This is a genomic window from Burkholderia sp. MSMB1072, assembly GCF_001524725.1.
Classification (GTDB): Bacteria; Pseudomonadota; Gammaproteobacteria; order Burkholderiales; family Burkholderiaceae; genus Burkholderia.
Genome location: NZ_LOYC01000035.1, coordinates 57166 through 113592, shown reverse-complemented (window position 1 = coordinate 113592; position 56427 = coordinate 57166). Strand labels below are relative to the sequence as shown.

Sequence of the window (56427 nt, the reverse complement as noted above, 5' to 3'; positions counted from 1 at the left end):
AGCCGGCTCGCACGTCGCCCGCACCCTTTTCGAAAAAATGCGGCGGGCGGTGTCACAGGCGGCAACGCTGAAACGTCTAGTCGCATACGGACACCACGATTCCAGCGCCTCCATGCCCGACACCTCCATTCGCCGCCCCGATGCCGACGATCCGTTCGCGCGCAGTTTCTCGACCTGCTATGCCGGCGTGGTCACCTTTCTGGCCGTCGTCACCGAAGGAAGCTTCGCGCGCGCCGCCGATCGCCTCGGCGTCGGCCGCTCGTCCGTCAGCCGCCACGTGCAACGGCTCGAGGACCGGCTCGACGCACGCCTGTTCCAGCGCACGACCCGCAGCGTGTCGCTGACGCGCGAAGGCGAGCTCTTCTACGAAAACTGCCGGCCCGGCATCGAGCATCTGGCGCAGGCGCTCGAGGACATGCGCGAGCTGCGCAGCGGGCCGCCGAGCGGGCACCTGCGCATCGGCTCGACGCCGGGTTTCGGCCGCAAAGTCGTCGCGCCGCTGCTGCGCGATTTCCATGCGCGGTATCCGGACATCACGCTCGACCTGCTGTTGAACGACCGGCCGGCCGATTTCTCGGCCGACCGCATCGACGTCGCGTTTCGCGACGGCCGCATGGAGGACAGCGCGATCGTCGCGCGCCGGCTGATTCCGATGCAGATGATCGTCTGTGCGTCGCCGGCTTACGCGCACCGGCACGGCTTGCCGCGCCACGTCGACGATCTCGCTCGGCATCGCTGCATCAACCTGTGCACTGCGTCGGGCCGCGTGACGGAATGGGAATTCAGGATCGACGGACTGACGCAACAGCGCCAGATCGCCGCGCATCACACGTTCAACGACATCGATCTCGTCGTGCGCGCGGCGCTCGACGGGCTCGGCATCGCGCAACTGCCTGCGTACCAGGTGTGCGACCTGCTCGCCGACGGCCGGCTGGTGAGCTGTCTCGGCCAGCATGCGCCGGACGACGGCGGCCACTACCTCTGCTACCTGAGCCGCAAGCACCTGCCCACGCGCATCCGCGTGTTCATCGACTACATGATCGAGCAAACGCGTGCGCGCGACCTGCAGTGCCCGGCCACGATGACGACGATGGCGCCGCTGGAGACGGTCGATTGATGCATTCGCAGCAACACGGTGAGGGCTTGCAGGCCTCTACCGGATCACGCGGCGCATGCCTACGATGCGGGCTGTTCGACACGCACGCGAGTACCGCGCTGCGCCGTTCGGCAAGACACCGGCCCGATCGCGCTAGCGCGACGGGCGCCGGTTTCGGCAGGTTCAAGCGGCGCGCATGTCGCGCGCCCGTTCAAGGAGAGCAATCGTGAAAATCGTCGTGATTGGCGGTACCGGCCTCATCGGCAGCAAGGTCGTCAGGAACCTCATCGCACGCGGCCACGACGCGGTGGCGGCCGCGCCGTCGACCGGCGTCGATACGATCACGGGCACGGGGCTGGACGACGCGCTCGCCGGCGCGGAAGTCGTCGTCGATCTCGCGAATTCGCCGTCGTTCGAGGAAGCGGCCGTGAAGGCCTTCTTCGAGGCGTCGGGGCGCAACCTGTTCGCCGCGGAGCGCGCGGCCGGCGTACGCCATCACGTCGCGCTGTCGGTGGTCGGCACCGACCGGCTGCAGCAGAGCGCGTATTTCCGCGGCAAGATCATTCAGGAAAACCTGATCCGCGACGCAGGCGTGCCGTACACGATCGTGCGCTCGACGCAGTTCTTCGAATTCGTCGGGGCGATCGCGCAGGCTGGCACGCAAAGCGACACGGTCCGGTTGACCACCGCGCACTTCCAGCCGATCGCATCGGACGACGTCGCGGCCGCCGTGACCGACTTCGCGCTCGACGCGCCGCGCAACGGCATCGCCGAGATCGGCGGCCCCGAGCGCGTGCGGATCGCGGATCTGGTCGAGCGTTTCCTGGCGGCCACGCACGACGCGCGGACGGTGACGCGCGATGCGGAGGCCGACTACTTCGGCGCGCTGCTGCAGGACGACACCCTCGTGCCGGCGCCCGGTGCACGCCTCGGCGCGACGACCTTCGACGCGTGGTTCCGGCAGAACGCGCTCGTGCGCTGAACGCCGCAGCCGGATCACGCACGCCATGACGCCGCTGCGCCCGCCGCCGCTGTCGCTGCTCGACCGGTATCGCGGACGGGAACCGCAGACGCTGTACTCGACGACGGTGACCGTCACGGGCGGGGCGGCCGAGCACGGCCGCGCATCGGGCGTCGCCCGTTCCGACGACGGACGCCTGGACATCGAGCTGCGCCTGCCGTCCGCGCTGGGCGGGCCCGGCGACGGCCCGAACCCGGAGCAGTTGTTCGCCGCCAGCTATGCGGCGTGCTTTCACGGCGCGCTGAGCCTGCTGGCTGCACGGGCGGGCGTGTCGATCGCCGGCGCATCGGTATCCGCATCGATCGACTTCTGTCGCGATCCGATGGACGGGCTGTTCATGCTGAACGCGACCATTCGCGTGCAGTTGCCGGGCGTCGAACGCGCGGTGGCGGAAGAACTCGTCCGCAATACGGAGCGTTTCTGTCCGTACACGAAGATGGCGCACGAGGGAATCAGCCACGTCGTGGCGCTCGCGCCGGTGGACGATGCGCCCGAACGCTAAACGGCACGCACATTCAACCCATCGTCTTCACGAGAAAGTCATGCAGTCATTCGACAACAAGGTGATCCTCATTACCGGCGGCGGTGCCGGCATCGGGCTAGCAGCGGCCGTCGCGTTCGCACGCGAAGGCGCGCGCGTCGTCATCACGGGCCGCCGCGAAGATGCGCTGTCCGCAGCCGCGCGCAGCGCGCCAGGCATCGACTACGTGGTCGCGGATGCCGGCGATCCGGCCGACGCCGCGCGCACGATCGACGAAGCAGTCGCACTGGCGGGGCGGCTCGATGTGCTGGTCAACAATGCGGGCGCGGGTGCAATCCTGCCGCTCGAGCGGGCTACCTTCGAAGCGATCAGCGCGATTTTTTCGGTCAATACGCTCGGACCGTCGATGCTCGCGACCGCCGCGTTGCCGCACCTGAAAGCAGCCCGCGGCAGCATCGTCAACGTGTCGAGCACGTTCGGACACAAGGCCGCGGCGCTGTTGTCGCACTATGCAGCGAGCAAGGCCGCGCTCGAGCATCTGACGCGCTGCTGGGCGCTCGAGCTCGCATCGGCGGGCGTACGCGTGAACGCCGTCGCGGCAGGCCCGACGGAAACGGACTTCCTGTCGGAACGGATGAAGCTGTCGGCACCCGAGATCGAAGCGATCAAGGCGCAGGAGCGCACGCGCATTCCGCTTGGCCGGCGCGGCGAGCCCGCGGACGTCGCAAACTGGATCGTGTCGCTTGCGTCGCCACAGGCGGCATGGATGACGGGGCAGGTGATCACGGTCGACGGCGGACTCGACGCAACCTGACCGTCGCGAGGACGCGCGGCACGCGACGTACGACGCGTGCCGCGCGAGATGGCCAATCAGTGCTTTTCGTCGAGCTTCTTCGGCTTCGGCGGCGACGGCACCTTCGCGTACTGGAATGCCGGCGTGGCCTTCAGCGCATCTTTGGTCGCACCGGGCAGATAGATGTTGCCGTTGCGCACGTCGAGCGACGCGATCGGCACCGCGACGTCGTGCGCGGCCACGCCGAGGAAGCCGCCGGCCGACACGATCGCGGCCGACACCGAGCCGTCCGGCGCGACGATCAGGTCGCGGACCTTGCCGACCTTCTGGTTCTCGTCGTTGTACACGGTCTTGCCGAGCACGCTCTTCTTCACGCTCCAGCCTTCGAGCAGCGCCTGCGATTGCTCGACGGTCACGCTGATCGGCTGCGCGCCCGCGATCTGCGCGTGCGCGCCGACGCTCGAGGCGAGGACGGTTGCTGCGAGGAGGGTCTTGTAGAACTTCATATGCGTTGCACTCCGGTTCGGTTGTTGTGGATTCCGGGAACGAAGCGACACGGGTGCAACGGTTGACCGGTGAGCACCCTGCGGATGGCCGCCCCGCGCTTCGTCGGTCGCGTGGCGGCCGGCCGCGCCGCCACGGCGTGTGTGCGTGGCGGACCGGCATGGCCGGACCGCAGCGTGCAACACGTCGTTCATGGTAGCGGCAATCGACGGATCGTGCGTTCGGAGTGCGATGCGGCGGGTAGGGCGAACCGGATCGGGATCAAAGACCACGCAGAACAGCCGGGCGCGCGGCGCGAAAAAATGACGCCGCGGCCCGTCGATCAGGACAACGTCACTGACGCGCACCCGGTCGTCGCGGCGCAGCGAACGACGCGGCGGCGGCCGCGCCGCCCCGCTGCGTCACGCATTGCGCGAATACACCCTGCGATGCCGCACCGCCTCCGCCAGCACGTCGAGCACCGGCTCCGTCTGCGTCCAACTCAGGCACGCATCGGTGATCGACACGCCGTACTGCAACGGCACGCCCGGCTTCAGATCCTGGCGGCCGGCCTCGAGATGGCTCTCCACCATCACGCCGACGATCCGGTGCTCGCCCTGCGACAGTTGCCGCGCGAGATCCTGCGCCACCTCGATCTGCCGCTCGTGCGACTTGTTCGAGTTCGCATGCGAGCAGTCGACCATCACCTGCTCGCGCAAGCCGGCCTTGCGCAGCACCGCGCAGCTCGCTTCGACGTGCGCCGCATCGTAGTTCGGCCCGTTCTTGCCGCCGCGCAGGATCACGTGCGCATCGTCGTTGCCGCGCGTCTCGAAGATCGCCGCCATCCCCATCTTCGTCATCCCCATGAACGCATGGCTCGCTGCTGCGGCGACGATCGCGTCCGACGCGACCTGCACGCCGCCGTCGGTGCCGTTCTTGAAGCCGATCGGGCAGCTCAGCCCCGACGCGAGCTGGCGATGGCTCTGGCTCTCGGTCGTGCGCGCGCCGATCGCGCCCCACGCGATCAGGTCGGCGATGTACTGCGGGCTCAGCAGATCGAGGAATTCGGTCGACGCCGGCAGGCCGAGCGCGTTGATGTCGAGCAGGAGTTGCCGCGCGGCGCGCAGCCCTTCGTTGATGCGGAAGCTGCCGTCGAGACGCGGATCGTTGATGTATCCCTTCCAGCCGACCGTCGTGCGCGGCTTCTCGAAGTAGACGCGCATCGTGATCAGCAGGTCGTCCTTCAGCGCGTCGGCGGCGGCCTTCAGGCGGCGCGCGTAATCGAGCGCCTGGTCGTGATCGTGGATCGAGCACGGGCCGACGACGAGCAGCAGCCGGTCGTCGCGACCGTGCAGGATATCGCCGATCGCGCGGCGCGTATCCTCGACGAGCGTCTGCGTGGCGGCCGGCACCGGCAGTTCGTCGAGCAACAGCGCCGGGGAAATCAGCGGACGCACGGCACCGATGCGGACGTCGTCGATGCGCGTGGTGTCCTGCGTCGCGTCGGCGCTGCCTACCTCGCGATCGTGGGAAGGATTGTCGAGGTTCTGCATGGCGATTCTCCGGGGACGTCTATCTGGAATGATGGGCAGGCTCGATTATGGCACCCGGGAGAGGCGGCAGCCGACACGCCGACCGAAGACGGGCCGCATGGCATCGTCCACGACCTGTCGGAGCAGTTCGCACGGAACAGGGGTGGCGCGTCAACGCGGACCTCGGCTCCGCGCCCGAGACGGCCGCCGACGGCATCAAGCTGAAGTAACGCGGCGGTGCGCGAGCCCCGCCATCACTGCATCGGAACGCGATCAGCCCGCCGCGTCGCCCTGCGCGCCGACGTCGATCCCCAGTTCGCCGGCCATCCGCTGCACCAGCGCATTCAGCCGCGCCACTTCGTCCGCGAGGCGTTTCTGTTCGGCCTTCAGCGCTTCGAATTCGGAAGGCGGCACCGCATCCGTGCCGCCGGCATCCGCGCTCGCGAAATCGGCCACGTTCACCGCGCCGCACATCAGGTGCATCCAGCGGTTCTCGCGTGCGCCCGGTGCACGCGGCAGCCGGACGACGAGGGGTTGCGCGCGCGCCGCGAGCTCGTCGAGGAACGCCTCGACCGACGAGATATCCGCGAAGCCGTGCAGGCGCGCGCTGTTCAGGCGCAACTCGGCGGCCGTCTGCGGGCCGCGCAGCAACAGGATCGTCAACAGCGCGATCGCCTGGCTCGGGATGCCGAGCACGCGGTTCATGTTGTGCTCGAAACGCGGCACGCGGCTGCTGCTGCCCTCCATCACGAGGCTCAAGTGCTTCAGCCCGTCGAGCGCGGTCGTGACTTCGTCCTCGCTGACGTTCATCACCGGCAAGCGCGCGGTTTTCTGGTTGCAGCCCGCGGTCAGCGCGTTCAGCGACAGCGGGTAGGTATCCGGCACGGTGTGCTGTTTCTCGACGAGCACGCCGAGAATGCGGGCCTCGAGAGGCGTGAGTTCGCGAAGTGCGCGGGGCGTGGGCGTATCCGGCGTGGTGTTCATGAGTGGCGTCGCAGCGTGCAGCAGGTGAAGGGAAACAGTCGCTGCCCGTCCGGCATCGCGCACGGGCGAGCCATATGATAGCTCGCGACGCACGGCCCGACGCCACTCGCCGCACCGGCGCGCGCACGTGCCGCAGCGGGCTTTCGTCCGACGTAGCGGCGCGCCCGATAGCGGGCGACGCAACGCGGCGATGCATGTGCACAGCACCGCAGATTCATCCTTCGCGCACGCCCGGGCGTTTGCGCGACGCGCATGCCGGCGCTACGATAGATGTTCATCCCGATATCAGCGGCGCCGCGCGCGATCGCCTTCACGCGTCGATATCACGCATTACCCGCGTTGAATGCGCTGCCGCCGTGCCGCGCGCCGCGCGCCAAACCCGTTCACTCCCTCACCGGTTCACCACCATGACTGCATCTTCTTCCGCACCCGTGCGCGCCATCGTCACCGGACATACGCGCGGCGTCGGCGCGGCGCTCGCCGAACAACTGCTGCAGGAAGGCATCGCCGTGCTCGGCGTGTCGCGCAGCCGTCATCCGTCGCTCGCGTCGCAGGCCGGCGAGCGCTTCGCCGAGGTCGAACTCGACCTGTCGGACTCGAAGACCATCGCGACCTGGCTGGCCGGCGACACCCTGCGCCGCTTCGTCGACGGCGCGTCGCTCGTGCTGCTGTTCAACAACGCCGGCATCGTCGATCCGATCGGCCCGCTCGCCGCGCAGGACCCGGCGATCGTCGCCCGCGCGGTCGGCCTGAACGTCGCCGCGCCGCTGATGCTGTCGGCCGCGCTCGCACAGGCCGCGTCTGCCGCGACCGAATGCCGGATCGTGCACCTGTCGAGCGGTGCTGCCCGCAACGCGTATGCGGGCTGGAGCGTCTACTGCGCGACCAAGGCGGCGCTCGATCACCATGCGCGCGCCGTCGCGCTCGACGCGAACGGCGCGCTGCGCATCTGCAGCGTCGCGCCGGGCGTCGTCGACACGGGCATGCAGGCCACGATCCGCGCGACCGGCAAAGACAATTTCCCGATGCGCGACAAATTCGACGAGCTGAAGTCGAGCGGCGCGCTCGCCACGCCCGAGGCAACCGCCCGACAACTGATCGGCTATACGCTGAGCGACGCATTCGGCAACGAGCCGACGGCCGACGTGCGCAACCTGCCGACGAAGTAGCATCGGACGCGGCGCGTCATCCTTCGAGCCGCTTCGTCCAGTCTTCGACCTGCCGCGCCGTCCGGCGCTTTTCCAGCATGCTGCGCCAGCCGGGCGGCAGCAACGGCACGTCGCACAGCGCATCGAGCGCGGCCATGTCGAGCGTGCGTCGATACAGCACGTCGAGCACCGTCGACAGCGGCCATTGCGGGTAACGGCGCTCGTGCAGCGCGAGCGCATCGCCCGCCGCCACCCAGCCCTCCTGCAACACGCGGTAGTACCAGCCCGTCCGGCCGCTTTGCTGCACGAGCGCCGCCATCCGCGGATGGTCGAAACGCACGTTGAGCTTCCAGCACGGCTGCCACGACTGCGAGACCTGGAGTACCGCGCCGCCGAGTGTGAACACGTCGCCGAGACACACGTCGTGCTCGGTGATGCCGCGCGTCGACAGGTTCTCGCCGAACGCGCCCGGACGGGCGAGCACGTCGCGCGCGCCGATCTGCCCGGCCCACCACGCATAGTGATCGTGCGCATAGTGATGAACGGCCTTGTCGGGGCCGCCGTGATGCCGCGCATCGGCCTGCGCGTCGCCGGCGAAGCCGAGCGCGCCCAGCCACAGGCGCGCATCCACCGGCTGCTTGTCGATCGCGCTTGCGTGCGGCGTGCCGGCGAGCGGACGGCTCGCGCCGATCCGCACCGCGCCAATGGCGGCCGCGATCGCCGGCCGGGCGTCGTCGCTCATGCGGCCACACCGTCCGGCAGCGCCGCGAGCAGTCGCTCGAGTTCGCGCGTGCGTGCTTCGCCGAGCGGTAGCAGCGGCCGTCTCGGTTCGCCGGCGTCGAAGCCGCGCAGCCTCAAGCCGGCCTTCACGGTCACCGGCAATCCGTCGTTGACGATGAACTGCAGCAACGGCAACTGCGCGTGAAAAACCGATCGGGCGCGCTCGAGATCGCCGGCGCGCATCGCATCGAACAACGCGAGCGGCAACGCGGCATTCAGGTTCGGCGCGGCCGTGCACCATCCGGCCGCGCCCGCGGCCAGCGCGGCGAGCGCCATCGGATTGCTGCCGTTGTAGAACGGGATCGTCCCGTCGCTCAATTGCGCGAGCCGGTGCATCCGGCCGATGTCGCCAGTGCTTTCCTTGACCATCGTCACGTTGTCGACGGTGCGGCAGATCGTCGTGATCAAGTCCGGCGACATGTCGACGCCGCTCGTCGCCGGGTTGTTGTACAGCATGATCGGGATGCCGATCGCTTCGCCGATCGCGCGGTAGTGCGCGACGATCTCGTCGTTGCCGAGCTTCCAGTACGACACGGGCAACACCATCACCGCATCGGCGCCGGCCTGCTCGGCGAAGCGGGCGCGGCGCACCGCGCCAGCCGTGGTGAGATCGGAAATTCCGACGACGGTCGGCACGCGCCGGCGCACCGCGCGGATCGACGCGGTGGCGACGGCCTCCCATTCGGCGTCGGACAGGTAGGCGCTTTCGCCGGTACTACCCAGCGGCGCGATCGCGTGAACACCATCGGCGATCAGGCGCTCGATCAGCGCATCGAGCGCGCTCAGGTCGACGCCGCCATCGGCGGAGAACGGCGTAACCGGGTAGGCAATGATGCCCTTCAGCAGAATTGACACGATTCGTATTCCTCAATGATTGTCTGACAGGACCGGAACGGTACGCCCGCTTATGCGACGCAGTCCCGATGCGTACGCAACGCGCGGCGCGCGTAGTAGTCGAACGTCACCGCATCGCGCTTCGGCTTCGAGATCCAGTCGTGCGCTTCGCGCGCGAGCGCCGGCGGCACCGGCTTGATCTCGCCGGCCGACATCGCGAGCAGTTGCAGCTTCGCGGCGCGCTCGATCAGCAGCGCGAGAATGCACGCCTCCTCGATCGTCTTGCCGACCACGAGCTGGCCGTGATGCGACAGCAGGATCGCGCGCTTGCTGCCGAGCGCCTTCGAGATGATCTCGCCTTCCTCGTTGCCGACCGGCACGCCCGGCCAGTCCTTCAGGAACGCGCAATCGTCGTACAGCGGGCAGGTGTCCATGTGCGACACCACGAGCGGCTGCTCGAGCATCGACAGCGCCGCGACATGCGCCGGATGCGTGTGGATGATGCAGTTCACGTCCGGGCGCTCGCGATAGATCCACGTATGGAACCGGTTAGCCGGGTTCGGAATGCCTTCGCCATCGACGACGTCGAGATCCTCGTTGACGCGCAGCAGGTTCGCGGCCGAGATCTCGTCGAAGCCGAGCCCGAGCCGCTGCGTGTAGTAGGTGCCGGCCGCATCCGCGCGGCAGGTGATCTGCCCGGCCAGGCCCGAGTCGTGGCCGGCGTCGAACAGGATCCGGCACGTCAGCGCGAGCTTTTGCCGCGCGGACCAGCCGCTGTCGCCCGCTTCGTTTTCAAGGCGCCGCTCCGCCAGCGCGACCAGCGCTTCCTTCGTCAAATTCAGCGTTTCCGCCATGTTCGCCTCCTGAATGCACCGGGTCTGCCGCGCCGTCCGCGGCCGTTTCCCCGAGCGCATGACACACAATACACCGAATGACACTTTGTGTCATGCGTTACAATCGGTTTTTCGAAGGACACCTGCCGCCCCATGACGATTCGCCTGAAGCTGCTCAGAAAACAGAAAGGCTGGACGCTCGACGTGCTGGCCGACGAGACCGGCCTCACCAAGAGCTACCTGTCGAAGGTCGAGCGCGGCCTGAGCGTGCCGTCGATCGCGGTCGCGCTGAAGCTGTCGAAGGCGCTGAACGTCGACGTCGAGCAACTGTTCTCGGAAAGCGGCAACCGCGAGTTGATCACGGTCACGCGCGCCGGCGAGCGCACCGCGATGGGCGGGGCGACCGACAGCCACGCGCACCGTTTCGAGAGCATCGCGGCCGGCGTCGCGCCGAAGAAGATGCTGCCGTTCGTCGTGCATCCGCCGCACGAATTCGTCGCGTCGACGTTCCGCGAGCACGAAGGCGAGGAATTCCTGTTCGTGCACAAGGGGCGGGTCGAAATCGAATTCCCGAACGAGACGGTGCAACTCAGGACCGGCGATTCAGTCTATTTCAACGCACTCATTCCCCACCGCACGCGCAGCCTCGGCACCGCGCAGGCGGAGATTCTGGTCATCGTCAGCCACGACGACTAGCCTCGTCACTTCTTCGCGCAAGGATCTTCCGATGGTCACCAGGGCCACCGCACCGTTCCAGCAGATCAAGACGCTCGTTCGCCAGAACGTCGAGTCCGGCGACTGGCGCCCCGGCGACCGCATTCCGTCCGAACTCGATCTCGCCGCGCAGTTCGGCGTCGCGCGCATGACGGTCAACCGCGCACTGCGCGAGCTGACCGAGGAAGGCGTGCTGAAGCGCATCGCGGGGGTCGGCACGTTCGTCGCCGAGGCGAAGCCGCAGTCGAACCTGCTGATGATCGCGCATATCCGCGACGAGATCCGTGCGCGCGGGCACGAATACCGTTGCCGCGTGCTCAGCCAGGCGCGCGAGCCCGCGTCGTTCGACGTCGCGGCCGCGTTCGGCCTGCCGGTCAATACGCCGGTCTTTCACGTGGTGTGCGTGCACGAGGAAAACGGCCGCCCGATCCAGCTCGAGGATCGCTACGTGAACCCGGCTGCCGCGCCCGGCTTCATCGATCAGGATTTCCGGGTCGAGCCGCCATCCGAGTACCTGTACAACAACGTGTCGCACTACGAACTGGAAATCGAGCACGTCGTCGACGCGTCGCTGCCCACCGGCGAACAGGCGCGGCTGCTCGACATGCGCGCCGACGAACCGTGCCTCACGCTCACGCGCCGCACATGGACGGACGGGCTGCCCGTCACGTTCGTGCACTTCCTGCATCCGGGCAACCGCTACCGGCTCGGCTCGCGCTTCAAGCCGGGCGCGGGGCGCCACCCGACCTGATCCTTCGTCGCACGCTCCCGACACGCACGGCGGCCGTTTCATGATGAAACGGCCGCCGTGTTCATTCACTACGTCGGGTCAGATCGCACCAACCTGCCCCGCGTCGCGCGACCACACGACCGGAAACAGCGGGTGATCGAGCGGCGCGCCGTCGGCCAGCTGTTCCGCGAGCCCGGGAAAATCGGGCGACGTTTTCCAGCGGCGCGGCGCGTGACGGACATCGTCGCCGACGAAGCGGATCGAGAACGCGCGCCGGCGGTTCCGCGTGCCGCCCGACGCATGCAGCGTCAGCATCCGGAAGCACACCATATCGCCGGGTTCGAGCGCCCAGCGGCGGATCGGGAAGGCCGCACGGTCGGCTTCGATGTCGGGCAGATCGGCGAGGCTGCCTTCCGGGAACCACTTCGCCTCCTTGTCCATGAACGTGCGCGGCATCAGCCACGGCCCGCGATGCGAGCCGGCGACAAATTCCAGCGTCGATTCGAGCGGCACCGGATCGACCGGAATCCACATGCTGACGTTGTCGTCGCCTTCGATGTTGTAGTACGGCTGGTCCTGGTGCCACGGCGTGCGCTGCCGCGTGCCGGGCTCCTTCACGAGCAGATGGTCGTGATGCAGCCGCACGTTGTCCGTGCCCATCAGCGCGCCGGCAACCGACGGCGCCGGCGAGCGCACGATGAAGTCGCGATACGCGTCGTTGTGCTGCCAGTTGCAGAAATCCTCGAAGAACCAGCCCGGATCGTCGGGCCGGCTCGCGACTTTCGCGCGTTCGCTCGGCTGCGCGAGGTTCGCGTCGATGCCGGCCCGCAACGCGGCCACTTCGTCGGGCGAAAAGATGCCCTTGATGCAAACCGCGCCTTCGTCGCGGAACGCGGCGATCAGTTCGGGCGTCACGGCTTGCGCGACGCGCTCCTGGATATTCGTCATGGTGTACCTGTCGATCGAATGGGTCACGGGGGTCACGGCGCCGAAGTCAGTTGCTGCTTCGCGCCGTAGATGTCGAAGTCGAAGTATTTCGCGGCGATCTTCTGGTACGTGCCGTTCGCACGAATCGCGGCGATCGCGTCGTTCAGCCGCTTCTTCATGTCGGCGTCGCCCTTGCGTATGCCCATCGCGACGCCGTAGCCGGTGATCCGCACGTCGGTCACGTCCGGGCCCGCGAACGCGTAGCCCTTGCCGCGCGGCGTCTTCAGGAACGAGTAGCCGGCCTGCGTCTTGTCCTGGAAGGTCGCGTCGAGGCGGCCGTTGACGAGATCCTGATACACCTGGTCCTGATTCTGGTACGAGACGATCGTCACGCCCTTGGTCGCCCATTCGGCCTTCGCGTATGCCTCCTGCGTCGTGCCCTGGTCGATCCCGACGCGCTTGCCGGCGAGCGACGCGGCGGTCGGCAGCAGCTTCGAGCCGACCGGCGCGACGAGCGCGCCCGGCGACGCATACAGCTTGTTCGAGAAGTCGATCTGCTTGAGCCGCTCGTCGGTGGCCGTCATCGCGGACATGATCACGTCGAACTTGCGCGCGCGCAGCGCCGGGATCATCCCGTCGAAGCCCTGCTCGACCCACACGCACTTCGCATGCAGTTGCTCGCAGATCGCATTGCGCAAGTCGATGTCGAAGCCGGCGAGCGAGCCGTCGGGCTGCTTCGCCTCGAACGGCGGATACGTGGGATCGATACCCCAGCGGATCGTCGACGTGTCCTGCGCGAACGATGCGAGCGGCGCGAACGCCAGCGCGGTAACGAGGAACTTGGCGGTACGGTTCATGGCGTGTCCTTGAAAGTCTCGACGCGGCGGGCGGAGCCGTCGTCCAGTGAAGGCGCCGCGACGGCATGCCGGTACGAGGCGCGAAAGACGGGGACTTCGATGAAACTGCGATGCAGTCTAGACCGCTAGATTTCCGAGCGCAAGCGGAAGGAAGCGGAGACGGGATGGACCGAGGTCAAGCGGACGCGGAAAGACCGGGCGACGCTTTATTTATGGCTGATTTACGGGATTGGCGGGTGTTTACCCTGTGTGTCGCACGTCCCCCATAGCGGGCGCTTGTCCGAATATCCACCGCGCACCCGATGTCTGGACATGCGATCAGAGCGGAGCCTCAACGAGGAGACCTCAGCGGAATCGACGAGGCAGCCTATACCGCATCGAAAACGACCTCAGAGGCAGTCGTAACCAACTCGCCCCTCCCGCCCCCACCCGATCTGCGCCGCCCGTGGCGTCGCGAAACCCCGCGCCGGGTCCGGCGAAACCGCGATTGCCTGCGATGTGCGGCCATGTTAAAAGTCGTCGCACGCATTTGAAAACGAAATGCTCGAATCCACAGAAGTACAAAAATGAATAGACCCCTGTTCGACATCGACCTGCTGCGCGCGCTGGTGATGGTCGCCGACTGCGGCAGTTTCACGACGGCTTCCGCGCGCCTGCATTCGACGCAGTCGACGGTCAGCCAGAAGGTGCGCCGGCTCGAGGAAATCGCCGGCCACCGCCTGCTCGACCGCGGCACGCGCGACGTGCGGCCGACCGACGCGGGCGTGACGGTGCTCAGCTATGCGCGGCGCATGCTCGCGCTGAACGACGAGATGCTGGAGGCGCTGTCGGGCGCGACGGTCGCGCTGACGATCCGGCTCGGCGTACCCGACGATTTCGCGGCGGGCCGCACGACCCATGCGCTCGCGGCGTTCAAGCGCGAGCATCCGCAGGTGAAGCTCGAAGTGACGTGCGGGCTGAGCCGCGACATCAGCGCCGCGTACGATCGCGGCGAACTCGATCTCGTATTGATCAAGCAGCGGCGCGACAGCCGCGAGGCGGTCGTGCGCTGGCCCGAGAAGCTGCGCTGGATCGACAGTGCGAAGCATCCGTCGATCGATCTCGACCCGGTGCCGATCGTCGTGTTCCCGCCGCGCGGGCTGTACCGCGACGACATGATCAAGGCGATCGAGGAGCGCGGCCGCCGCTGGCGGATCAGCTTCACGACGTCGAGCCTGAGCGGGATCCAGGCGGCCGTCGCGGACGGCCTCGGCATCAGCGTGCTGCCCGCGCGCGTGGTGACGGACGAGCATGTGGTGCTGACCGCGAAGCAGGGCTTCGCGCCGATCGAGCACATGGACATCGCGATCCTGCACCGGCCGACGGCCGACCCGATGGTCGGCGCGCTGACGAAGACGCTCGCGGCGATGCTGGAACTCGAAGGGCGGTAAGCGAAATGCGCCCGATTCGGCCGCACGGCCCCGCGTCAGAACATCGTATTGCCGTTCGCCGCCTGCTCGGGCACCGGCTGGTTGACGTCCCAGTGTTCGACGATCTTGCCGTGCTCGAGCCGGAAGATGTCCATGATCGCGCTGCCGCGCGTGCCGGGTTCGCGCACCGCGTGCACGTGCAGGATCACGTAGTCGCCGTCGACGAACGCGCGTTTGATCTCGCTGTGCGACTGCGGATATTTGTCGCGCAGAAACGCGACGAACTGGCGAAAACCGTCGCGCCCGTCGGCCGCGTTCGGGTTGTGCTGCACGTAGCGATCGCCGACATACGCGAGCGCGGCGTCCGCATCCTTCTCGTTCAAGCCTTTCTCGTAGAACGCCAGCACCGTGCGGCGATTGGCCTCCTGCTGCGCGTCGCTCGCGCCGGCTGCCGCGGCATGCGCGGCCGTCACCGCGAACATCGCCGCCGCGATCCATCGTGTCGCCCGTACTGCTGCCATGCGTCGCATCTCGATCTCCCGGTCGAATCGTTGAAGGCCCGATCATACCGAGGACACCGACCACGCACGCCCGGACGCGTTGACGCACCCGAGCGCGCCACCTGCCCTCAGACCAGCGCGCCGTTGCGCGCGACGATCTTCCCGGACGACACGACGAGACGCCGCACCGGCCGCGCGACGACGGCCTCGGCGAAGGTCAGCGCATCGACGAGCACGACGTCCGCGCGGCAGCCCGGCTGCAGCCCGTAATCCGCGAAGCCGCAGCCGCGCGCTGCGCCGTGCGTCACGCAGTCGAGCGCGACTTCGAGCGCATCGTCGCGGCGGAAATCGTTGCGCATGCCGATCAGCATCGCGCGCTCGAGCATGTCGGGCGAGCCGTACGGCGTCCACGTATCGCGCACGCCGTCGTTGCCGCCGATCACGGTCACGCCCGCCGCACGGCACGCGGCCACCGGCGGCACCGGCACCGAGGCCGGCGCGGTCGTGACGATCGCGACACCGAGCTCGGCCATCCGCGCGAGCAGCGCATCGCGCTCGCGTTCGGCGATATCGCCCAGGCAGAAACCATGGCTGATCGTGACCTTTCCCTGCATGCCGTGAGCCGCCGTGCGCTGCAGGATCAGCTCGAGCGAGTACGCGCCAATCGACCCGCGCTCGTGCAGATGGATGTCGAGCCCGCGGCCGTGGCGCGCGGCGATCGCGAACAGCACGTCCACCGCCTCGACCGGATCGCCTTCGATCGCACACGGATCGAGCCCGCCGAGCAGGTCGGCGCCGGCGTCGAGCGCGTCGGACAACAGCGCATCGGTGCCCGGCCGCTTGAGGACACCCGATTGCGGAAACGCGACGATCTGGATCTCGACCTGCCCGCGCAGCGTCTCGCGCGTGGCCAGCACGCCGTTCAGGTGGCGCAGCCCGGCCTGGGTATCGACGTCGACGTGGGTACGGATGCGCGTCGTGCCGGCCGCGAGGAATGCGCGCGCCAGCGCGAGCGATGCGGCGCCCGCGTCATGGCCGCTCGTCGCGCGATAGTGGCGCTCGTTCTCGATGCGGTCGACGAGGCGCGGCCCGACCTGGTTGCGATACCACGGCATCCCCCAGTGGGTCTTGTCGAGGTGCGTATGGCCTTCGACGAGGCCGGGCAGCGCCAACGCGCCCGCGCCGTCCTCGATCGCGCAGCCGGCGGGCGCATCGAGCGACGGGCCGACGCGCGCGATGCGATCGCCTTCGATCAGGATATCGAGCGCGGCGTCGGCGTTCGTGCGGACATTGCGGATCAGCAGGTTCGTCATGTCGGGTCGGGTCCGGTCGGGTCGGTCGGTGCAAGCCGGGCACGGCGCGCGCCGTGCCGCCGCTCGGGTGGGTCAGCGCGTAAAGCGCAACGACGGGGCGAACGGGGCGCCCGTATCGCTTTCGCCGCGGCGGAATACCCAGCGTTCGGCCGGCACGCCCGCGACGGCCGCCGCCGCATTCGGCGCGCGCACCGCGACGAAGCTCGCGTCGCAGCCGACCGCGATTCCGTAGTTGTCCTTGCCGATGGCGCGCGCGCCGGCGTGCGTCGCCATGTCGAGCGCGACGCCGAGCGCCTCGTCGGTGTAGAAGCCCGACCGGTAGCCGACCATCATCGCGCGCTGCAACATGTCGCCGTTGCCGTACGGCCACCACGCGTCGCGGATGTTGTCGTTGCCCGCGAACACGTGCACGCTCGCGTCGCGCAGCCGTTGCACCGGCGGGAACGCGCAGTCGCCCGGCGCATTCGTCAGGATCGATACGCCGGCTTCGGCCAACACCGCAGCCGTACGCCGCACGTCGTCATCGCTCACCTGGCCGAGCGCATACGCATGGCTCACGTTCACGCGCCCGCCGAGCCCGGCCGCGCGCGTGCGCGCCGCGATCCGCAGCAGTTGCGCAATGCCGGTTTCCCCCGGCTCGTGCAGGTGGATGTCGATTTTCGCGCCGCGCTTCTCGGCGATGCCGAACACGATGTCGAGCTGGCCATCCGCATCGCCGTCGAGCGTCGTCGGGTCGATCCCGCCGACCACGTCCGCGCCGTCGCGCACGGCGGCATCGAGTAGCTCGGCGGTGCCCGGGCACGCGATCACGCCGGCCTGCGGAAACGCGACCAGTTCGATGTCGACGATCCCGCGCCATCGTTCGCGCGCGGCCATCACCGCGTGCAGGTTCGACAGGCCCGTCGTCGCATCGACGTCGACGTGGCTGCGCATCGCGATCGTGCCGAACGCGGCGGCCTGCGCAATCAGCGCGTTCGCACGCTCGACGATCGGCGGCGCGGCCGCGAGCTGGCGCTTCTCGGCCGCAAGCCGCTCGCGCAGCGAGCCGGCCGGTTCGTGCGGCACCCAGCGATCGCCGACGAAGCTCTTGTCGAGATGGATATGGCCGTCGACGAAACCGGGCAGCACGACGCGGCCGTCGAGGTCGATCGTCTGCGCGCCGGGCGCGGCTGCGCAATCGGCGCCGATCGCGGCGAAGCGGCCGTCGCGGACGACGAGGTTGACGGGTTGGCCGCCGGCGTCGACGGCGTTGATGAAGAATCGTTCGGTCATGGCCTGGAATATGGGGGTCGCGGCGCGACGCCGGCGCGGACAGGGGAAGGAACCGCGGCCGGCGCGGCGCGACCTTTGGCAGGAATCCGGCCACGATATCGGACGCCGCTGCCCGAGGCCAATTAAATGTCGCGATGCCGCGCATTCGATTTCGCGATGTGCGGCGCGCAGGCGCGCCGGACCGGACGCGACGGCAGGCACGATCGACGTGGAAAGGGCCGACCCGGTCGGCGGCCGCGCATCGCCCGCATCGCCCGCATCGCCCGCATCGCCCGAATCATCCGCACGCGAGCGCCGGGAGGAAGCCGCGTCGCCGCGTTGCCGGGCGGGGCTTCGACGCCCCGCCCGATCGGCGATTTACGCGGCAACAGACTTTACACGTTGTTACCCGGCCGCACCGGACGCGCATTCGCCCATTCCTTATACTCACGCCGAGTTCGCCACCCGTGTCGGGAATCCATCGGCGGACACGTTGCCGATGCAGGAAACACATGATGCGCATGCCTTCCACGAAGACCGTTCTGTTCGCCTCGCTCGTCGCCGTGGCGGCGCTTCCGCTCACCGCGTGCGTCGCGCCGGGCTACTACGGCGCGCAGCCGGGCTATCCGCAGCAGCAATACGCGACGCCCGGCTATGCACAGCCCGCGTATTCGCAACCGGGCTACGTGCAGCAGCAGCCGGCGTATCCGAACCAGGCGCCGCAACCGTACGATCAATACGGCAACCCGTCGCAGTACGGCTCGCAGCCGTATGACTCGTATGGCAATCGGCAACAGCAATACGCGAACCCGTACGGCACGCAATACGGCACCGTCGCGAACATCCAGCCGGTCAACGGCTCGGTCGGCCCGTCGGGTGTCGCCGGCACCGTCGTCGGTGCGCTGGTCGGCGGCCTGGTGGGCAACCAGTTCGGCCGCGGTCATGGCCGCGATGCGGCAACGGTGATCGGCGCGCTCGGCGGTGCGGTGGCGGGCAACCAGATCGGCCAGCAGATGGGCGCCGCGCAAGGCCCGAGCAGCTACCGGATCGACGTGCAGGTCAGCGACGGCTCGATGCGCTCGTTCGACGTGCAGTCGCCGGGCAACCTGCGTCCGGGCGATCGCGTGCAGATCAACGGCAATCAGCTGTCGCGCTATTGATACCAGCGGCATGCGCGTGAGCCGATCTCGCGCATGCCGAGCATTCGACGTCGGGTGCAGGTTCGGCGCAACGGCACACGCGCCCGGCGTCCCTCGTCGATGGCGGCACGACCCGCCGTCATCACCGTCTTCCCGGCTCCCGTTCGTGCCCGCAGCGGGCATCGCGTCGCGACATCCGGATTCCCGTTAGGATAAGGACGATGCATCCCGCGCCCGCCGCAGCGGCGCGCGCGGGCAAGCACGCCCCTCAACCGGAACGCCCCCGATGACGATCACGATCCGCCTGCTCGACGCGGCCGACGCCGCCTGTTTCCGTGCCGTCCGCCTGCGTGCGGTCGACACCGCGCCCACCTCCTTCCTGCCGACGCTCGACGAAGAATCGCAGGTGCCGGTCGACGAATTCGCGAAGCGCCTCACGCCGACGCAGGTACAGGCCGTGTTCGGCGCGTTCGACGGCGAGACGCTCGTCGGCATCACCGGCGTGCGCCGCGATGCGCGCACGAAGATCGCGCACAAGGCGACGATCTGGGGTGTCTACGTCGACGCCGCATATCGCGGGCAACGCATCGCGCAGGCGCTGCTCGACAGCGCGACCGCGCATGCGGCGAACGCGTGGGGATGCAGCCAACTGATGCTGTGCGTAAACGAGGTCAACCACACCGCGGAGCGGCTGTATGCATCGCAGGGGTTCGTGCGGTTCGGCACGGAGCCGCGCTCGATGTGCGTCGACGGCCGTTTCTACGACGAGCACTACATGATCAAGACGCTGGCATGACACATCGGCGTTCGCGTGCAGGCGCCGGCCGGTTGCACGCGAACGCGGCGACGTGACGTCATCTCACCGCGTGTCGGTGATCGTCGCGTTGACGATCTGCCCGGCGATCGTCACGTTCGTCAGCGTCATCGCGCTCACGTTGAACGCATAGATCGGCCCCGGCGACGTAACCGTCGGCGTGCCCGACGCCACCGGCGTGCCGAAGTCGCAATTGGCGATCGTCACGCCGGAGATCGGCTGCACCGCAGGCGTGGGCGGTGTGCCGTTGTAGTCGAACGCGACCGGCCCCTGCGCGACGATCGCCTGGAAGCACGACGCGCTCACGCCGTTCAGCGTCACGTTGTTCGCCTTCACGTCGGCGATCGTCACGTTCTGCACGACCGGCGCGCGCGTGCGCACCGCATCGTTCGCCGGCTGATAGTCGCAGTCGAACGTGACGATGCCGCCCTGCGCCGCGGACGGATTGCCGGCCGACGGCGTGACGACGCCGAGCGGGACGCTCGCGTTGACCGGGCTGCCCGCGAGCAGCGCACTGCCGTAGCCGCCGCCCTTCAGCGTCACGCCGTTCGGCAGCGTGACGCCCTTCACGTGGAAATCCTTCACGTAGCCGCCGCGATTCATGTTGGTCTTCACGCGAATCGCGATGTTCAGCGGGTTGGTCTGCCAGTTCGCGTTCAGCATCGACAGGTTCGTCGCATAGATCTGCTCGACGCCGCCGCCCATCTCGCTGCCGAGCGTGATCCCGCCGTGCCCGCTGTTCATCGTGCAGTTGCGGATCAGGTGCCGCTTCGCGGGCCCGTATTCGGTGTCGCGGTCCTTGCCCGACTTGATCGCGATGCAGTCGTCGCCGGTGTTGAACGTGCAGTCCTCGCACAGCACGTCGGTGCACGCGTCCGGATCGAAGCCGTCGTTGTTCGGGCCAATGCTGTTGGTCGTCACGCCGCGGATCACGACGTTGCGGCTCGCGGTCGGATGGTGCTGCCAGAACGGCGTGTTCTGCGTCTGGTAGTTCGCCATCAGCACGTTCGTGCAGCCGATGAATTCGACCATGCATGGCCGCAGGTAATGACCGAGGCCGAAGATGCGTTTCTCCACCGGCACGCCGGCCTCGGACAGCGCGGGCAGGTAGTTCTGGTCCTGCTGCCACGGCGTGACGGGCGACGTCAGCAGCGCATAAAGCGCGTCGGGAATCGCGGGCGCGACGATCCGCAGGTCGACGTTGTTCGGGTTCGCGTAGTTCTGGGCCGGCACCGTCGCGCCTGCGCCGTACGCGCCCGACGAGCCCTTGTAGGTCCACCAGCACACGCTGTTCGCGCCGCTGCCGGAGAACGGCGTCATCGCCTGCCCGTTGAGCACCGACGTCGGGCCTTCTCCGGTCAGCGCGATGTTCGTCGCGTGGCGCGCGTAGACGGGCGCACCGAAGTTCAGGCAATCGTTCGCCTGCCAACGGCTGTAGTACAGCCGGCCGTTCGCGCCGCAATCGACCGGGCCGTCCTTCGCGTAATCGGCCGGGTTCGGGCTGAAGTAGATCGTGCAGTTCGCGCTCAGATGGAACGTGACGTTGCTCTGCAGCACGATCGGCCCCGCGCAGTACCAGGTGCCGGACGGCACGACGACCCGGCCGCCGCCTTCACGCCGGCATGCGTCGATCGCCGCGAGAAACGCCGGGCGCGCATCGAATGCGCCGGGCGCGACCGTCAGCTCGGAGCCGGGGCTGACCGGCGATTTCGCTGCCGGGTACGGCGACGTCTGCGCGACCGTCGCGCACCGTCGCGCGCCGTACTGCGTCACGTCGAAGTCGCGCCCGCGCCGCGCGAGCCGCGACACGTGCGCGAGCGATGCGGCGATGCGCGCCGCCGCGCCGTGCTCGCCCCACACGAGATCGACCGCCGACGCATCGGGCGTCGCGCCCTTCGCCAGCGCCCGGCTGGCCGCGAACGGACCGCCGAGCATCGCGCCGCCGGCGAGCGCACCGGTCCAGCCGATGAAAGCGCGGCGCGATACCCGTTTCGATGCGGGCGATCGGGCGGACGAAGACGAACGGCGGCGATGGGCGGCCATGGGCACTCCTTCGGGGTAGAGGGGATCGATGCGCCGGTCGGCGGATCGCGATTTATACGTCGTCGTACTACGTGATGGAGTCTAGACGCGATTGGGGTGACGTATGTATTTGTCGTTTACCCTGTTATTTATGGGGTTATATATCGAATGTGTGCGCACACTCACATCGACGGATGAGGCTCCAGAGATATGTTGTCGTATGTTTATGCGCAAAAACTTCCACTCAATCCTCTCCGGCCACCACTCTCCAACGGTACGGTTCCTGCCCGCCCGCCGCCACCCCGCCTCGGTAATTCCGCCTCTGGTCAGCCCCGCGCCACCCGCGCTATCGTTTGTCCATTCCCACAGTCGAGGAGCCGCCTTTGCCTACCCGCCACGGAGTCGACCTCATCCGCGCCCGCGCGCTGTTCGATCGCGAGCGCCACGCGTTCGCCGAAGCCATGCCGGTTTCCCGCGCGCTGTCCGCGGAAGCGTCCGAGCACTTGCTGTTCGGCGTGCCGTTGCACTGGATGCAGGACTGGTCGACCCCGTTCTCGCTCTACGTGAAGGAGGCCCGCGGCGCGACCTTCACCGACGTCGACGGTCATCGCTACGTCGATTTCTGCCTCGGCGATACGGGCGCGATGTTCGGCCATGCGCCCGAACCCGTCGCCCGCGCGCTCGCCGAGCAGGCCACGCGCGGCTACACGACGATGCTGCCGAGCGAGGACGCCGCCTGGGTGTCGCGCGAACTCGCGCGCCGCTTCCATCTGCCGGTCTGGCAATTCGCTTTGAGCGCGAGCGACGCGAACCGCTTCGTGCTGCGCTGGGCGCGCGCGGCCACCGGCCGCAACACGATCGTCGTGTTCAACGGCTGCTATCACGGCACGGTCGACGACGTGTTCGTCGATCTCGTCGACGGCCGCCCGGTGCAGCGCGACAGCCTGCTCGGACAGTCGTACGACCTGCTCGCGAACACGCGTGTCGTCGAATTCAACGATCTCGACGCGCTCGAAGCGGCGCTGCAGGACGGCGATGTCGCGTGCGTGCTCGCCGAGCCCGCGATGACGAACATCGGCATGGTGCTGCCCGACCCGGGCTTCTGGGAGGCCGCACGCGCACTGACGCGCCGCCACGGCACGCTGCTGGTGATCGACGAGACGCACACGATCAGCAGCGGCCCCGGCGGCTACGCGGTCGCGCACGGTCTCGAACCGGACATGCTGGTGGTCGGCAAGCCGATCGCGGGCGGCGTGCCGTGCGCGGTGTACGGGTTCAGCGCCGAATTCGCGGAACGCGCGAAGCAGGCGAAGCTGAACGCGCCGCCCGGCCATTCGGGAATCGGCACGACGCTCACCGCGAACATGCTCGCGATGCATGCGATGCGCGCGACGCTCGCCGAAGTCGCGACCGATGCCGCCTATGCGCACATGTTCGCGCTCGCCGCGCGGCTCGCGACGGGCCTCGAACATGCGATCGCGAAACACGGGCTGCCGTGGTGCGTGACGCGCATCGGCGCGCGCACCGAGTTTCAGTTCGCGCCCGTGCCGCCGCGCAACGGCACGCTGGCCGGCGCGCAGCTCGACAGCGAACTCGAGCACATCGTGCACCTGTACCTGCTGAATCGCGGCGTGCTGATCACGCCGTTCCACAACATGATGCTCGTGTGCCCGCAAACGACCGCCGACGATGTCGACCGGCTCGTCGCGCAGTTCGATGCGTGTCTGGGCGAACTGGTGTGAAGCGCTGACGCAAGGCCCGGTACTCGCGCGAGCGCGTACCGGGCCCTCCCGCCCGCTACGCGGCCCGCAACGCGCGCCGCGCCACTTCCGCGAAATACCGCGCGCCGACCGGCAGAATGTCGTCGTTGAAATCGTACGTCGCGTTGTGCAGCGGCACGCCGCCCAGCCCGGCCGCTTCGCCGTTGCCGATGAACATGAAATTGCCCGGCACCGCCTGCAGGAACGCGCCGAAATCCTCCGAGATCATCATCGGCTGCACGTCGGGGTTCACCGCGTCGGCGCCCGCGACCTGCGCGGCGGCCTGCACGGCCGTCTCGACCCATTCCGGTGAATTTACCGTCGGCGCGAACTCGTGCGTGTACTCGAACGTGCCGGTCGCGCCGTGCGTGCGGCAGATCCCTTCGCTGATCTCGCGCATCCGCGTGGCCAGCAACGTCTGCACGTCGCGCGAATAGCTGCGCGTGTCGCCCTTGATCGTCACGGTCGACGGCAGCACGTTGCGCAGCCCGTCGGTGATGAATTCCGTGCACGAAACCACCGCCTGCCGGCCCGGGTCGAGATTGCGCGACACGATCGTCTGCAACGCGAGCACGATCTGCGCGCCGATCACGATCGGATCGATGCCCATGTGCGGCCGCGCCGCGTGCGTACCGCGCCCGTCGATCCGGATCACGAAATTGTCTTCGCTCGCCATGATGCCGCCCGCACGCGTCGAGAACGTGCCCGCGCGCATGCCCGGCATGTTGTGCGCGCCGAAGATCGCGTCGACCGGAAAGCGCTCGAACAGCCCGTCGGCCATCATCGCCTTCGCGCCGCGGCCGTGCTCTTCCGCCGGCTGGAAAATGAAGCGCACCGTGCCGTCGAAATCCTTGCGTTCGGCCAGCAGCTGCGCGGCGCCGAGCACCATCGACATGTGGCCGTCGTGCCCGCACGCATGCATCTTGCCCGGCGTGCGCGACGCGTGTTCGCGGCCTGGCGCGTGCTCGGCGATGTTCAGCGCGTCCATGTCCGCGCGAATGCCGATCGCGCGCGTGCCCGTGCCGGCCGTCAGGTTCGCGACGAGCCCGGTGCCGCCGATGCCGCGATGCACGTCGAGCCCGAGCGTGGTCAGGATGCGCGCGACGTAGTCCGATGTGTTCACCTCTTCGAAACCCGTCTCCGGATACCGGTGCAGATGGCGGCGCCAGGTCTTCAGTTGCGCTTGCAGCGTGCTTGCTTCGATTGCGTCGGTTTCGTCCATCGCGTTCGCCTCGTCGGTCGTCATGTCGTTCAGGCTGCCACCGCCGCGCGGCTGAGCCACTCGCGCTGACGCGCGAGCACCGCGTCGGCCGTCTCGCCGACGAACTTCCGGTACACGGACGGCGCGGTCGCCCCTTCCGTGTTGATCGCCAGCACCCGCGCATGCGCATCGAGTCCGACCTGCCGCGCGAGCGCCGGGTCGCGCATCAGCACGTCCAGCCCGGCCACGCCGGCCGCGCCCGATTCGCCGGCGACGAGCGGCACGTCGCGTTCGCTGCCGGCCGCGAGGCTGCGCATCGCCTGCACCGCGTCTTCGTCGTCGATCAGCATGAAATGATCGATGCACATCTCGAGGAAATCCCACGCGAGCGGCGACGCCTCGCCGCACGCAAGCCCTGCCATCACCGAATCGACGCTGCCGGTGGCCTTCGTCGCGCGCCCGGCCAGCGCGCTCTGGTACAGACAATCGGCCTGGCGCGGCTCGACGACGACGAAGCGCGGCCGCTGCACGCCGTCGCGCTCCCACAGGTAGCTCGCGACGCCCGCGGCGAGGCCGCCCACGCCGCCCTGCAGGAACACGTGCGTGAACGGCCGCCCGTCGTCCGCGGCCGCCTGCGCGGCCGCTTCGGCGGCGATCACGCCGTAGCCCTGCATCACGTCGCGCGGAATCGCTTCGTAGCCGTCGTACGACGTATCCGACACGACGTACCAGCCGTTCGCCTGCGCGAGCTGCGCCGCGCAGACGACCGATTCGTCGTAGTTCCCCGCGATGCGCACGATCCGCGCGCCGTACGCCGCGATCGCGCGTTCGCGCTCGGCGTCGACGTTCGCGTGCAGCACGATCACGCACCCGCAGCCGATCGCGCGCGCGGCGGCGGCCAGCGCACGGCCGTGATTGCCGTCGGTCGCGCTGATCACCGTCAGATCGGCCAGCGTCGACGCATAGCGGCCGGTGACGAGCCCCCGCGGATCGAGTTCTTGCGTGCGCCGCAGCCGCTTCACGAGCCGCACCAGCGCGATCGGCGCGCCAAGCGCCTTGAAGCTGCCGAGCGACGAGCGGCACGACTCGTCCTTCACGCTGACGCTCGCGACGCCGAGCCGCGCGGCGAGATCGGGCAGCGCGCGCAGCGGCGTGCGCGTGTGGCCGACGAGCGGCCAGTGCGACAGCCACGCGCCGCTTTCGTCGGCCGACGCGATGTTCATCACGCGGCGCAGCGCGTTGGGATAGGGCGTGCGCGACGCGCGCGGGTTGGCGATCAGCATGGCAAAGGGCTCCGGAGCGGGACCGCTGACGGTCCGTCGGGTGAGTCGGATCAGGCAGACGCAGGTTGCGCTCGCCATCGGTTGGAAAAATAATATTGCGTGCACTGGCGAATGAAATCGCCAAATCGACGGCTCATACGCAAAAATTTCTCATTCTTTCGAGGCTCGACACACCATCATGACGCCCCCTCTCGATGCGTTCGATCGCAAGCTGTTGATGGAAGTCCAGCGCGACGCGCAGACGCCGCAGGCCGAGCTCGGCGCGCGCGTCAACCTGTCGACCGCCGCCGTGAACCGGCGGCTGCGCCGCCTCGCGGAAGACGGCGTGATCGAGCGCTATACGGCCGTCGTCGCGCCGGACAAGGTCGATCATCCGCTGACGATCGTCGTGAACGTCGAGGTCGAAAGCGAGCAGATCGACCAGCTCGACGCGATGAAGCGCGCATTCGAGCGCTGCCCGCAGATTCAGCAGTGCTATTACGTGACGGGGGAATGGGATTTCGTGCTGATCCTCGCGGTGCGCAACATGGATCAGTACAACGCGCTCACGCGCGAGCTGTTCTTCGCGAACAACAACGTGAAGCGGTTCAAGACGCTGGTGAGCATGAGCCGCGTGAAGGTCGGCCTCGACGTGCCGGTCGATGCCGGCGAGTGAACGCTGCGGCGAAACGGCCAGCGCACGACTGCCTGCGCCGGCCGCTTCCCATCGACGGCTACGTCAGCGACAACTGAAGCTCGCCGCCGAATTCAGGTCGCCCGAGCCGTTGTAGCGCGCGATCTGCGGATACGGGCACAGCGGCCGCGTGCGCCCCGCGCCCCACGATGCGGGCACGTCCGCGTTCGGCACCGCATTCGTCGTGTCGCGCGCGGCAGCAACGATCGCCGTCGGCGCCTGCCCCTGTTCGACCCACTCGACGAGCGGCGTCAGCATGTCGAACTGGTCGGCGGCCGGCCCGCCCGAGCAGTGGTTCATCCCCGGCACCGGATAGAAGCGTGCAAAGCTCGACGCGTCGCCGCCGTTCGCCTGCGCGACCTGCGCGTACCAGTCGCGCGTGTCGTTGAACGAAAACACCGGGTCGCCCGTGCCGTGATAGACGAGCAGCTTCGCGCCGCGTGTCTTCAGCGCGGACAGGTTCGTCTCGTCGGGCGGCGTCATGAACGACCACGCCGATTGCGTGTACACGCCGCTCGTCGCGAAGATCGCCGGCGCGTCGTTGTCCATGTCGAAGCCGAGCGCGAAACCGGGCAGGTTCGCGAGCGCCGCGGCGGTTTTCGGCGGCGTCATGAACGTGAACGCCATCGCGGCCGGATCGAGCGTGATCGACGCCGATTGCTTCCACGACGCCCAGCCGCCGGCAGCCACGCCCGGGTCGTACGGAAAGCTCGCGTACAGCGCCGTGCCCGCGCCGTTGCGCGCACCGGCGAACACGTTCTCCAGCGCGGTTTTCTGCGCAGGCGTCAGGCAGGCGCCGGTGCGCGTGCCGTTCGCGCAGGTCGGGATATCGGTATCGATGCTGAAGTGCGCCTGGCACGCGGCGACGTCCTGCACCATCCCGTCGGCCGCGCCGTCGAGCGCATCGCATTTGTCGAGGATCCTCGCGCCGACGAACTGGCGTTCCGCATCGTTGAAACCGCTGCGGATATCCGGCAACCCGTTCGATCCGGTGGCCGACGCGATCCTCGCGAACTGCTGCGCGCCGTACATCTCGCCGATCGCCGCCTTCGGCAGATGGAAGCCCGGATCGCCCGCGATGATGCCGTCGTAGTCGGCCGGGTTGCGCACCGCCGTGACCATCGCGTGACGGCCGCCGTTCGAGCAGCCGCCGAAATAGCTGCGATCGGGCGCCTTGCCGTACGCGAGCCGGATCACCTGCTTCGCCATCGGCGTCAGCGCATCGACGGCGCCGTAGCCGTAGTCGATCCGCGCCTGCGGATCGAGGCCGAACAGCGGATTCTGCGCGGCGCTGTGCCCGGAATCCGAGCTGATCACCGCGAAACCCTGGTTCAGCGCGTTGGTCAGCGGCCCGCCGCCGCCGATCTCGCCGGTCGCGGTCACGACGTTACCGTCGAGCCCGCCGTTCGCCTGGTAGAAGAAGCGGCCGTTCCACGCTTTCGGCAAACGCATCTCGAAGCCGATCGCATAGGTCTTGCCGTCCACCGCGCTCACGCGCTCGTTCATCTTCCCTGCGATCACGCAGTGCTCGGCGACCGGCTTGCCGGCCACCGTCAGCGCGCCGGCCGCCGCGGTCGTCACCGACGTGAACGACGTGTTCGCATACGCGAGCTTCGCGGCGAGCGCGTCGCAGGTCTGCGCCATCGCGGCCGGCGTCGCGGCGCTCAGGTGCGTGGGCGCGGCACCGATCGAATCGTCGCCGCCGCAACCGGCGAGCATGGCGGCGGCGGACAACGGCGCAATACAGAGGATTGCAGATTTTCTGTGCAAGATAACTCCCGTTCGGTTCGTCACGCCGGTGAATCAGAACATGTGCCGCACGCCGACCATCGCGCCGAGCTGCCCCATCCCGGCGCCGGGCGTCGTGCCCGGCCCGCCGCCGCTGACCGAGTAGCGAGCATGCGCGCTGTTCCACAGATACGACGACTGTGCGTAGACGGCCGTGCGCTTGCTCAGCAGATAGGTCGCACGCAGCGTCGCCATCGTCGCGCGCGTGTCGTGTGCGCTGTTGACGATCCGGTAGCCTTCGCCGTCGACGATGAAAGCGGGCTTCACCGCATACGACGCACCGACGAAGAACAGGTCCGAACGCGCGCCGGCCGCGGCCGGCGAACCGGTCGACACGCGCCGGCCGATCCAGCCCGCGCCGATCTTCGCGCCGCCCGCCTGCGCATACGCGCTCACGTGCGTGCGCGCGTCCTTGCCGCCGCTGCTCGTGAAGGGGACGGGCGCGACGCCGTCGAAGAAATTCGCGGCCGCGCCGGTGCCGCCGCGCTGCTCCTCGTACGACGCCGCCGCGCCGAAATACGCGCTGTCGTACTTGAGCATCACCGACCAGTTGCGGCATTGCACCGCGTCGCCCGGCACCTGCCCCGCGCACGTGCCCTGCCCCGGCGAGTTGCCGGTGCCCGCGCCGTCGCGGCCGAACGAATACGCGGCGCCGAGCGTCACGCCGCGGTACGTGCCGAGGTAAGTCACCGCGTTGTCGGCGCGGCCGTTCGGCACGTACGCGTCGAACGAGCCGAGCCCGTAGATGTCGGGGCCGATGATGTCCGCGCCCTGCAGCGCGAGATAGGTCATCGTGTACTGACGGCCGAACGCGAGCGTGCCGAAGCCGCTCTTCAGACCGACGAACGCCTGCCGCCCGAACAGCCGTCCGCCCTGCCCGAGATCGCCGCCGCGCACGTTGAAGCCGCTTTCGAGCGTGAACACCGCCTGGTAGCCGCCGCCGAGATCCTCGGTGCCGCGCAGCCCCCAGCGCGACGGCAACTCGCCCGTCACGGCCGGCATCCGCACCACGTGGTCGCCGGCCGCGTTCGCGTGCGACACGAATTCGACGCCCGTATCGATGATCCCGTACAGCGTCACGCTCGACTGTGCGTGTGCGCCCGGCGCGGCGAGCGCGCAGCACGCGCCGGCGGCCAGCAGGCCGTTCCTTGTCTTCGTTTTCATTTCGTTGCGTCTCCAGACCGTGTTGAATTGCGCGCTCTGACGGCGCGCATCGAAAAAAGCGAACCGTCAGTCGCCGGCTTGCGGGCGGCGAATCAGCACGAAGGCAGCGAAGGCCGCGACGAGCGTGACGGGGATGCTCGCGCCGATCACGACGGGCGCGCTGCGGCCGGCGGCCAGCAGCGTCGCGGCCGCGAGCGGCCCGACGACGGAGCCGAGCCGGCCGACCGCCACCGCCGCGCCGACGCCGGTACCGCGCATCGCGGTCGGGTAGTAGATTGCCGCGAGCGCATACAGCACCGACTGCCCGCCGACCACGAACATCCCCGCCGCGAACGCGGCCGCCGCGAGCGACGCGAAACCGGGCGCGGCCGCGAGCGCGGCGAGCGACAGTACGATCCCGACATACATGCCGCCGACCACGCGCGACGCGCGCATCCGGTCGAGCGCCGCGCCGATGCCGAGCGCGCCGAGCCCCGCGCCGACGTTGAATGCGATCTGCACGAGGCCGACGTGCGCGCGATCGAGCCCGCGCGCGGCCATCAGCGACGGCAGCCAGTTCAGCAGGAAGTAGAGGACGATCAGCGTGCAGAAGTAGCTGACCCACAGCGCGACCGTCGACGTCGTGCGGCCGTCGCCGAACAGCGTGCGTGCGACGCTGGCGCGCGCGGCCGGCGTGCCCGCGACGTCGAGATACGCGCGCGATTCCGGCAGGAACCACACGAGCAGCGGCACGAGCAGCAGCGGCCCCACGCCGCCGACGTAGAAGATGTGCCGCCATTCGGTGTCGCCGGCGAGCAGCACGCCGATCAGCGACGCGATCACGCCGCCGAACGGGATCCCGCAGTACATCGTCGCGACCGCGCTGCTGCGCGAACGCGGCTCGACCGCTTCGGACGACAGCGCGATCAAGTTCGGCATCGCGCCGCCGAGGCCGATGCCGGTCAGCACGCGCACGACGACGAGCATCGCGAAGCTCGAGACCTGCGCGGTCGCGATCGACAGCAGCCCGAACAGCACGGTCGACGCGATCAGCACGCGCTTGCGGCCGATCCGGTCGGCGAGCCGCCCGCCGAGCATCGCGCCCGGCAGCAGCCCGAAGGTGCCCGCGCTGAACGCGATGCCCATCTGCGACACGGACAACCCGAATTCGCGCGCCATCCGCGGCGCGGCAACGCCGACCGACTGCAGGTCGAGCCCTTCGAGGAGTGCGATCGCGAAACACAGCGCGAGCGTGGTCGCGACCGTGGGTTTTTCGGCAACGTAGGTATTCATTGTGTCTCCAGTCCCATGTCTTGTAGTCGGTCGGCCGTGCAACGACCGCCGCGCGCCGCCGCCGGCCAGTGGCGGTTCGGCGCGCGAGGTGCCGCATGAACGGCCGCCTTTATCAGGCAACCTGATTCACTGGCCGCAAGCATGCCCGCCGGTGTCGTGGCCGGCCGGTCGTTGTGTGTGCTCGTTGCTGCTGACTGCCCCTGCGTACTGCTTACGCGTAAATTACGTCGGGATCGCGCCGCGCCGGGTCGTACAGCGCGTCGATCGTCGCCGCGCGATGCTTCTGCACGGCCGCCTGGTTCAGCGAACCCTTGTCGGTCACTTCGCCGAGATCGAGCGACGGCGGCGTGTCGATCAGCCGGATCCGCGCGACGAACGTCGAGCCGCCGCTCGCGTTCCGGTTCAGCTCGGCGAGCCACGCCGCGAACGCCGCCCGCACGGCCGGCGCGCGCAGCACGTCGGCCACGGACGCATCGGCGGCAAGCCCCGCGAGCGCACGGCATGCATCGACGCGCGGGAACACCAGCAAGCCGATGTCGTCGCGATCGATCCCGGTCACGACCACGTCCTGCACGTATGGGGCACCCGTCGACACGGCATTCGCGCGCAACGGCCCGACGCTGACGAACGTGCCGCTGCTCAGCTTGAAGTCCTCGGTGAGCCGCCCGTCGAACAGCAGCCCGAGTTCCGGCCGCGCCGGATCGGCAAACACGCCCGCGTCGCCGCTGCGGTAATAGCCTTCTTCGTCGAACACGTCGCGCGGATCGACGTCGGCATGCCAGTAGCCGCGCATCACGTTCGGCCCCTTGAAGCGCAGTTCGTGCTTGCCGCCGCACGGCACGAGCTTCGCGTCGCAGCCGGGCGCGGGCAACCCGATGTAGCCGGCGCGCATCAGCGGCCCCGTGGTGAACAGGCACGACGGCGACGCCTCCGTCATCCCGAGGCCGGCCATGATCCGGATGCGCTCGCCGCAATGCGCTTCGGTCACGCGGTCGAGCCGGTCCCACGCGGCTTGCGACAGCCCCGCGCCGCCGAAGAAATACAGCTTCACGCGCGAAAAAAACGTGTCGCGCAGTTCGGCATCGCGTTCGAGCGCGGCGGTCAGCTCCTCCCAGCCCTTCGGCACGTTGAAGTAGATCGTCGGCGCGATCTCGCGCAGGTTGCGCACGGTTTCGTCGAAACGGCCGGGCATCGGACGGCCGTCGTCGATATACAGCGTGCCGCCGTTGTACAGCGCGATGCCGAGGTTGTGACTGCCGCCGAACGTGTGATTCCACGGCAGCCAGTCCACCAGCACCGGCGGCTCGCGCGTGAGTTCGGGCATGGTCTGGCGCAGCATCTGCTGGTTGCTGCACAGCATCCGGTGCGTGGTCGGCACGGCCTTCGGCAGCTTCGTCGAACCGGACGTGAACAGGATCTTCGCGAGATGGTCGGGGCCGACCGCATCGTGGATCGCGTCGATCGTGCGCGGGACGGTGGCGACGAGGCGCGACAGCGGCACCGCGCGGCCGTCGGCATCGACGTCGGCATCGCGCGCGACGATCAGCGCCGCATCGGCCGGCAGCGTCGCGTCGAGCGCACGCGCGAACGGTGCGCGCTCCGCGACGAACACCGCACCCGGCCGCAGCACGCCGAGCGTGTGACGCAGCTTGCCGTAGTCGGTCGACACCAGCGAATACGCGGGCGAGATCGGCGAGTACGGCACGCCGGCCAGCATCGCCGCGAACATCAGTTGCAGATGCTCGAGATCGTTGCCGGACAGCACCGCGAGCGGACGGTCGGCCGACAGCCCGAGATCGACGAGCCCCTGGCCGAGCGCGCGCGCGCGTTCGAGCATCCGCGCGTAGGTGATCTCGATCCAGCGCCCGTCTGCACCGCGCCGCGCAGCCAGCACGCGATCGGGGTGCGCTTGCGCGCCGCGCACGAGGCAGTCGGTGATGCGCGTCGGATAAGCGCCGAGCGGCTCGCGCGAGCGCAGGTACCAGGTGCCGTCGTCGTCGCGACGAATCTCGGCCGCGCCGACCGCGACGGCCGCCGCGCGATAGCGCACGCCGCCCGTGTCGGCCGCCGGCCCGCCGGCGGGGTGCGAGACGTTCATCGTGACCTCGCTCATATCGGGTAGTGCCGCGGCGCGGTCTGCACGGTGATCCAGCGCAGCTCGGTGAATTCGGCGATCGACGCGCGGCTGCCGAAGCGGCCGTAGCCGCTCGCCTTCGTGCCGCCGAACGGCATCTGCGCTTCGTCGTGCACGGTCGGCCCGTTGATGTGGCAAATCCCCGATTCGATCTGCCGGGCGACCGCCATCGCACGTGCGACGTCGCGGCTGAACACGCTCGCCGACAGCCCGAACTCGCTGTCGTTCGCGAGCGCGACCGCTTCGTCATCGCTATCCGCACGCAGGACGGCGACGACCGGCGCGAACGACTCCTCGCGATAGAGCCGCATGTCGCGGGTGACGCCGTCGACGATCGCGGGCTGCATCGTCGCGCCATCCACACGGCAACCGAGCGGCAGTTGCGCGCCGTGCGCACGCGCATCCTCGACCAGCGCCGCCGCGCGCGCGGCGGCCCGCGCATCGACCATCGTGCCGAGCGGATGGCCGGCCAGCGGATCGCCCGCGACCAGCGTGCGCGCCTTCGCGGCGAGCCGCTCGACGAGCGCATCGGCGATCGGCCGCGCGGCGATCACGCGCTCGGTCGACATGCAGATCTGCCCCTGGTTGAAGAATGCGCCGAATGCGATCGCGTCGACGGCCGCGTCGAGATCCGCGTCGTCGAGCACCAGCACCGGCGCCTTGCCGCCGAGTTCGAGCAGCACGGGCTTCAGGTGCGCGGCCGCGTGGCGCGCGACGATGCGGCCGACGTGCGTCGACCCGGTGAAGTTGATCCGCTTCACGTGCGGATGCGCGATCATCCGCTCGACGAGTTCGGGTGCGTCGGCCGCCGCGTGCGTGATCACGTTCACCACGCCCGCACCGAGCCCCGCTTCGTCCAGCACCGCGCCGATCAGCGCATGCACGCCCGGGCACGCCTCGGACGCCTTCAGCACGACCGTGTTGCCGCACGCGAGGGGCATCGCCAGCGCACGCGTGCCGAGAATCACCGGCGCGTTCCACGGCGCGATGCCGAGCACCACGCCGCACGGCACGCGCATCGCGAGCGCGAGATTGCCCGGCACGTCGGACGGGATCACGTCGCCGGCGATCTGCGTCGTCATCGACGCGGCCTCGCGCAGCATGTTCGCCGCGAGCGTCACGTTGAAGCCGAGCCAACCGGGCGTCGCGCCGGTTTCGGCGACGCCGGTTTCGATGAACGCGTCGATGCGCGCATCCATCAGGTCGGCCGCCTTCAGCAGCCGGCGCCGCCGCTCGGTCGGCGCGAGCGCCGCCCATGCGGGGAATGCGCGGTGCGCGGCGTCGATCGCCGCGTCGACGTCGGCGTTGCCGGCCGCCGGCGCGCGCGAAGCGAGCGCGCCCGTCGCGGGGTTGAGGCGGTCGAAGGTCCGCCCGTCGCGGGCGGCGCACCACTCGCCGCCGATCAGCATCCGTCTGTCGGTCATGTCGTCTCCTGCCTTGCCTGTCTCTTGCGATTACGCCGGCGGTGACGCCGGCGGCTGCGTCGGCGCTTGTATCAGCGCTTGTATGCCTGCAGGCCCGGCTTGATCGTCTTGTCGTCGAGGAACTGCTTCAGCCCCTGCTCGCGGCCGCGCTCCGGGTCGCGCAGCTGCGCCTGGTCGAGCTTCGCGTACAGGTAATCCTCGCACTGTTCCCACGTGAGCTCGCGCGAACGCTTGAAGCCGTGCTTCGCCGCGCGCAGCACGACCGGGTTCTTGTCCATCAGCCGCGCGGCGAGCGCGATCGTCGCATCGCGCAGCCCGGCGAGCGGCACGCTGCTGTTCACGAGGCCCATTTCCGCCGCTTCCGCGCCGGTGAACGTATCGCCGGTCATGATGAAGTGCAGCGCGCGGCGATGCCCGACCGTGTCCGCCATCGCCTTGCTGACGAGGTTGCCCGGCGGGATGCCCCAGTTGATTTCCGACAGCCCGAACACCGCGTCGTCCGCCGCGATCGCGAGGTCGCACGCGACGAGCGGCGAGAACCCGCCGCCGAAGCACCAGCCGTTCACCATCGCGATGGTCGGCTTGTTGTACATCCGCAGGCGGCGCCACTGCCATTCCGATGCGTCGCGGCGCACCTTTTCCTGCAGCGCGTCGGGGCCGCCGTCGATCTCGCGGAAATATTCCTTCAGATCCATGCCGGCCGTCCACGCGGCGCCCGCGCCGGTCAGCACCAGCACCTTCGCCTCGTAGTCGAACTCGATCGCGTCGAGGACTTCCAGCATCTCCCGGTTCAGCGTCGGGTTCATTGCGTTGCGCTTCTCGGGGCGATTCAGCGTCACCCACGCGATGCCGGCCTCCACTTTCACTTCAACGGTCTGCCAGCGATTGTCGTACTTGCTCATGTCTGTTCCTGTCGTTCGTTCCTGTGCGATTCGGTGCGCAGCATCCCTGCTGCGGACGACTTCATTTAATATCAGGCTACCTGATATTGCAAGCGGCACGAGCGCCGGTGTAAACCCGGAGCGGAAGGCGGAGAAAGTGTCGGGAAATCGGGGAGCGGTCGGGCGACCGGCTCTGGCGCGTACGAAGCGAGCGGACCGGCAGGCCCGCGTCGTAAAAATCGGGGAAGCGGTCAGCCGCGCAGGTTGCGCGAGAACAGTTCGAGCGCGCGCTGCACGTGCGCGGCGTCGTCGGCCGAGATGTCGCCGAGCATGCGTGCCTCGAGCGGGCGCAGCACGGCTTCGCATTCGCGCAGCATCGCCGCGCCTGCGTCGGTCAGCGTCAGCAGGATGATGCGGCCGTGCGACGGGTCGGCTTCGCGCGTGACGAAACCGCGCGCGGCCATCACGCTCATCACCTCGTTCGCCGATTGCGGCGTGATCCACGAGCGCTCGGCCAACTGCGCATTCGACGATGCGCCGCGCGCCTCGAGCACCGACAGCGCCGTGTATTGCGCGAGCGTGATGCCGAGCGGCGCGAGCGCGTCGGTCATGTGACGCCGCAGCAGCCGGTCGAGGCCGCCGATCACGTAGGTCAGGCGTTGTTGCACGCGCGCTTTCGGCTTGTCGCCCGTCGCGCGGGCGTTCTTCGCGGCGTTCTTCGGATTCGCGGGCTTGGTCGGTGCGGAACTCATGGTGCGGGCAGGATGGAATTGCGGGCCATCTTACCAGCAGGTGGGGAGATGAACGGATGTTCGGGGATGGCGGTCGGCCGCCGTGCGCGCGCGCATGTGCAGCGGATCGCGGGCCAGACCGCGAAGACCGTCGCGTCGGCCCGATCCCATGGACGGGAACCCGTATGCGACGACGCGATCAACCGCGCGGCGTGCCCGCGAACCGCGCGGTCGGCAGCCCCGCATGCCGCGCCTGCGCGACGAACACGCCGCCCGCGTGCGCGTCGCCGGCCAGCGCGTCGTCGCTCAGCCCGACACGCGCACTCGTCACGTACAACCTGCCTTCACCGTCGATCGCGACACAACTCGGCTGCGCGGTCGGCACCTCGACGCGGTCCGTCTCGATCCCGTCCGGCCCGTAACGCACCACCCGCCGGCCGCCCCACTGCGCGTTCCACAGCCCGCCGTCGCGATCGACGATCGAGCCGTCCGGGTCGCCGTCCGCATCCGTCAGCCGCGCGAACGGCCGCACGTTCGCGACGTCGCCGCCTGCCCGGTAATCGCACACGAAAATCTCGCGCACCAGCGAATCGCAGAAATACAGCTTCGTGCCGTCCGGCGAGAACGCGATGCTGTTCGCGATCGCTGCCGCCGGCAATGCAAGCCGTTCGAGCGTGAGATCGGGATTGAGCCGGTAGAACCCGCCGACCGCGCGCGGCGGCTCGGCGCCCTCGTCCTTCATCCCGAACACGAATGCGCCGAACGGGTCGCAGCGCCCGTCGTTCAGCCGCGTGGGCAGATCGGGTTCGACGTCGACGATCCGCGTGAACGCGCCGCGGCGCAGGTCGAAGAACGCGAGATGCGTCGCGAGCCCGACGAGCAGCACGTCCGGCTCGTCGGTCAGCGCAAAGCACGCGAGCCGTTCGGGCATCGCCCATTGCGCGAGGTCCGAACCGTCCGCGCGGCAGCGCCACAGCTGCGCGCCCTCGATGTCCACCCAGTACAGCGCGTGCGTCCTGTCGCACCACGTCGCGCCTTCGCCGAGCGTGTTGCGGCTGTCGACCAGCAGCGCCGCCGCCGTGCCCGGTTGAGTCTGTTGCATGCCGTCTCCCGATATTCGTCGTAAGTGCAGGCGGCCGCGCGTGAGTCGAAGTCAGATCTTCATCGCGCGCCGTTGGTTGCGACGATACTGGTCGAACAGCACCGCGAGCAACAGAATTCCGCCGCGTATCAGATATTGGTAAAAGGTCGGCACGTTCAGCAGGCTCATCGCGTCCTGCACGGAGCCCATGATTAGCACGCCGACCAGCACGCCGGAGATGGTCGCGACGCCGCCCGTCAGCGACACGCCGCCGAGCACGCACGCGGAAATCACGCCGAGCTCGAGACCGACCGACGTCTTCGGATCGCCGAGGCTCATCCGCGACGCGAGCATCACGCCGGCAAAGCCCGTCACGAGCCCCTGCAGCACGAACACGGCGATCTTGATGCGCATCACCGGCAGCCCCGCGAGCAGCGCGGCCTCGCCGTTGCCGCCGACGGCCAGCACGTTCTTGCCGAACACCGTCTTGCGCAGCAGGAAGCCGAACACGACGAAGCCGACGATGTTGCTCCAGATCGGATACGAGATGCCGAGGAACGACCCGCCGCCGAGATCGAAGAAGCGCTCCTCGGAGATCATCACCGCGTCGCCGTTCGACGTGATGAACGCGAGCCCGCGCACGACTTCCATCATCGCGAGCGTGACGATCAGCGAGTTGATCCGGTAGCGCGCGATCAGCACGCCGTTCACGAGCCCGACTGCACCGCCCGCGAGCACGCCGGCCGCGATGCCGAGCACGACGCTGTGCGTCGCGGTGATCAGCGTCGACGCGACGACGCCCGCGAACGCGACGATCGACGCGACCGACAGGTCGACCTCGCCGAGCGCGAGCACGAACATCATCGTCACCGCGATCGAGCCGATCAGCGTGACCGACAGCAGCAGGCCCTGGATGTTGCGCGGCGTGAGGAAGTCCGGCACCGTCAGCGACAGCGTCGCGAACAGCACGAGAAACACCATCACGATGCCGGAGCGGTTGATCAGCTGCCACACGCCGCCGCGCGCACGCGCGGGCACGGCGGGAGCATCCGGGGATGGGGTGGTACGTTGGGGTTGCATTGCCTGGCTCATAACGTTTGCTTTCCGGTTGACTGCGGGCCGCTAGCGCGGCAGCGCGAGCTTGATCAGCGCGTCGGGCGTCGCGTGCGCCTTCGCGACCTCGCCCGCGATCCGCCCTTCCTTCATCACGACGATGCGGTCCGACACGCCGATCACCTCGGCCAGATCGCTCGACACGAGGATCACCGTGCGGCCCGCTTCCGCGAGTTCGTAGAACAGGTTGTAGATTTCCGCGCGCGCGCCGACGTCGATGCCGCGCGTCGGCTCGTCCATCAGGAACACGTCGATGCGCTCGGCCAGCCAGCGCGCGAGCACGACCTTCTGCTGGTTGCCGCCCGACAGCGCGCCGATCGGCGTTTCGCCGTCGCGGGTCTTGATCGCGAGCCGCTCGATGTATTGCTGCGCGAGCTCGCGTTCGCGCCGCCCGTCGAGCAGCACGCGCGCCGGGCTGAAATGACGGCGCGCGCTGATGTTCAGGTTGTCGGCCACCGACGCGATCGCGACGATGCCTTCCTGCTTGCGGTCTTCCGGGCACAGCGCGATGCCGGCGCGCACCGCGTCGCGCGGGCTGCCGAACGCCACCCGCTTGCCGTTCAGCTCGACGTACCCGGCACTCGGCCGCACCGCGCCGTACAGCAGCTTCATCAGCTCCGAGCGGCCCGCGCCGACGAGCCCGAAGAAGCCGACGATCTCGCCGCGCCGCGCGGTGAACGACACGGGCTCGGCCAACCCCGGCCCCGTCAACCCCTTCGCTTCGATCAGCACGTCGCCGGCGGGGCGCGGCCGATAGCCGTACACGTCCTCGATCGAACGGCCGACCATGCAGCCGATCAGCCGGTCTCGGTCGAGATCGGCGACGGATTCGAACGTGTCGATGCGGCGACCGTCGCGAAACACCGTCACGCGGTCGCACAGTTCGTAGACTTCCTCCATCCGGTGCGTGACGTAGATGATCGCGCGGCCTTGCGCGCGCAGCGCGCGGATGATCCGGAACAGTTGCGTGGTTTCGCGCGCGGACAGCGAACTCGTCGGTTCGTCGAACGCGATCACGCGCGCGTCGCGCATCAGCGCCTTGCCGATCTCGATCATCTGGCGCTGGCCGATCGACAGATATTTCACCGGGATGCCCGGATCGATGTGCTCGCCGAGCCGCTCCAGCGCATCGAGCGCGCGCGCGGCGAGCGCACGCTCGTCGACCACGCCGAGCCGGCTCGGCAATTGCCCGAGCATCAGGTTTTCCGCGACCGTCAACTCGGGCACCAGATGCAGCTCCTGGTAGATGATCGCGATGCCGGCCTCGAGCGCCGCGCGCGTCGACGCGAAGCGCTGCACCGTGCCGTTCAGCGTCAGCGTGCCCGCCTGCGGCTGGTTCACGCCGGACAGCACCTTCAGCAGCGTCGATTTCCCGGCGCCGTTCTCGCCCATCAGCCCGTGCACTTCGCCCGCGCGCACCGACAGCGACACCGCGTCGAGCGCACGCACGCCCGGAAACGTCACGGTGATGCCGTCGAGCGCGAGCAGCGGGCCTTCCGGCGGCGCGGCCGCTTCTGCGTCGTGGCCGGACGCGGCCGTCATCGTCTGCATCGTCATCGCGTTCTCGCCTCGCCCCGCTCAGATACCGAGTTCGGCGCGCACGGCCTGCCAGTTCGCGCGCGTCATCAGCTTGCCGCTCGTCTGCGTGTCGGCCGGCGGCGTCTTGCCGGTGCGGATCCAGTCGACGAGATTCTGCGTGCTCTCCTTGCCGTGGTTCGTCGAGCTGACCGCGATCGTCCCGTAGAAGCCGGTCGGCTCCTTCTTCTGGAACTCGGCGAACGCCTCGCCCGCGCCGTTTATGCCGACGCCGATCACGTCCGCCGCCGGAATGTGCAGCTGCTCGGTCGCGCGTACCGCGCCGAGCACCGTTTCCTCGTTCAGCGCGTAGATCACCCATTTCTTCACGTTCGGATGGCGGGCGAGCACGGGCGCTGCCGCGCTGAAGCCGCCTTCGTCGTCGGTCGTCTTCTGCGGCGCGTCGAAGATGTTCTCCTTGCGGAAGCCGTTCGCGAGCAGCGCCTGCGTCGCGCCGTCGGTGCGCAGCTTCGCGGTCGGCAGCTCGTAGTTGGTGACGCGCAGCGCGCCGACTTCCTCGGGCTTCCAGCCGCGCCGCTTCATCTCGTCGGCGATCGCCTGGCCGACCTGGTTGCCGATCTTGGTCGCCGACATCCCGAGGTGCGGCACGTTCGGCAGCGGCTTGCCGCTCGAATCGACGAGCTGGTCGTCGACCGTCACGAACTTCATGTTGTAGCGCTTCGCGCGCGACGCGATCGCCGGCCCGAGGCGCACGTCCGGCGCGCAAATCACGAAGCCCTGCGCGCCCTGCGAGCCGAGGTTGTCGATCGCGGCCAGCACCTTCTCGCCGTCCGGCGTGCCGATCTTCACGACCGAGAAGTTCTCCTTCTGGCCGAGCGCGGACGCCGCGTTCTGCTCGTTGATGAACCACGCCTGCTCCGGCATCTTCACGAGGAAGCCGATCTTCAGCGGCGCATCGGCGCGCGCGGCGCCCTGCATGCCGAGCGGTGCGATGCAGAGCGCGGCCAGCAGCGCGCGCAGGATATGTCGACGAATCGTGCGGTTCATGGGTGTCTCCTTTGTATCGGCCGATGCCGTGGATGTGTGTCGTAATCGATCACGCGTCGCGCTTCGCGCCGAAGCGCGCGACGCAGGTTCAGCGGCCGAACGCGTCGGTCTGCACGCGCCGGCCGAACAGGAAGGCGTCGGCGACGAGCCGCAGCGGCCGCGCGTCGACGTCGCTTTCGCCACGCGCGATCAGCGCGTGGAAGTGCGCATACAGCGCCGGATACTCGCGTTCCGGGCCGACTTCGACCGGCTCACCCGCGATCGACAGTTGCGCGCCGCCGCGGCTGATCGCGAGCACGCCGTCGGCCGTGTCGACCGCGATCTCCCATTGCTCGACCGGCCCGTGCCGCCAGTCGAATTCCGCGTGCACCGGCACGCCGGCGGTATCCGCGCAATCGAGTTCGGCCGCGATCGGCATCTGTGCGTCGCTCGGCACGAACAGCGTCGCCTCGCGCAGCACGAGCTCGCGCGGCAGGATTCGCGTGACGATCGACAGCGCGTTGATGCCCGGATCGAACACGCCGAGGCCGCCCGGTTCCCAGATCCACTGCTGCCCCGGATGCCAGCGCCGCACGTCCTCCTTCCAGCGCACCTGCACTGCCCGGATCGTGCGCTGCGCGAGCCACGCGCGCGCCGGCTCGACCGCGCTCGCACAACGCGAATGCCAGGTTGCGAACAGCGTGAGGCCGCGCTCGCGCGCCAGCGCTTCCAGCGCAGCCACTTCGCCCAGCGTCGCGCCCGGCGGCTTCTCGAGCATCACATGCTTGCCGGCTTCGAGCGCGGCGCGCGCCTGCGCGTAGCGCACTTGCGGCGGCGCGCACAGCGAGACCGCTTCGAGCTCGCGCTCGGCGGCCAGCAGCGCGTTCAGATCCGGATAATTGCGCACGCCGTTGACTTCCGCGTGACGGCTCGCACAGGCAGTCAACGCGAAGCCCGGTTCGGCGGCGATCGCCGGCAAATGCTGGTCGCGCGCGATCTTGCCGATCCCGACGACGCCCAACGAAATCACATCGCTCATCGTGCTTTCCTCCTTCGCCACTCGCTCAGTGCGCCCAGCGCAACACGAGCGGATCGAGCCGGCGCGCGATCGCGAGCAATTCCGCGCGCGTGTCCGGGTGCAGTTCCGGCATCGGATGCCGCGGCCGCTCGCACGCGATCACACCGCCTTCGCGCATCAGCGCCTTCGCGGTCAAGATCCCGGACTGGCGGTTCTCGTGATTGATCAGCGGCAGCCACGTCTGGTAATGCGCGAACGCATCGTCGTGCCGCCCTTCGCGGAACGCTTCGAGGATCGGCCGGATGCCGTCCGGAAAGCCGCCGCCCGTCATCGCGCCGGTCGCGCCCGCATGGAGATCGGCGAGCAGCGTGATCGCCTCCTCGCCGTCCCACGGCCCCTCGATCGCGTCGCCGCCGAGCCGGATCAGCTCGCGCAGCTTGTTCGCGGCGCCAGGCGTCTCGATCTTGAAATACGCGACCTGCTCGATCTCGCGCGCCATCCGCGCGAGGAACGGCGCGGACAGCGCGGTGCCGCTCGCGGGCGCGTCCTGGATCATGATCGGGATGTCGATCGCATCCGACACGCGCGCAAAGAAATCGAAGATCTGCGCTTCCGGCACGCGGAACGTCGCGCCGTGATACGGCGGCATCGCCATCACCATCGCCGCGCCGAGCTGCTGCGCGCGCAGGCTGCGCGCGGCACACACCTGCGTGCTGTAGTGCGACGTCGTGACGATCACCGGCACGCGGCCTGCGACGTGCTCGAGGATCGTGCGCGTGAGCACGTCGCGTTCGTCGTCGGCGATCGCGAACTGTTCGGAGAAGTTCGCGAGGATGCACAGCCCGTCCGAGCCGGCGTCGATCATGAAATCGACCGCGCGCTTCTGGCTCGCGAGGTCGAGCTCGCCGGTCTCGGTAAACGTCGTCGGGACGACGGGGAAAATGCCGCGATAGCGCGGCGTGCTGCTCGATGTCATGGTTGGTCCTGCATCAGTCGAATCGGCGTTCAGCCGGAAAACAAGGCGCTCAGGATTCGCCGGCGAACGCGCCGGCGGCCGGTTCGGGCACGCGCAGCGCGGCCCGGACCACGAACGTCATCAGCACCGCGAACAGCAGCGTCGCCGCGAGGAAGTACAGGCCGGCCGCGAGGCTGCCGGTCGATGCCTTGATCAGTCCGATCCCGTATGGCCCCAGGTAACCGCCGAGATTCGCGAGCGAATTGATCGCGGCGATGCCGACCGCGGCGCTCGTGCCGGTCAGGAATTCGCCGGGCAGCGCCCATACGACGGCCTGGATCGAATACAGCGAAAACGCAGTGAGGCAGATGAACAGGAATTGCAGCGCGGGTTGCCGTACCCACGCGCTCGCGGCCATCGTCACGGCGGCGGCGGCCGACACGACGACGATGTGCCAGTAGCGCTCGCGCTTGCGGTCCGAATGGCGCGGCACGACGAGCAGGCCGACCACCGCGAACAGGTACGGCACGGCGGACAGCAGGCCGGTCGTCGCATCGCCGGTGCCGAACGCGTGAATGATCGTCGGCAGCCACAGCGACAATCCGTAGATGCACAGCGGAAACGGCAGGAACAGCGCGGCGAGCAGCAGCACGCGGCGGTCGCGCAACGCGGCGAGCGGATTGCCGTGCGAATCGGGGCGATAGGTGTCGCGGTCGGCGGCGAGTTGCCGGGCGATCCAGCGGCGTTGGCCGTCATTCAGCCAGCGCGCATGTGCGGGCGACTCGGGCAACAGCCGCAGCGTCGGCCACGCGAGCAGCACGGCAGGCAGGCCGCTGACGACGAACAGCGTCTGCCAGTCCGACAGGCCGAGCCACCCATGCGTCGACAGCAGCCAGCCAGCGAGCGGCCCGGTCACGATACCGGCGAGCGGTTGCGCGAGCACGAGCAGGCCGATCACCCGCGCGCGATCGCGCATCGGGAACCATTGCGTGAGGAAGTACAGGATGCCGGGATAGAGGCCGGCTTCGGCCGCGCCGAGCAGGAAGCGCAGCACGTAGAAGCTGGTCGGCCCCTGTACGAGCGCCATGGCCATCGTGATCGCGCCCCAGGTCGCGAGGATGCGCGCGAACCATACGCGTGCGCCGAAGCGGCCGAGTGCGAGGTTGCTCGGTACCTCGCACAGGAAGTAGCCGATGAAGAACAGTCCCGCGCCGAGCCCGTACGCGGCGTCGCCGAGGCCGATCGCCGCGTTCATGTGGAGCTTCGCGAAGCCGACGATGGTACGGTCGACGTAGGCGACCACGTAGATCAGCGCGAGGAACGGCACCAGCTTGCGCGTGAGCAGGCGGGTCAGGTGCCGTTCGTCGACGGCTGCCGTCGAATCGGACTGTTCCGCCGCGTCCTGCGCGCTCGTGTACTGCGTCGTCATCTTGTCTCCTGTCGATCCACGTTAGCGCTTCAGCGCTTACGTGGATCCCATGCATCGCGGTCGACGTACGTTAGCGCTTCAGCGCTTACGTACGTCCCATGCATCGCGGTCGATCCACGTTAGCGCTTCAGCGCTTGCGCGGACCCCATGCTTCGCGGTCGACGCACGTTAGTGCTTTCGCGCTTACGTGCGTCCCATCCTTCGCGGCCGGTATGCATTTGCGCTTGGGGGCTTGCGCATACCGCATGCTTCGCGGCCGATCCCCGTTGGCGCTTCTGCGCTCATACCCCATACTTCACGGTCGGCCGTCGTTTGTGCGTGAACGCTTACGCAGCTCTTCCTTCGCGCTCGGCCGCATCCGGCGCGTCACCGTGTTTCCCTCGTGCCCCGTCTCGGTCCGTTCCCGGAATGCGTGTTCCCGCCGCTCAATGCGAATGGCTCGGCACTTCCGCGCCGCGCGTGCCAACCAGGAAGTCGAGGTCGCACCCCTCGTCGGCCTGCAGCACGTGATCGATGTACAGCCGTGCATAGCCGCCCTTGCCGAGCTGGCCGGCCACACCCGGCGCCGCGGTCGGATCGACGTCCGACAGGCGGCGCTGCAGTTCCTCGTCCGTGACGTCGAGATGCAGCGTGCCGGCCTCGCAGTCGAGCTCGATCCAGTCGCCGTTGCGCACGGCCGCGAGCGGCCCGCCGGCCGCCGCTTCCGGCGCGACGTGCAGCACGACCGTGCCGTACGCGGTGCCGCTCATCCGCGCGTCGGAAATCCGCACCATGTCCTTCACGCCCTGGCGCAGCAGCTTCGGCGGCAGCCCCATGTTGCCGACCTCGGCCATGCCCGGATAGCCGCGCGGCCCGCAGTTCTTCAGCACCATCACGGAGCTCGCGTCGACGTCGAGCGATTCGTCGTTGATCGTCGCCTTGTAGTGCTCGAGGTTCTCGAACACCACCGCGCGGCCGCGATGCTTCAGCAGCTCGGGGCTCGCCGCCGACGGCTTCAGCACCGCGCCGCGCGGCGCGAGATTGCCGCGCAGGATGCAGATCCCGCCGTCCGCGATCAGCGGCCGGTCGAGCGGGCGGATCACTTCTTCGTCGTAGTTCGGCGCTTCGCGCACGTTGTCCCACAGCGACTTGCCGTTGACCGTCAGCGCATCCGGATGCGGCAGCAGCCCGCCTTCGCCGAGCCGGCGCAGCACGGCCGGCAGCCCGCCCGCGTAATAGAACTCCTCCATCAGGAAGCGCCCCGACGGCATCAGGTCGACGATCGTCGGCGTGTCGCGGCCGATGCGCATCCAGTCTTCCAGTTCGAGCGGCACGCCGATGCGGCCGGCGATCGCCTTCAGGTGAATCACGGCATTCGTCGAGCCGCCGATCGCCGCGTTAGTGCGGATCGCGTTCTCGAACGCCGCGCGCGTCAGGATCTTCGACAGCACGAGCCCTTCGAGCGCCATCTCGACGATCCGGATGCCCGACATGTGCGCGAGCACGTAGCGGCGCGAATCGACGGCCGGAATCGCCGCGTTGTGCGGCAGCGCGACGCCGAGCGCCTCGGCCATGCACGCCATCGTCGACGCGGTGCCCATCGTGTTGCAGGTGCCGGCCGAGCGCGACATGCCGGCCTCGGCCGACAGGAAGTGATGCACGTCGATCTCGCCGGCCTTCAGCGCTTCGTGCAACTGCCACACGGCCGTGCCCGAACCGATGTTCTTGCCTTCGAGTTTGCCGTTCAGCATCGGGCCGCCCGACACGACGATCGCCGGCACGTCGCAGCTGGCCGCACCCATCAGCAGCGCAGGCGTCGTCTTGTCGCAGCCGGCGAGCAGCACGACCGCGTCGATCGGGTTGCCGCGGATCGCTTCCTCGACGTCCATCGACGCGAGGTTGCGCGTGAGCATCGCCGACGGCCGCAGGTTCGATTCGCCGTTCGAGAACACCGGGAATTCGACCGGGAAGCCGCCCGCCTCGGAGATCCCGCGCTTCACGTGCTCGGCGAGCTTGCGAAAGTGCGCGTTGCACGGCGTCAGTTCCGACCATGTGTTGCAGATGCCGATGATCGGCCGGCCGTCGAATTCGTGATCGGGAATGCCCTGGTTCTTCATCCAGCTCCGGTACATGAAGCCGTTCTTGTCGTTCGTGCCGAACCATTGAGCGGAGCGCAGCCTGGGTTTTGTTGCCGACATCGTCAGTCCTGTGGTGACGGGATACCGGCGCAGTCTAGGCAGAATTTTGATAACTGGCTAATGACGATTTAGGCGATTACGATATCGATTCCGATATCGATATAAACCCGTACGATGCCCGAAGCCAGCCCATGGGGAAACCGCGCCCGCCTGAAGACGCGCCAGTTGCTGCTGCTCGTCGCGCTCGCCGACGAAGGCAGCATTCACCGCGCGGCGGCGGCGCTGAACATGACGCAGCCGGCTGCGTCGAAGCTGCTGCGCGAACTCGAGGAATCGATCGGCGCGGTGCTGTTCGAGCGCCTGCCGCGCGGGATGCGGCCGACGCTGTACGGCGACGCGCTGATCCGCCACGCGCGCGCGGCGCTCGGCAGCCTCGACCAGGCGCACGAGGAACTGGCCGCGCTGAAGGCCGGCCATCTCGGCCACGTGGCGGTCGGTGCGATCACGTCGCCGGGCCTGCGCCTCGTGCCGCCGGCCGTCGCCGCCGTGAAAGGCACGCATGCCGGCCTGCACGTGTCGGTCGAGATCGACACCAGCAACGTGCTGCTCGAACACCTCGCGCAGGAAAAGATCGACATCGTGCTCGGCCGGCTGTCGGCCGAACACGACAAGCTGCGCCTGCGCTACGAGCCGCTGACCGGCGAGTCAGTGGCGGCCGTGGTGCGCCCCGGCCATCCGCTGCTCGCGCACGCGCCGCTGTCGCTCGCGGACGTGCAGCGCGCCGCCTGGGTCGTGCCGCCGGCCGGCAGCGTGCTGCGCCATCGCTTCGATCTCGTGTTCCAGCGCGCGAGCCTCGCGCCGCCGGCGAACGTCGTCGAAACGGCCGCGCTGCTGTTCATCACGCAATTGATCGAGCAGAGCGACATGATCGCGGTGCTCGCCGAGGACGTCGCGCGGTACTACGCGCGGCACGGCATCGTCACGGTGCTGCCGCTGGAAATGGATTGCCGGATGGACGACTTCGGAATCATCACGCGCACCGACCGGCTGCATTCGCCGGCGGTGACGGTGATGGTCGATGCGATTCGGGCGGCGGCACGGGAGGTGTACGACGTCGCGCTGTGACGCCGTCGCCGCGGTTTCTTATTCTGCTGCGCACGCGATCACCGGTTCGCAGCGAATCGGAAAGTTCACCGAATTCGCGATATAGCACTTTGCATGCGCGTCGTGATGCAGATGCGCCGCCCGTTCGCGATCGTCGCCGGCCCGGATCGTCACCTGCGGACGCAGCACGATTTCGGTGAAGCGCCCCGCTTCGGCGCCGTCGAGCATCGTGCCTTCCGCGTGGTCGACGTAGGCCAACACGCGGATGCCGGCTTCGGAACACAGGTGCAGATACCAGAGCTTGTGGCATGCCGACGCCGACGCGAGCAACAGGTCTTCGGGGTTCCAGCGCGCCGCGTCGCCGCGGAACGCCGGGTCCGACGAACCGGGGATATCCGGCTTGGAACCGGCCCGGATCACGTGATCGCGGCCGTACTCGCGATACCCCGACGTGCCGGTGCCACGATTGCCCGTCCACTCCACCGCGACGCGATACGTGTGTTCGCTCGATGCCATCTCGCTCTCCATTGATGTTGGTGTCTCGACCGGCCCGGACGCCGTTGCGCGACGCCCGCCGGGGGTCTTCATTGTGGCACCTGATCGCCGTTTGGTATACCATTATTCCAAATTAACGGAACACGCAGGCATGGAAACCAGACTCGACTCCACGGCGGACGCGATCGCCGCATCGCTGCGCGACATGATCGTCAACGGCGAGCTGGCGGCCGGCGAGCGGCTCGTCGAGCGCGATCTGGCCGAACGGTTCGGCATCAGCCGGATTCCGATGCGCGAGGCGATCCAGCGGCTGGAACGCGAAGGCCTGCTCGATATCTTCAGGAATCGCGGCGCCGTCGTGCGCATGCTGAGCGCGTCGGACGTGCAGGAAATCTACGACTTGCGCGTGCTGCTCGAAGGCGATGCGATCTACCGCAGCGTGAAGCGGCTCGACGACGAGACGCTCGCCCGCGCCGAACTCGTGCATCGGCTGCTCGGGGACGCAACCGTGCCGCGCCGGCAAGGCGAGCTGAACCGCGAATTCCACGCGTTGCTGTATTCGTGCTGCGGCAACGCGCGGCAGTTGAAGTCGATCGCCGAGCTGCGCGGCCAGGTCGAGCGCTACGAACGCCTGCAGGCGACGCTGCTCGCGGATACGCCGTCGTTCCAGGTCGAGCACGACGATATCCTCCAGGCGTGCCGCGAACGCAATGCACGCGGCGCCCGCGCGATGACCGTCGCGCATCTCGAGTCGGCCCGACGCATCGTGTTGAGGCTCGTCGAAGGCGACTGAGGCCGGCGAGGGCGCGTGTGCGTCGCGCGCGCCGGCCTATGTGCCGATCGATGCTATTCGATACGTGTCCCGATCCGCAGTTGATTGCGAACCGCCGTCACACCGGCGACCTGCCGAGCCACATTCACCGCCAGCGGAATCTGCACGCTGTCCGGCACGGTACCCGACAACGTCACCGTACCGTCGGCCGCGCGAATCAGGATGCGGCTCGAATCGAGCCCGCGCGTACGCGCGAGCACCGCCGCCACGCGCTTGACGAGCAGCCGATTCGATTTCCGCCTGGCCCGCGACGTATCGCGGTTCGGCGCGGCGGCGCCGGCGACACCGGCATCGCTTCCCGCCTCGGCAACCGGCACGGTGGCACGCGGCGTGGACGGCTGGGCAAGCGCCGGCGCGGTGGACGCCAGCAGCAATGCGGCGAGCATCAGTACAACCCGGGGGTTCGAATAAATCATGGATGAGTTCCGCAACAGGATGGAGAACGAACTACGCGCTGGCTGCCGAAGCCACGCGCATCAGAACTGCGTGATCATGCCGACCGACACGCCGGTGACCGTACGTCCGTCCGGTCGCAGCGACAGCCCGCCAATATTGGTCGGATCTTTCTTGTAGGCGCCCGAGAAGCCGTTTCGATCGAACTCCGCATACAGGCTCGTCCGCTTCGACAGGAAGTACTGCAGCATCGCGTACGACGTGAGCTTGCGGCCGTCCGCGCCGGCGGCGTTCTTCAGGTTCTGCCCGAAGTCCCAATAGGTCGCGCCGGACAATTGCAGGAACGGCGTGATCTGATAGACGACCCCGACAGCCGGAATCCGGTCGCGCCGCTCCGGCGCGCCGGCCCGCGCGGCGCTGACGGCGAGATCGCTGTAGCTCAAATAGAGACGGGTCGGGCCGACCTGCCAGGTCGCGCCGCCCATGATCGTGCGCGCCCATTGCGATGCGTCGGCGTTCCAGGTCGTCTGGTAAGCCGCGCCGAGCAACAGCGTCCGGAACCGGTAGCTCGTGCCGACCGCGACATTCGACCCGGCGCGCTGATTGCCGGCCGTTCCGCCGGGCGAGTAGCTGCCGCGCACGGTCACGCCGCCGAACGTGCCGACGTACTTGATCGTGTTGTTGAAGCGCGAATCGTTCGTGAAGAAGTTGCCGCCCCAAACCACGCCGGGGATCGTCGCGAGCGTCTGTCCTTGCGCGGAATTCGGGTCGAGCGCGATGCCGATGTCCTCGGCCGCATTCAACTGTCGCCCGAGCGTGACACGGCCGAACGGGCCGCTCAAGCCGACATAGGACATCTGCGAAAACAGCAGCCCCGACGATTTCGACAGCGCCCCCGTTCCCGTCAGGAACCCGCTCTGCAGCATGAAGATCGCCTGCACGCCGCCACCGAGATCCTCGACGCCCTTCAGGCCGAAGATGTTGCCCGATATCGTGTTGTTGTCGAAACCGACCTGACTGCCGCCCTTCACGCCGTCGGTCCAGCGAATACCGCCGCCGACGTAGCCGAACAACGTCACGCTCGATTGCGCAACGGCATTGGCGGCCGTGCATGCCAACGCCGATACCATGATGATTCTTTTCATGTGTCTCCATCCATTTATTTCGTTTTACTTATTGATTAGGCATCGCCATGGCTTGTTCCTGGTCGATGCGACAGCGTCGGCCGGCTCGCGGGCACGCATCGAGGCGATCCGCACGGGCCAGCCGTCACGCGTTCGGCAAGCGCGCTAGCGGCGGGCTTGCGTCTGCGGGAACGGGTAGTCGAGCGTCGCGGCCGTATAGCCGATCCGCATTGCGTTGACGTGCAGCACGTCGCCGGAGCGCAACGGGATCACGCGCCCCGCGTCGTACACGGACCAGTCCTGCTGCACGGGCCGCTGATCGCCGAGATGGGCGAAGCGCGCACCGAGCTTCGGCGGCAGCATTTCGCCGGCGAGCCGTTCGAAGTCCCAACTCAGTACGGTGTGCGTAACACGCGGCGCTGGATCGCCGCGACGTTCGATCCAGTAGCCGATCGACGCGCCACGGGTCGCGCATGCGATCGTCACGCCGCCCGGCGCAGGCCGGATTTCGGGCACGGCCGTGGCAGGCGGCGCCGAACCGCCGAGCCACATCCGCGAGATCATCTCGGGTTCCGGGATGCCGCCCATATCGCCGTAACGATCGGTCCACACATGAAATGCGGCGCGCAGTTCGTCGAGCTTGGCGCGATAGCGCGGGTCGTCCGCGAGGTTGTGCAGCTCCCATGGGTCCCGGTCGGCGTCGTACAGCTCCTCCACCGGCTTCGTGCCGAACCACGCCGCGGTGGGCGGCGGCAGCTTGCCTTCATCCTTCAGCCGCCGGATGTCGCGCATCATCGGCATGCTTTCGCGGAACCGGATAGGCTGGTAGTACGGCTTCTCCGGCATGTAGTTGTACAGATAGCGGAAGCGTTGATCGCGCACCATCCGCACGCGATCGTATTCATTGTCCATCCGGTCGCGCGCGGCAAACACGTAGCGGCGCGGCGTCGGTGCGCGCGCCGGCCCGAGGAATGCCTGCCCCTGCATGTAGGACGGAATCGGCACGCCGGCCAGCGACAGCACGGTCGGCGCGAGATCGACGCCGCTCACGAGCTGCGCATCGGTGGTCCCGGCACGCGGCGCACCGGGGAAACGAATGATCAGCGGTACGCGTGTGCCGCGCTCGAGCACCTCGCGCTTCATCCACGGCAATGTGCCGCCGTTGTCCGCGAAGAAGAAGATGATCGTGTTGTCGTACACGCCGTCGCGCTTGAGCATCTCGAACAGTTCGCCGACCTGCCGGTCCATCGTCTCGATGTTGGTGTACATGCGCGCGATGTCGCCGCGCACCGCCGGCGTGTCCGGATAGATCGGCGGCACCGTGATCGACGCGGGATCGACGCGCAGCGAATCCTTGCGGTTGGCGATCATCGACTCGTGCGTGACGAAGAAGTTGAACACCGCGAAGAACGGCTTTTCCTTCGGCCGATAGCGGTAGGACGCCGCGGGGCCGTTCTCGTCCCACACCGTCACGGGCGGCACGAACTGGTAATCGGTCTTCTGGTTGTTCGACGTGTAGTAGCCGGCCTTGCGCAGCAGCTCGGGGAACGCCTTCACGTCGGGCGGCAGCACCACCGAATAGGTCGCGGGCACGCCGTTCGGTTTGTCGTTCGCCGTCACGCCCGGGATCGAGATCTCGCCCGGCCCTGTCCGGTGATGCTGGGCGCCCACCGAGGTCGGATACATGCCGGTGATCAGCGCGGAACGCGAAGGTGCACATACACCCGACACCTGATAAGCATGCGTGTACAGCACGCCCTCGCGTGCCAGCCGGTCGATGTTCGGCGTCCTGACCTGCGGGTCGCCGTATCCGCCGATGAACGTCGTGATGTCCTCGACGGTGATCCACACGATGTTCGGCCGCGCCGCACCGGCATGCGCTGTGCCGGCGAACAGCATCAGCAGCCAGGCCGTCGCGCATGCCACGATGCGCGACAGCGCGTGCCGGCGGGTTCGCCGGGTCAGGGGGGAACGCATGGTTGTCTCCTCGATTGGGTTGATCCGGCCGGTCAATCCGGTGCGTACGCATGGCCGCGCCGTGCGAGCCACGTGCGCTCGTCCATCGCCAGCCGGAAGCCGAGATGCGACATCCCCGCTTCGGGGTCGACGCCGCGCCGCGCGCTGGGCCGATAGCTCTGGCAATACGATTCGTTGCAAAGAAACGAGCCGCCGCGGATCACTCGCTTCGGCGCATGCGGCGGCACGCCGGGCTCGGCTGGATCCCAACTGTCGGCGGGGCCCTGCGGTTCGACGATCGGACGGCCGCTCTCGGCCGCCAGCAGGAACGCATCGGCCCGATACCAGTCGGCCACCCATTGCCACACGTTGCCGGCCATGTCGTACAGCCCGTAGCCATTGGCCGGATAGGTGCCGGCCGGGCTCGGGGCGGGCGGCTTGCCGGTGCGCGCGTCGACGACCGGAAACGGCTGCGGCTGCTGCCCTTCCCAGATATTCGCCATCAGCCGCCCTGCCGGCTTGAGCTGACTGCCCCACGCGTAATCGGCCTGCTCGAGACCGCCGCGCGCCGCGAATTCCCATTCGGCCTCGGTCGGCAGCCGCTTGCCGACCCACTGCGCATACGCGCGCGCATCGTCGTACGAGACCTGTACGACCGGGTAATCGTCCTTGCCTGTGATCGTGCTGTCGGGCCCGTCGGGGTGCCGCCAGTCCGCACCGGGCAGGAACCGCCACCATCGCGCGTAATCGTCCAGTGGAACCGGGCCGGCCGTGCCGACGAACACGAGCGCGCCCGGCACCAGCGCACGGTCGGGCGGCCGCGGCGTGCCGGGCGGCAATTGCGCCTTCAGCGCGTTCCAGTCCGGCTTGCGCTCGGCGGTCGTGACGTAACCGGTCGCATCGACGAAGCGCCGGAATTCCGCGTTGGTCACGTCGTGGCGATCGAGCCAGAAGCCGCGCACGGTGACCCGGTGCGCAGGCCGCTCGTTCGGCTGCGCCGCCTGCGCATCGCTGCCCATCAGAAACGTCCCGCCGGGAATCCACGCCATGTCGCGCGGCCCGTCGTGTCCGTCGCCGATGACGGCGCGCGGGCCATCGCCGCGGGACGGCGCGGCCGCGGACAGCCAACCGATCCCCGCGCCCAACGCCGCGCATGCGACGATCAGCACGGCCAGCAGCCGGACGCCGCGCCAGCCGCGCGGCAACAGCGGACGACGGTCGGCGTCCGGCGAGTCCGGCCAGCCGGGCGAGCCGGGCGAATGAGGCGCGACGCTGGCCGGCACGATCCGGCGCGGAAGGCGCCGGGCTTGCGAACGGGATTTCATGCGATGCCGATGATCGATGACGAATGAGAAAAGCGACCGCGCATCACGCCACCGCGTTCTGCGCGATGCATCGCGAGTAGTACGCGAGGCTGCGTTTAGGCATACGAACCTGTGTGTCGAGATCGACGTGCACGAGGCCGAATCGCTTCGAAAACCCCTGCCCCCATTCCCAGTTGTCGGTGGCGGCCCAGTAGAACAGCCCCTTCAGCCGCACACCTTGCCGATAAGCGTCGTGTGCCGCGCGCAGATAGCGCGACAGGTGATCGACGCGCGGGCCGTCGTCGACGACGCCGTCGCGCGGCGCCGGATCGTCGAGCGCGAAGCCGGTTTCGGTGATGTAGATGTCCGGCGCGCCGTAGTCGCGATGCACGCGCAGCAGCATTTCGGTCATCCCGTCCGGCTCGACCTGGAAGTACGCGGTGCGCGGCAAATCGGCCGGCGGTTCGGCCTGCTCGACACCGAACGGCACCGACGGATTGGCTCGCGCGTAGATGCGCGAGTAGTAGTTCATCCCGAGGAAATCCGGCTTCGCGGCAACGATGTCCATGTCACCCGGCCGGACGAGAGCGGCGAGCGAATGCACGAGCGGCTCGGGATAACCGTGCCCGTACAGGGGATCGAGGAATGCGCGATTCCACAACATGTCGACGAGGCCGGCCGCCTTGCGGTCTTCGTCGCGCGGCGCCGCCGGGCGCACCGGTTGAAGGTTGATCGTCGTGCCGATCCGCGCGTCGCGCAGGTTCGCACGCAGCGCCTGGAAGGCGAGGCCCTGCGCGAGGTTCTGGTGATGCATCGCCGCGAACACGCCTTCCGGCGAGCGCAGCCCCGGCGCATGCACGCCCATCCCGTAGCCGCGCAGCGCGAGGCTGTTGGGCTCGTTCAGCACGATCCAGTGCTTCACGCGATCGCCGAGCCGGCGCGTCACCCGATCGGCGTAATCGGCCAGCCGATAGGCGATGTCGCGGGTCCGGAAATCGCCGGCCCAGACCGGCGTATCCCAGTGAAACAGCGTCGGAAACGGCTCGATGCCGCGCGCGAGCATCGCGTCGATCATTCTGTCGTAGGTGGCGAGGCCGGCGTCGCTCGGCGCGCCTGGCCCCTGCGGCTGCACGCGCGGCCAGGCGATCGAGAAGCGGAACGCGCGAATTCCGGCGGCGGCCATCCATGCGATATCGGCCGGATAGCGCCGTTCGAATTCCGTGCAGCGCGCATTGGTCGAGCCGTCGGCGATCGTGCCGGCCCGTTCGGCGAACACGTCCCAGTTGCTCCGCCCGCGGCCTTCCCGGCTTTCCGTTTGCGCGGCCGACGCCGCGACGCCCCACACGAAATCGTCGGCGAAGCGAGCGTCGTTGTCGCTCGCGAACGCGGGTGAGCAGGCCAGGCCGGCGGCTGCCGCGCCACCGGCGCGCAGGAACGTGCGGCGCGCCGGCGAGCGCGGATTGGACGGATCGATACGCATTGATGTCTCCATGTAGCGACGGACGACCGTACGGCACGGCGCCGTCTTTATAAAAGTAATACACACTGCTTTTAAATGACGCGCGGTGGGTGTGCGTCGATGGTGCTGATCAGGACGCCGCGTGGCCTCCACGTTGATGCCGTGAACGATCGGCACGCGCCCCACATCGTCGATCAGCCAGCGACCGGCATGCGGGACGGCGACGATGGTATCCGCATGCGCGAGCATGAAGCTGCACGCTCGCGCATGCGGACAGCATCGGGAGCGCGGCGGTGAAGCCGGCGGTTCGGTACGGGGGTGTTGCTCGGGTCATGTCGGCAAGAATCCGTGATCGGTCATACAGGCATGCGTATCGGCTCGACGCATTGCCATCGGCGACAGCGCAGCCACGAACATGCATGAGCTGCAACATACAAGTGGGATATATTGCTTGTCAATTGAGCAAACCGAGCGGTGCCTCGAAATGCGGAGCGGCCCGAATCGTCAGCGGAATATCAGCGCGACGCGCGGCGCTTGTCGGTTTTCGTCGGCGCCGGCGAGGGCGATTGCGTCATGTCCGTAATTTGCCGCAGCGCGATTTCACGCCAGAGCGCGAAGGCGTCCCGCGCCGCCGCAGGTTCGCCGCCCGTCACGACATCGATGGTCAGCCCGCGGATCATCGATCCGCCCAGCAACTGCAATTGCGTGACCTTGAGCGCGGTCGCCCGATCGAAACCTGCGACGACGTCGCGCATCAGTGCGCGAAACCCGTCGTCGAACGGCTGGAGGATGCGTGCCACGGCCTCGTCGAGCTCTTTGTCGGCGCGCCGCGCCAACTGGATCTCCATACTGGCGGCGAACAGCGGCGTGCCGATGAGCGCGCCCGCGACATCGAGCATCCGGTCGATCCGCTCCAGCGGCGTCGTGGCGCTGCGCGCCGCGCGTTCGAACTGTGTGAAGCGATCGCCGATGAGCCGTTCCTGCACCGCCGCCATCAGTTCTGCCTTGGTTGGAAACTGGTGCTGCAGCGCGCCCATGCTGACGTCGGCTTCGCGCCGGATCGCGAGCGTCGTCGCGCCCGAATAGCCTTCCTTGTGCAGCAGCGATATCGCGGCGGCAATGACGCGCTCACGCGTCGCCTGGCTGCGCTCTGCCTGCGTCGGCCGGCGTGCGCGCGCCGTGCCGGAAGCCGTTGCCGTACCTGTCTTGACGGTTTTCTTCATTCACGTATTGGGTCGAGCGCCGAAGCAGGCGCGGGTCGGCCGTCGGGCGCAGCCGGCGGTGGTATCGATCGCCAGCGGCGGCTGTCCACGGATGCGAATTCTACCAACGAACCTCGCGCCGCCACACGGCCCGTTCGCGGTCTTACGGGCGGCGCGTACGCGCGGCACGGTGCGTTGCACGGTCGCTGGCCGGCCCGGTCGTGCCGCGCACCGCCAGCGTCGGCAGCGACGCGACCCGCACACGCGACGCGTCGTCGCCCTGCCCGCCCGCCTCGCGCAGCGTATTGAGC

General features: G+C 68.5%; 52 protein-coding genes (2 of these 52 cut by a window edge). 15 read left to right on the top strand and 37 right to left on the bottom strand.

Annotation, left to right across the window (positions count from 1 at the left end):
* The 5 genes from WS89_RS19320 to WS89_RS19300 all read left to right on the top strand — a co-directional run.
* Positions 1-2: a 2-nt sliver of a cupin domain-containing protein gene (locus WS89_RS19320; RefSeq protein ID WP_059499539.1), read on the top strand. Its footprint begins 403 nt before the window's first position; just 2 of its 405 coding nucleotides fall inside the window; its start codon lies off the left edge, out of view; the stop codon is cut by the window's left edge — 2 of its three bases fall inside, at positions 1-2.
* 110 nt (positions 3-112) lie between these two features.
* Positions 113-1117, top strand: a complete 1005-nt coding sequence (locus WS89_RS19315; RefSeq protein WP_059792741.1) for a LysR family transcriptional regulator — start codon at positions 113-115, stop codon at positions 1115-1117.
* 205 nt (positions 1118-1322) lie between these two features.
* A complete protein-coding gene (locus WS89_RS19310) occupies positions 1323-2078 on the top strand; it encodes an SDR family oxidoreductase (RefSeq protein WP_059792738.1) in 756 nt (251 codons plus the stop codon).
* A gap of 25 nt (positions 2079-2103) precedes the next feature.
* The gene (locus WS89_RS19305; RefSeq protein ID WP_059792737.1) at positions 2104-2619 is read left to right on the top strand and encodes an Ohr family peroxiredoxin; all 516 of its coding nucleotides are present in this window, start codon (positions 2104-2106) and stop codon (positions 2617-2619) included.
* 40 nt (positions 2620-2659) lie between these two features.
* Entirely contained in the window at positions 2660-3412 is a 753-nt protein-coding gene (locus tag WS89_RS19300) for an SDR family NAD(P)-dependent oxidoreductase (protein WP_059792735.1), read from the top strand.
* 56 nt (positions 3413-3468) lie between these two features.
* On the opposite strand, the gene WS89_RS19295 is transcribed toward WS89_RS19300, so the two are convergent.
* The 3 genes from WS89_RS19295 to WS89_RS19285 form a co-directional block, all read right to left on the bottom strand.
* Positions 3469-3897 carry a PRC-barrel domain-containing protein gene (locus WS89_RS19295; protein ID WP_059499544.1) on the bottom strand — a complete coding sequence of 143 codons (429 nt, stop codon included), beginning with the start codon at positions 3895-3897 and terminating at the stop codon, positions 3469-3471.
* A gap of 399 nt (positions 3898-4296) precedes the next feature.
* Positions 4297-5427 carry a 3-deoxy-7-phosphoheptulonate synthase gene (locus WS89_RS19290; protein ID WP_059792733.1) on the bottom strand — a complete coding sequence of 377 codons (1131 nt, stop codon included), beginning with the start codon at positions 5425-5427 and terminating at the stop codon, positions 4297-4299.
* A gap of 252 nt (positions 5428-5679) precedes the next feature.
* The gene (locus tag WS89_RS19285; protein ID WP_059792731.1) at positions 5680-6390 is read right to left on the bottom strand and encodes a YceH family protein; all 711 of its coding nucleotides are present in this window, start codon (positions 6388-6390) and stop codon (positions 5680-5682) included.
* Between the two features lie 407 nt (positions 6391-6797).
* Between WS89_RS19285 and WS89_RS19280 the strand changes: the two genes are divergently transcribed.
* Positions 6798-7559, top strand: a complete 762-nt coding sequence (locus WS89_RS19280) for an SDR family oxidoreductase (RefSeq protein WP_059499547.1) — start codon at positions 6798-6800, stop codon at positions 7557-7559.
* Positions 7560-7575: 16 nt separating this feature from the next.
* Here the strand turns inward: WS89_RS19280 and WS89_RS19275 are convergent, their stop codons facing one another.
* From WS89_RS19275 to WS89_RS19265, 3 genes are read right to left on the bottom strand one after another with little or no spacing between them, the layout of a single operon-like run.
* Positions 7576-8280, bottom strand: a complete 705-nt coding sequence (locus WS89_RS19275; RefSeq protein ID WP_059792728.1) for an MOSC domain-containing protein — start codon at positions 8278-8280, stop codon at positions 7576-7578.
* Entirely contained in the window at positions 8277-9173 is an 897-nt protein-coding gene (locus WS89_RS19270) for a dihydrodipicolinate synthase family protein (protein WP_059792726.1), read from the bottom strand. The genes WS89_RS19275 and WS89_RS19270 overlap by 4 nt, the downstream gene beginning before the upstream one ends.
* 50 nt (positions 9174-9223) lie before the next feature.
* Positions 9224-10006, bottom strand: coding sequence for an aldolase (locus WS89_RS19265; RefSeq protein ID WP_059499550.1), 783 nt, complete (start codon positions 10004-10006; stop codon positions 9224-9226).
* Between the two features lie 132 nt (positions 10007-10138).
* Here WS89_RS19265 and WS89_RS19260 point away from each other — a divergent pair, with 132 nt between their 5' ends.
* Both WS89_RS19260 and hutC read left to right on the top strand, forming a co-directional pair.
* Positions 10139-10681 (top strand): helix-turn-helix domain-containing protein, encoded by a 543-nt coding sequence (locus WS89_RS19260; RefSeq protein ID WP_059499551.1) that lies wholly within the window; start codon positions 10139-10141, stop codon positions 10679-10681.
* Positions 10682-10712: 31 nt separating this feature from the next.
* Complete coding sequence (gene hutC, locus WS89_RS19255) at positions 10713-11450, top strand: histidine utilization repressor (protein WP_059792724.1); 738 nt, start codon at positions 10713-10715, stop codon at positions 11448-11450.
* 78 nt (positions 11451-11528) lie between these two features.
* Here the strand turns inward: hutC and WS89_RS19250 are convergent, their stop codons facing one another.
* Both WS89_RS19250 and WS89_RS19245 read right to left on the bottom strand, forming a co-directional pair.
* Positions 11529-12377 (bottom strand): phytanoyl-CoA dioxygenase family protein, encoded by an 849-nt coding sequence (locus WS89_RS19250; RefSeq protein WP_059792723.1) that lies wholly within the window; start codon positions 12375-12377, stop codon positions 11529-11531.
* A 32-nt stretch (positions 12378-12409) separates the two neighbouring features.
* Entirely contained in the window at positions 12410-13213 is an 804-nt protein-coding gene (locus WS89_RS19245; protein WP_059792721.1) for an ABC transporter substrate-binding protein, read from the bottom strand.
* Positions 13214-13779: 566 nt separating this feature from the next.
* On the opposite strand from WS89_RS19245, the gene WS89_RS19240 reads away from it, so the two are divergent.
* The gene (locus tag WS89_RS19240; RefSeq protein ID WP_034205875.1) at positions 13780-14643 is read left to right on the top strand and encodes a LysR family transcriptional regulator; all 864 of its coding nucleotides are present in this window, start codon (positions 13780-13782) and stop codon (positions 14641-14643) included.
* Between the two features lie 35 nt (positions 14644-14678).
* Here WS89_RS19240 and WS89_RS19235 read toward each other — a convergent pair whose 3' ends face one another.
* From WS89_RS19235 to WS89_RS19225, 3 genes are all read right to left on the bottom strand, one after another.
* Entirely contained in the window at positions 14679-15152 is a 474-nt protein-coding gene (locus WS89_RS19235) for a nuclear transport factor 2 family protein (protein WP_059792719.1), read from the bottom strand.
* Positions 15153-15250: 98 nt separating this feature from the next.
* Positions 15251-16435, bottom strand: a complete 1185-nt coding sequence (locus WS89_RS19230) for an amidohydrolase family protein (protein ID WP_059792717.1) — start codon at positions 16433-16435, stop codon at positions 15251-15253.
* Between the two features lie 72 nt (positions 16436-16507).
* Positions 16508-17707, bottom strand: coding sequence for an amidohydrolase family protein (locus WS89_RS19225; protein WP_059792715.1), 1200 nt, complete (start codon positions 17705-17707; stop codon positions 16508-16510).
* A gap of 491 nt (positions 17708-18198) precedes the next feature.
* On the opposite strand from WS89_RS19225, the gene WS89_RS19220 reads away from it, so the two are divergent.
* Both WS89_RS19220 and WS89_RS19215 read left to right on the top strand, forming a co-directional pair.
* Positions 18199-18846 (top strand): glycine zipper 2TM domain-containing protein, encoded by a 648-nt coding sequence (locus WS89_RS19220; protein ID WP_059792713.1) that lies wholly within the window; start codon positions 18199-18201, stop codon positions 18844-18846.
* Between the two features lie 265 nt (positions 18847-19111).
* Positions 19112-19621 carry a GNAT family N-acetyltransferase gene (locus WS89_RS19215; RefSeq protein WP_059499559.1) on the top strand — a complete coding sequence of 170 codons (510 nt, stop codon included), beginning with the start codon at positions 19112-19114 and terminating at the stop codon, positions 19619-19621.
* A 63-nt stretch (positions 19622-19684) separates the two neighbouring features.
* Here WS89_RS19215 and WS89_RS19210 read toward each other — a convergent pair whose 3' ends face one another.
* Positions 19685-21682 carry a glycoside hydrolase family 28 protein gene (locus WS89_RS19210; protein ID WP_059792711.1) on the bottom strand — a complete coding sequence of 666 codons (1998 nt, stop codon included), beginning with the start codon at positions 21680-21682 and terminating at the stop codon, positions 19685-19687.
* Positions 21683-22044: 362 nt separating this feature from the next.
* On the opposite strand from WS89_RS19210, the gene WS89_RS19205 reads away from it, so the two are divergent.
* Positions 22045-23403 carry an aspartate aminotransferase family protein gene (locus WS89_RS19205; protein ID WP_059499561.1) on the top strand — a complete coding sequence of 453 codons (1359 nt, stop codon included), beginning with the start codon at positions 22045-22047 and terminating at the stop codon, positions 23401-23403.
* Positions 23404-23458: 55 nt separating this feature from the next.
* On the opposite strand, the gene WS89_RS19200 is transcribed toward WS89_RS19205, so the two are convergent.
* Positions 23459-24643 (bottom strand): M20 aminoacylase family protein, encoded by a 1185-nt coding sequence (locus tag WS89_RS19200; RefSeq protein WP_059793022.1) that lies wholly within the window; start codon positions 24641-24643, stop codon positions 23459-23461.
* Between the two features lie 29 nt (positions 24644-24672).
* Entirely contained in the window at positions 24673-25905 is a 1233-nt protein-coding gene (locus tag WS89_RS19195) for a diaminopropionate ammonia-lyase (RefSeq protein WP_059792708.1), read from the bottom strand.
* A 178-nt stretch (positions 25906-26083) separates the two neighbouring features.
* Between WS89_RS19195 and WS89_RS19190 the strand changes: the two genes are divergently transcribed.
* Positions 26084-26560 carry an Lrp/AsnC family transcriptional regulator gene (locus WS89_RS19190; RefSeq protein WP_034203136.1) on the top strand — a complete coding sequence of 159 codons (477 nt, stop codon included), beginning with the start codon at positions 26084-26086 and terminating at the stop codon, positions 26558-26560.
* Positions 26561-26623: 63 nt separating this feature from the next.
* Here WS89_RS19190 and WS89_RS19185 read toward each other — a convergent pair whose 3' ends face one another.
* From WS89_RS19185 to WS89_RS19115, 15 genes are all read right to left on the bottom strand, one after another.
* Positions 26624-28348: a tannase/feruloyl esterase family alpha/beta hydrolase gene (locus tag WS89_RS19185; protein WP_059792706.1), complete on the bottom strand. Its 1725-nt coding sequence runs from the start codon at positions 28346-28348 to the stop codon at positions 26624-26626.
* 33 nt (positions 28349-28381) lie between these two features.
* A complete protein-coding gene (locus WS89_RS19180; protein ID WP_059792704.1) occupies positions 28382-29530 on the bottom strand; it encodes a porin in 1149 nt (382 codons plus the stop codon).
* Positions 29531-29596: 66 nt separating this feature from the next.
* Positions 29597-30802 carry a 3-(3-hydroxy-phenyl)propionate transporter MhpT gene (gene mhpT, locus WS89_RS19175; protein ID WP_059499565.1) on the bottom strand — a complete coding sequence of 402 codons (1206 nt, stop codon included), beginning with the start codon at positions 30800-30802 and terminating at the stop codon, positions 29597-29599.
* A gap of 211 nt (positions 30803-31013) precedes the next feature.
* Positions 31014-32915 (bottom strand): feruloyl-CoA synthase, encoded by a 1902-nt coding sequence (locus WS89_RS19170; protein ID WP_059499566.1) that lies wholly within the window; start codon positions 32913-32915, stop codon positions 31014-31016.
* The gene (locus WS89_RS19165; protein WP_059792702.1) at positions 32912-34360 is read right to left on the bottom strand and encodes an aldehyde dehydrogenase; all 1449 of its coding nucleotides are present in this window, start codon (positions 34358-34360) and stop codon (positions 32912-32914) included. Before WS89_RS19165 ends, WS89_RS19170 begins: the two co-directional genes overlap by 4 nt.
* Before the next feature lie 71 nt (positions 34361-34431).
* Complete coding sequence (locus WS89_RS19160; RefSeq protein WP_059792700.1) at positions 34432-35262, bottom strand: p-hydroxycinnamoyl CoA hydratase/lyase; 831 nt, start codon at positions 35260-35262, stop codon at positions 34432-34434.
* Positions 35263-35492: 230 nt separating this feature from the next.
* Entirely contained in the window at positions 35493-35993 is a 501-nt protein-coding gene (locus WS89_RS19155) for a MarR family winged helix-turn-helix transcriptional regulator (protein ID WP_059792698.1), read from the bottom strand.
* A gap of 178 nt (positions 35994-36171) precedes the next feature.
* Positions 36172-37074, bottom strand: coding sequence for an SMP-30/gluconolactonase/LRE family protein (locus WS89_RS19150; protein WP_059792696.1), 903 nt, complete (start codon positions 37072-37074; stop codon positions 36172-36174).
* Positions 37075-37125: 51 nt separating this feature from the next.
* Positions 37126-38145: an L-arabinose ABC transporter permease AraH gene (araH, locus tag WS89_RS19145; protein WP_059792694.1), complete on the bottom strand. Its 1020-nt coding sequence runs from the start codon at positions 38143-38145 to the stop codon at positions 37126-37128.
* A gap of 30 nt (positions 38146-38175) precedes the next feature.
* Positions 38176-39723, bottom strand: coding sequence for an L-arabinose ABC transporter ATP-binding protein AraG (gene araG, locus WS89_RS19140; RefSeq protein ID WP_059499572.1), 1548 nt, complete (start codon positions 39721-39723; stop codon positions 38176-38178).
* Positions 39724-39744: 21 nt separating this feature from the next.
* Positions 39745-40749, bottom strand: a complete 1005-nt coding sequence (locus WS89_RS19135; RefSeq protein WP_059792692.1) for an arabinose ABC transporter substrate-binding protein — start codon at positions 40747-40749, stop codon at positions 39745-39747.
* Positions 40750-40837: 88 nt separating this feature from the next.
* Positions 40838-41767, bottom strand: a complete 930-nt coding sequence (locus tag WS89_RS19130; protein ID WP_059793021.1) for a Gfo/Idh/MocA family protein — start codon at positions 41765-41767, stop codon at positions 40838-40840.
* Positions 41768-41792: 25 nt separating this feature from the next.
* Complete coding sequence (locus tag WS89_RS19125) at positions 41793-42722, bottom strand: dihydrodipicolinate synthase family protein (protein ID WP_059499574.1); 930 nt, start codon at positions 42720-42722, stop codon at positions 41793-41795.
* Positions 42723-42771: 49 nt separating this feature from the next.
* Positions 42772-44130, bottom strand: a complete 1359-nt coding sequence (locus WS89_RS19120) for an MFS transporter (protein ID WP_059792690.1) — start codon at positions 44128-44130, stop codon at positions 42772-42774.
* Between the two features lie 425 nt (positions 44131-44555).
* A complete protein-coding gene (locus WS89_RS19115) occupies positions 44556-46307 on the bottom strand; it encodes an IlvD/Edd family dehydratase (RefSeq protein ID WP_059499576.1) in 1752 nt (583 codons plus the stop codon).
* A 114-nt stretch (positions 46308-46421) separates the two neighbouring features.
* On the opposite strand from WS89_RS19115, the gene WS89_RS19110 reads away from it, so the two are divergent.
* Positions 46422-47372, top strand: a complete 951-nt coding sequence (locus WS89_RS19110; protein ID WP_059499577.1) for a LysR family transcriptional regulator — start codon at positions 46422-46424, stop codon at positions 47370-47372.
* 18 nt (positions 47373-47390) lie between these two features.
* On the opposite strand, the gene WS89_RS19105 is transcribed toward WS89_RS19110, so the two are convergent.
* Positions 47391-47867, bottom strand: a complete 477-nt coding sequence (locus WS89_RS19105) for an OsmC family protein (protein WP_059792688.1) — start codon at positions 47865-47867, stop codon at positions 47391-47393.
* A gap of 130 nt (positions 47868-47997) precedes the next feature.
* Between WS89_RS19105 and WS89_RS19100 the strand changes: the two genes are divergently transcribed.
* Positions 47998-48639, top strand: coding sequence for a GntR family transcriptional regulator (locus tag WS89_RS19100; protein ID WP_059792687.1), 642 nt, complete (start codon positions 47998-48000; stop codon positions 48637-48639).
* Between the two features lie 53 nt (positions 48640-48692).
* On the opposite strand, the gene WS89_RS19095 is transcribed toward WS89_RS19100, so the two are convergent.
* The 7 genes from WS89_RS19095 to WS89_RS19065 all read right to left on the bottom strand — a co-directional run.
* Positions 48693-49094 carry a BON domain-containing protein gene (locus WS89_RS19095; protein WP_257128186.1) on the bottom strand — a complete coding sequence of 134 codons (402 nt, stop codon included), beginning with the start codon at positions 49092-49094 and terminating at the stop codon, positions 48693-48695.
* 60 nt (positions 49095-49154) lie between these two features.
* Complete coding sequence (locus WS89_RS19090; protein WP_059792683.1) at positions 49155-50216, bottom strand: porin; 1062 nt, start codon at positions 50214-50216, stop codon at positions 49155-49157.
* A 144-nt stretch (positions 50217-50360) separates the two neighbouring features.
* Complete coding sequence (locus tag WS89_RS19085) at positions 50361-52172, bottom strand: sulfatase family protein (RefSeq protein ID WP_059792681.1); 1812 nt, start codon at positions 52170-52172, stop codon at positions 50361-50363.
* Between the two features lie 32 nt (positions 52173-52204).
* Positions 52205-53476 (bottom strand): formylglycine-generating enzyme family protein, encoded by a 1272-nt coding sequence (locus WS89_RS19080; RefSeq protein ID WP_059792678.1) that lies wholly within the window; start codon positions 53474-53476, stop codon positions 52205-52207.
* Positions 53477-53519: 43 nt separating this feature from the next.
* Complete coding sequence (locus WS89_RS19075) at positions 53520-54935, bottom strand: glycoside hydrolase family 1 protein (protein WP_059792676.1); 1416 nt, start codon at positions 54933-54935, stop codon at positions 53520-53522.
* A gap of 494 nt (positions 54936-55429) precedes the next feature.
* Complete coding sequence (locus WS89_RS19070) at positions 55430-56137, bottom strand: TetR/AcrR family transcriptional regulator (protein ID WP_059792675.1); 708 nt, start codon at positions 56135-56137, stop codon at positions 55430-55432.
* Between the two features lie 142 nt (positions 56138-56279).
* Positions 56280-56427 carry the 3' end of a LacI family DNA-binding transcriptional regulator gene (locus tag WS89_RS19065; RefSeq protein WP_059792672.1) on the bottom strand. It continues 908 nt past the right edge of the window, so only the last 148 of its 1056 coding nucleotides appear in the window; the start codon falls outside the window, past its right edge — the gene reads right to left on this strand; it ends in the stop codon at positions 56280-56282.

What these genes read in the sequence shown, in the direction of transcription:
- WS89_RS19200 (WP_059793022.1), bottom strand. Translation starts at nt 24,643, where the DNA reads ATGGACGAAACCGACGCAATCGAAGCAAGCACGCTGCAAGCGCAACTG.
- WS89_RS19285 (WP_059792731.1), bottom strand. Translation starts at nt 6,390, where the DNA reads ATGAACACCACGCCGGATACGCCCACGCCCCGCGCACTTCGCGAACTC.
- WS89_RS19195 (WP_059792708.1), bottom strand. Translation starts at nt 25,905, where the DNA reads ATGCTGATCGCCAACCCGCGCGCGTCGCGCACGCCCTATCCCAACGCG.
- WS89_RS19135 (WP_059792692.1), bottom strand. Translation starts at nt 40,749, where the DNA reads ATGAACCGCACGATTCGTCGACATATCCTGCGCGCGCTGCTGGCCGCG.
- WS89_RS19075 (WP_059792676.1), bottom strand. Translation starts at nt 54,935, where the DNA reads ATGCGTATCGATCCGTCCAATCCGCGCTCGCCGGCGCGCCGCACGTTC.
- WS89_RS19100 (WP_059792687.1), top strand. Translation starts at nt 47,998, where the DNA reads ATGGAAACCAGACTCGACTCCACGGCGGACGCGATCGCCGCATCGCTG.
- WS89_RS19165 (WP_059792702.1), bottom strand. Translation starts at nt 34,360, where the DNA reads ATGACCGACAGACGGATGCTGATCGGCGGCGAGTGGTGCGCCGCCCGC.
- WS89_RS19120 (WP_059792690.1), bottom strand. Translation starts at nt 44,130, where the DNA reads ATGACGACGCAGTACACGAGCGCGCAGGACGCGGCGGAACAGTCCGAT.
- WS89_RS19215 (WP_059499559.1), top strand. Translation starts at nt 19,112, where the DNA reads ATGACGATCACGATCCGCCTGCTCGACGCGGCCGACGCCGCCTGTTTC.
- WS89_RS19300 (WP_059792735.1), top strand. Translation starts at nt 2,660, where the DNA reads ATGCAGTCATTCGACAACAAGGTGATCCTCATTACCGGCGGCGGTGCC.
- araH (WP_059792694.1), bottom strand. Translation starts at nt 38,145, where the DNA reads ATGAGCCAGGCAATGCAACCCCAACGTACCACCCCATCCCCGGATGCT.
- WS89_RS19150 (WP_059792696.1), bottom strand. Translation starts at nt 37,074, where the DNA reads ATGCAACAGACTCAACCGGGCACGGCGGCGGCGCTGCTGGTCGACAGC.
- WS89_RS19240 (WP_034205875.1), top strand. Translation starts at nt 13,780, where the DNA reads ATGAATAGACCCCTGTTCGACATCGACCTGCTGCGCGCGCTGGTGATG.
- WS89_RS19105 (WP_059792688.1), bottom strand. Translation starts at nt 47,867, where the DNA reads ATGGCATCGAGCGAACACACGTATCGCGTCGCGGTGGAGTGGACGGGC.
- WS89_RS19250 (WP_059792723.1), bottom strand. Translation starts at nt 12,377, where the DNA reads ATGACGAATATCCAGGAGCGCGTCGCGCAAGCCGTGACGCCCGAACTG.
- WS89_RS19260 (WP_059499551.1), top strand. Translation starts at nt 10,139, where the DNA reads ATGACGATTCGCCTGAAGCTGCTCAGAAAACAGAAAGGCTGGACGCTC.
- WS89_RS19265 (WP_059499550.1), bottom strand. Translation starts at nt 10,006, where the DNA reads ATGGCGGAAACGCTGAATTTGACGAAGGAAGCGCTGGTCGCGCTGGCG.
- WS89_RS19160 (WP_059792700.1), bottom strand. Translation starts at nt 35,262, where the DNA reads ATGAGCAAGTACGACAATCGCTGGCAGACCGTTGAAGTGAAAGTGGAG.
- WS89_RS19245 (WP_059792721.1), bottom strand. Translation starts at nt 13,213, where the DNA reads ATGAACCGTACCGCCAAGTTCCTCGTTACCGCGCTGGCGTTCGCGCCG.
- WS89_RS19290 (WP_059792733.1), bottom strand. Translation starts at nt 5,427, where the DNA reads ATGCAGAACCTCGACAATCCTTCCCACGATCGCGAGGTAGGCAGCGCC.
- WS89_RS19070 (WP_059792675.1), bottom strand. Translation starts at nt 56,137, where the DNA reads ATGAAGAAAACCGTCAAGACAGGTACGGCAACGGCTTCCGGCACGGCG.
- WS89_RS19155 (WP_059792698.1), bottom strand. Translation starts at nt 35,993, where the DNA reads ATGAGTTCCGCACCGACCAAGCCCGCGAATCCGAAGAACGCCGCGAAG.
- WS89_RS19305 (WP_059792737.1), top strand. Translation starts at nt 2,104, where the DNA reads ATGACGCCGCTGCGCCCGCCGCCGCTGTCGCTGCTCGACCGGTATCGC.
- WS89_RS19235 (WP_059792719.1), bottom strand. Translation starts at nt 15,152, where the DNA reads ATGCGACGCATGGCAGCAGTACGGGCGACACGATGGATCGCGGCGGCG.
- araG (WP_059499572.1), bottom strand. Translation starts at nt 39,723, where the DNA reads ATGACGATGCAGACGATGACGGCCGCGTCCGGCCACGACGCAGAAGCG.
- WS89_RS19095 (WP_257128186.1), bottom strand. Translation starts at nt 49,094, where the DNA reads ATGATTTATTCGAACCCCCGGGTTGTACTGATGCTCGCCGCATTGCTG.
- WS89_RS19210 (WP_059792711.1), bottom strand. Translation starts at nt 21,682, where the DNA reads ATGGCCGCCCATCGCCGCCGTTCGTCTTCGTCCGCCCGATCGCCCGCA.
- WS89_RS19230 (WP_059792717.1), bottom strand. Translation starts at nt 16,435, where the DNA reads ATGACGAACCTGCTGATCCGCAATGTCCGCACGAACGCCGACGCCGCG.
- WS89_RS19170 (WP_059499566.1), bottom strand. Translation starts at nt 32,915, where the DNA reads ATGAGCGAGGTCACGATGAACGTCTCGCACCCCGCCGGCGGGCCGGCG.
- WS89_RS19280 (WP_059499547.1), top strand. Translation starts at nt 6,798, where the DNA reads ATGACTGCATCTTCTTCCGCACCCGTGCGCGCCATCGTCACCGGACAT.
- WS89_RS19315 (WP_059792741.1), top strand. Translation starts at nt 113, where the DNA reads ATGCCCGACACCTCCATTCGCCGCCCCGATGCCGACGATCCGTTCGCG.
- WS89_RS19125 (WP_059499574.1), bottom strand. Translation starts at nt 42,722, where the DNA reads ATGACATCGAGCAGCACGCCGCGCTATCGCGGCATTTTCCCCGTCGTC.
- WS89_RS19115 (WP_059499576.1), bottom strand. Translation starts at nt 46,307, where the DNA reads ATGTCGGCAACAAAACCCAGGCTGCGCTCCGCTCAATGGTTCGGCACG.
- mhpT (WP_059499565.1), bottom strand. Translation starts at nt 30,802, where the DNA reads ATGAATACCTACGTTGCCGAAAAACCCACGGTCGCGACCACGCTCGCG.
- WS89_RS19085 (WP_059792681.1), bottom strand. Translation starts at nt 52,172, where the DNA reads ATGCGTTCCCCCCTGACCCGGCGAACCCGCCGGCACGCGCTGTCGCGC.
- WS89_RS19080 (WP_059792678.1), bottom strand. Translation starts at nt 53,476, where the DNA reads ATGAAATCCCGTTCGCAAGCCCGGCGCCTTCCGCGCCGGATCGTGCCG.
- WS89_RS19220 (WP_059792713.1), top strand. Translation starts at nt 18,199, where the DNA reads ATGATGCGCATGCCTTCCACGAAGACCGTTCTGTTCGCCTCGCTCGTC.
- WS89_RS19295 (WP_059499544.1), bottom strand. Translation starts at nt 3,897, where the DNA reads ATGAAGTTCTACAAGACCCTCCTCGCAGCAACCGTCCTCGCCTCGAGC.
- WS89_RS19110 (WP_059499577.1), top strand. Translation starts at nt 46,422, where the DNA reads ATGCCCGAAGCCAGCCCATGGGGAAACCGCGCCCGCCTGAAGACGCGC.
- hutC (WP_059792724.1), top strand. Translation starts at nt 10,713, where the DNA reads ATGGTCACCAGGGCCACCGCACCGTTCCAGCAGATCAAGACGCTCGTT.
- WS89_RS19275 (WP_059792728.1), bottom strand. Translation starts at nt 8,280, where the DNA reads ATGAGCGACGACGCCCGGCCGGCGATCGCGGCCGCCATTGGCGCGGTG.
- WS89_RS19090 (WP_059792683.1), bottom strand. Translation starts at nt 50,216, where the DNA reads ATGAAAAGAATCATCATGGTATCGGCGTTGGCATGCACGGCCGCCAAT.
- WS89_RS19180 (WP_059792704.1), bottom strand. Translation starts at nt 29,530, where the DNA reads ATGAAAACGAAGACAAGGAACGGCCTGCTGGCCGCCGGCGCGTGCTGC.
- WS89_RS19190 (WP_034203136.1), top strand. Translation starts at nt 26,084, where the DNA reads ATGACGCCCCCTCTCGATGCGTTCGATCGCAAGCTGTTGATGGAAGTC.
- WS89_RS19225 (WP_059792715.1), bottom strand. Translation starts at nt 17,707, where the DNA reads ATGACCGAACGATTCTTCATCAACGCCGTCGACGCCGGCGGCCAACCC.
- WS89_RS19130 (WP_059793021.1), bottom strand. Translation starts at nt 41,767, where the DNA reads ATGAGCGATGTGATTTCGTTGGGCGTCGTCGGGATCGGCAAGATCGCG.